Genomic DNA, 57671 nt, shown 5'->3' on the forward strand with positions numbered 1-57671 from the left:
GAGACTTGGGGAAGAAGGGCTCAAGACGCGCCATCTGCGCATCCGTCAGCCAGAAAAGATCAGACATGGTCACCGCTCGTTTTTCGAACCGTGAATCACGCCGCAATGCGGAAATCAATGGGTCCTGACCCTAACTCGTGGCTGAGAATCACTTAGGATCGGCTTTGCCGTAAGTCCTCAGTGTTTCATTTCGCCACGTACCGCAAACTACCCCTGGCAGCCCCCTACCCGCTTTACGCGCAAAATCCTCCTTTTTTGATCGTTACTTTTCGATCATCTAAAATCTATCATCATACTCGATAAGTATCCCTTATCATGATTGATTTCGCCGGAAAATGCGCACAGAATGTGCCTCATGAAGCCTCTTGCGCCTTACCTCCCCAGCCCCTCCCCAGCCCTCTCCGCAGAAGATCAGGAGGCGCTCACCGATCTTTATGTGCGCGGCACGCCAGCCAATACGCTGCGCGCTTATGAGCGCGACCTGCTCTATGTCAGCGCGGGGAAAGTCGTGCTGTTTGGTGCAACGCTGGACTAGAGAGTTGCAGCTTCTGGATATGTTCGCAAACTCGGCCCCATTCAGAGTCGTCAAAGTGGGTCTGAACGATTTGTACCTGAAGATTTACCGGATGCGGCGTTCGATACATTGGTGATCCTGTTTGATCATGTTGTTCATAAACTTGGACTTGTTCGTTGTAATTTGGCTAAGCAACCAATCCGTCTCAGTGTCTTGTTCACTGCCTCATTATCTGCCGCGTTTGCTTTGCTCTTGCCCACAACCTTGTCCAAAACTTCGTTTGAAGAAGGTGTCTTGGCAATGAAACCGGTTGCTGCTGAGCGCCTCCCGCGCTCAGACTGCTAAAGTCAAGGCGTCTTCTAATCCGGGTGGTCTCCGATCGAGATACATCCATTTTCCAAAAACATATGTTCGTACACGCGCCAGGAACTTAGTGAACGCGCTTCTTCGTTTCTGCTCTTGCTGCGATAATAAGTGGGTATTTCACAACACGCATATTGAAAGATGCGTGGTCCTTCTGCACGAGGTATTCGGCTATGATCTCTTTCAAATCCCGATGCAACTTGCGCAACGCAGATAGCGACACGCAGCGTAGAATACTGCATCCTTGGAGACATGACCGACTTTCAGAGCGAACCAAGCTGAAACACCCCAAAGAACTGTGCGCAGGAACCAAACGCTGGTTCCTGGACATTTCTCAAACCAGACAAAAATCCGCAACACACCACTGGATCTTACCCATGGGTAAGATCATCTTCTTCGGGAAGCGCATCGATCAGAGCGGCAATTGCTGCTTCCAGCTTACTGCGATCAACGCGGGTAAAATCCAGATCATACCGCACCTCGATCCTCCCACTAGAGGCAGCGCATTTCGCGATCCCTGCCCTGCCCGAAACTTGAAATGTCGTTTTTGCACGGCGCGGTTTACCTGTGCTGACTGCATCCGACTTTCTTGAAGACGTGGTTTCCAGCTCACCCAAAAATGACCTGAGAATTGCAACCTCACGCGCGCCATCCCGATCAGGCTCGCTCTTCAGTGTTTCGCTTACCTGCCGAACCAGACCTGGCGTGGCGTCAAATTTTCGCTTCAGCTCAACACCCACGTTTCGTGGAATGTCGTTCGGGTGGATCAGAACTTTGTCCAGCATCAACAGCAAACTGGCGAAAGACCGGATATAGCTACGCTTTGTGTAGCTGGCAGACTTAAACAGCGTGGAGACCGCTTTGTCGACATCCGGACAGTCATTTGCAGGGTCCTCGGAATATGCCCGGGCAAGGGCGCCCATTTCCGCAAATGAGATATCCCTTCGGATCAGGTTCTCGTCGACCATACGCCGGTAACTGTTATCCAGATCACCCGCATCAGAAATCCCCGCTGGAATTCTGGCATAGGTCTCGTCACCGGTCTCATCGTACAAGGCACGATAGGCGGACAAGCGGCGCATACCCTGGATCAATTCATACAGCCCGTCTGACCTGCGCTCTAGGCGGATCGGGTTGGACAAACCGATGTCCCGGATCGAATCCTTGAGTTCATCCAGTTCCGGATCAGGACCCGGTTTGCGGTCTCGTGTCAGTTTTTCCGTGACAACGTCTTTAAGCAGCACCCGTTCTGTCACCAGACCTTCGGCTCTCAGCCGCACCAGTTCATGGGCAAGACGATCGTTTTCTGCGCGGATGGATTGTTCCGTCGATTGCTGATCACGCAAAGCGTCGGCATTTTCCGAAATTGCTGCGGCCATTGGACCGCGCCGTTTTTCAAAAACCTTATCCGGCACCTTTCCAACAGGAATGTCATCCATAGCCGGTATGTCGATATCGAACATTCTTCGCTTGCGGCTCATGCGTCATCCTCCACCTTGTCCCAGGCCGATAACATTACACCCCGGAATTCCTCATACACATTGTCGAAAGTCGAGCGGGCGCGCCGCCAGGTTTCGCGGGTCATCTCACGGTAATCCATTTCGTAAACCGAACTCAGGAATCGTCCCGACTGCTCCACCGCACGGGTCATTTCCACCGGGTGCTGGGCGACATGCTCGCCAAATACCTTCTTAAAGGCATCAAACATCGCCAGATGCAGCGCATTGCCCGGTTCATACCGCGTCAACAGGAACCGCAACTCACAGAAGGTTTTGGGCAACCCAATCTTACCCGTGGGTAAGGTTTTGTCGAACCCATAGGCCAGATCTTCCAACGCTTCGGCCAACTGGCCGATGAACGACGTGGTCGAGTCATATTCCCAATATCCGGGCCCAGAAGGGATATAAAGCAAGTCAGCGGCAAAGACCGCGTTCATGGACTGGTATCCGATTGCGGGCGGGCAATCGAACAGGATGAGGTCATAGGCGTCATCCGGAACCTGATCCAGATACCGGGACACAGCCGCAAAGAAGGACCATTCGGGATTCAGGTGCCTGTACTGGGCCGACGCAAATTCAACAAAGGCTGCGTTCGCACAGGAAGGTATCGCATCGATCGTCGACCACGAGGTCTTCTTGATGAAATCACCAATTCGCAGGTCACCAAGGCCCATGTCCGTTATCGCGGGCGGCAATTCCCGGCGGGGCAGGGCGGTTCCTGATTCTGCAGCAGCGGGGCGGTTGTTCATACGCTCTGTCTCACGAATGAGATCGCGCGCCATGATCCCCCAAACCGTATAGTCCTCGGTCACGTCTGTCAGGCCCATCGAATGGCTTAGTGTTGCCTGAGGGTCGAAATCCACCACGAGGACCCTGTATCCATCCAGGGCGGCCGCATGGGCAAGATGCAGGGCCACGGTCGACTTTCCCGCGCCACCCTTGAAGTTTGCGACAGCCGCACGAATAGCACGCTTGCCTTCTGGGCGAGGGGGCATCAGGGACTTGCGATTAATTTTGAGCCGTCGCCGCAACTCATTCACCTCTTCCAGGCTGAACCAGCGCTGACGCCCGTCGGGCTCAACCTCGCCGCCGGGCAGGGATGGGTCGGCTGCAAGCTTTCCGCGAAAGGTCGACTGGTTAACCCGGAAGATCAGTTCGGACACTTCCCAGCTGGAAAACCGGCGTAGCGTTTTCTCCATCTCAGGGCTAAAGGTCTGCTGGCGAATCCACCCCTGCAATTTGAGGGACTGATTGCGCAATGCGTTAAGGTCTTCGTGCGTGTACATGCCTCGGGTCTCGTATTTTGGAACGTAAATTTCTGCTCGTTTCTTATTTACGCTTGATTTGCGCTTTTAGCAAAACAAATTATGATGAGACTACGATCTTACCCACGGGTAAGAAAACAAGGCCTGAAAACACCCTCAGCGATTCGTCGGGCCCAGTCGGTGCAAAAAGTCTAGGACAGCCTTATCAGGCGAGTATTTAGGGGGACGGTTCGGAGCAAATAACCACATATAGGGGGACACAACGACCCAATAAGGGGTCATACAGAATGTCCCCCATCACCATTACTTCACCAAATTTCTTTTCCTTATTTGGGTTTGATCTGCGCAAGATCGCACGACGTTCCAGTCTTTGCTTGACAGAATCGAAGCTTTGGACGCTAATTATCCCAAGATGACGAAAAGCGTTGGCAAACGGCGCAAGATCGGTGGGATACACCCGCCAGAGGCAGACAGAGCGGTGAGAACGGGTATGCAGCTTGCGAAACCGGTCGGGCGAAATGCGCCGGCTTTGAAATATGATATACTGTCTGCACTGACCGTTCATGCGCTGTCAGGCGACAAGCACCGGCAACGAAGTATTCTGCGTATCATTGCGTTGATTACAACCCGCTATAACTGGCGCAACAACGAATTATCCATTGGGCGGGAAGAAATTGCGCGCCTGTGGACAGTAAACGAAAGAACCGTAAAGCGCGAAATGGCCAGATTTCGCACATTAGGTTGGGTAACAGTAAAACGGCCCGCTGCGCGGGGTCGTGTTGCCGTTTACGAGATCGATCTGAAGCAAATCCTGATTGACACCGAAGAGGTGTGGCCTGTTATCGGATCGGACTTTCAAGCCCGGATGTCTGACGTGCCAGAACCCGAAACGAATGTCATACCTTTCGCGACCAAACCAAATGCCCCGGAAAGTACCGAAGGGGATGTGTGGTCCCAGGTTCAGGCGATTCTTCACGGGCGTGACCCGGAGTTGTGGGCAAGCTGGTTTCAACATCTGTCCGAAGCTGAAAGGGCAGGGGGGCGTGTTGTTCTTGTCGCGCCGTCACGATTCATGGCCGATTATATTTCGCAAAAGTGGTCGGCGCGACTGTTGGCTGCCTACAGCCGTATTGATTCGGGCATCAGGACGGTTCGCGTGGACGCTGCGGAATAACTGTCTTCGCTGTGTAACCAGTGGGATCTCCTCGTTCAATTGACCGGGGAAACAGATACGAGTACCCAACCGAAGCCGGTACGCCGGTATTGACCAGCCCGGCCCACGTAAAGGACGCATCATGGTATCCGAGAATTTTCTTCCCTTTAAGGTCGAACAATTCTTGTCTGACATGGAACATGGCGTGGTTTACAATTTTTCGGAAAGTGGCGTGCACCCCATGTCGTTGAAGGGGTTGGTGGATCTGGCCGAAATCGATCTGGATCAACTACTGGCGACCATGATCGACTATCCGCAAGTCAACGGAAAGCAATCCTTGCGCGAAACCATTGCCGGGTTTTATCCGGGCGCGTCGTCCGATGGAGTCATGGTTACGGTCGGAGCAACGGAAGCCAATACGCTGGTAGCCAATACCGTACTGGGGGCCGGGGAAAACGTTGTGTGTTTTCGCCCGACATACGAGCAGATTTCGGGAAATGCCGTCAATCGTGGGAACGAGGTGCGTTGGGTCAATCTGGTTGAGGCCAACGGTTGGGGCATCGATGCCGAAGCGCTGGACCGTGCTGTCGATGACAAGACGCGTATCATTCATGTGGTCAATCCCAACAACCCGACGGGCCGGGTGTTGAGCGACATCGATCGAGCGCACATCATAGCGGCCGCCAATCGTGTTGGTGCCTGGATCGTCGTCGATGAGGTCTATGCCGGGACCGAGCGGGAAGGGGACATTGAAACACCGTCATTCTGGGGCAGCACAGATCGGGTGCTGGTGGTGAACTCCATGTCAAAGGCCTATGGCTTGCCGGGCTTACGGCTGGGTTGGCTGGTTGGTCCAGAAGACACCATTCAAGAATGCTGGCGGCGGCATGAATACGCGTCGATCGCGGCGTCGATGCTGTCAATGGAACTGGCGGATAAGGCACTTGCCGAACCGGCACGGTCCAAGCTGAAAGCCCGTGCGCGGCGTCTGATACGCACCGGGTTCGATGTGCTGACACAGGAATTGGCGCGACACCAAGGTGTGTTTTCTGTTGTACCGCCTCAGGCCTCAGCCATGTCTTTTGTCCGGTTCAACCTTCCCATCGCATCGGAAGAACTGGGTTTGCGTCTGTTGCGCGAGAAAGATGTGCTGGTCATTCCCGGCTCACGGTTCGGGGTCGAAAACCACTTTCGGTTCAGCTCCGCCCTGCCGGAAGACCACTTGCGAGAGGGGCTGGCAAGGCTCAACGATCTGACCGGTGATATTCTAAACCACGCGTGACGGTTAACGGATCGCAGGATCGTTAAAACGGCGCCGCTGATTCGCGCCGTTTTGGCTTGTCTGAGACCGGAATGAGTCGCCAATCGGGCATGGAGGATGGTTCGGAATCCGCGTGGCTTCACAAAAATGTCACGAAGACTGGTCCAATCCTTAGATAATTGCCGGCACCAAGTCGTTGGAGATATTTCTGCTTATGGTTGCTTGAAAATTCATCAAGGCTTTATCCCCAAGCCAAAAGATGTCACGCTTCGCGGCAGTGAAAGACAACTTTCGCAACTTCTTTACCGATAGAAACCAAGAAAGCTGCGACGCAGTGTTCTTTGCGACTTGGCAAAATCAAAATCGAAATGAACGAAGTCTCAGCGGGCGTCGGTCTAATCTGGCTGCTGTGTGCGTTCCCGATCAAGTGGGGCCGCGCGGCGACGAACATATGGGAGAGAAAACATGAACAGATTCATTCGAAACTCAGTGGCGGGGCTTTTATCTTCGACCATGATCACTGGTGCTGCATTTGCTGCAGGCACGCATCCTGAAACCGGCGAAGCGCTGGCAGACGACCAAACCTTTACCTACCGCATTCTGGATGAGCACAGCTCGGTCGATCCGCAGGTTGTCGAAGACGTTTCCGGTGCTGAAATTGTACGTGACCTGTTTGAAGGGCTGATGAACCAGGATGAGGATGGCAATCTGGTTCCGGGCGTCGCCACAGGCTACACCGTCGATGACAGCAAGAAAGTCTATACCTTCACACTTCGCGACAATGCTAAATGGTCGAATGGCGACCCGGTAACCGCCGGAGATTTCGTTTTCGCATGGAAACGCGCGGTTGATCCGGCGCTGTCCTCTCCTTACGCGTGGTTCATGGAGCTGATGTCGATCGAAAACGCATCAGCGATCATCGCAGGCGAAAAGCCGGTTGATGATCTGGGTGTCAAAGCCATCGATGACACGACCCTGGAAGTCACGCTGAGCGCGCCGCTGCCGTATTTCCCGCAGATGACAACGCATTCGACGACCTTCCCGGCACCTCAGAAGGTGATCGCGGAATTTGGCGATGAATGGACCAAGCCCGGAAACATCGTGTCGAATGGCGCGTATGTTCTGACAGAGCACCTGCCGCAGGAACGTTCGGTACGTGAGCGCAACGAGATGTACTGGGACAATGACAACACCATCATCGACAAGGTTGTGGCACTGGTCATCAATGACGAAAACGTAGCCCTGACCCGCTATCTGGCCGGTGAACTGGACCGGACCGAAGTTCCCGCCGGTCAATTCCCGCGTCTGCAGGAAGAGCATCCTGATGAGGCCATCAGCTTCCCGCGCCTGTGCAACTACTACTACACGTTTAACGTGTCTGACAGCGGCCCTGAAGAATTCAAGGATCCCAAAGTTCGCCAGGCACTGTCGCTAGCCGTTGACCGGGACATCATCACCAAGAACATCAAGGCCGGTGGCGAGCCGCCCGCATATACATTCGTTCCAGAAGCAACCGCAGGCTTTACGGTTCCGGTCGTGGAAATGGCATCGATGAGCCAGGCAGAGCGCGACGAGCTGGCCAAGGAACTGCTGGCCGAGGCCGGCTTTGGCGCGGATAATCCTTTGACCTTCTCGATGGTCTACAACACTTCGGAAGCCCACAAGAAAGTTGCCGTCGCGCTGAGCCAGATGTGGAAGCAAAAACTGGGCGCCAATGTTGAACTGGCCAACATGGAATGGAAAGTCTTTCTGGAAGAGCGGGGCAACCAGAACTTTGATCTGGCCCGCGGCGCGTGGTGCGGCGACTATAACGAAGCCTCGACCTTCCTTGACCTGTTGCAGTCGGATTCGGGCTACAACGACGGCAAGTATAACAATGCCCGCGTGGACGAGTTGCTGGCCGAAGCCAAAACTTCGGACGATCCGGCACCGCTGTACACCGAGGTCGAGCGTATTATCGCTCAGGAAACCCCCGTTATTCCGATCTACCACTATGCCGGTGTCTACATGATGGACAGCGATGTCGGAAACTGGCCGGTCAAAAACGTAGAGCAAAACTGGTACTCCAAGAACCTCTACAAAATCGCCGAGTAATCATCTTCTGACCATGACCTGCCCCGAAGTTTTCTTCGGGGCAGCGCCATCTATTGGGGGCATTGAATGCTTGCCTATGTCATTCGGCGGGTGCTGACCGCCATACCGACGATCCTGCTGCTGATCGTCGCCTGTTTCTTTTTGATGCACTATGCGCCCGGTGGGCCCTTTACCTCGGAACGGACATTGCCGCCGCAGGTTCTGGCCAATATCGAGGCGCGGTACGGTTTGGACCAGCCGTTGTGGAAGCAACTCTGGGACTATCTGTACAATATCGTTGTGCATTTCGACTTTGGCCCGTCCTTCAAGTTCAAGGACCGCGATGTGAACGACATCATCGCGCAGGGCTTTCCGATCTCACTGACCTATGGGTCTTTGTCCTTTCTGGTCGCCACAGTGGTGGGCATCGGACTGGGGATTGCCGCCGCAATCCGGCACAACAGCTGGATCGACTACTTTGCGGTTGGGCTGGGGATTGCAGCGCAGGCGCTGCCCAACTTCATCATGGGTCCGATCCTGATCCTGACCTTCACCCTGTGGCTGGGATGGTTGCCCGGCGGCGGGTGGAATGGTGGTCAGTGGCCCTATCTGATCATGCCGGTTATCGCCCTTGCGACATCTTACATGGGGTCGATTGCGCGGATCACCCGGTCTTCAATGCTGGAGGTTCTGAATTCGAACTTCATCAGAACCGCCCGTGCCAAGGGCCTGCCGACTAGAACCGTGATCTGGCGCCATGCGATGAAGCCGACATTGCTGCCGGTCGTATCTTATCTGGGGCCGGTGTTTGTCTATGTGCTGACCGGGTCCGTCTTTGTTGACATCTATTTCTCGACCGGTGGTCTGGGGCAGGCATATGTCGGCTCGGCCTTGTCACGCGACTATGCCGTGCTGCTTGGGGTAACGATCCTCTATGGCGTTCTGACCGTTCTGGTAAACCTGCTGACCGATCTGGCCTATGCCTGGTTCGATCCGAAGATCCGCTATTGAGGGGCTGGATATGCTAGGAAAATCACAAAAAGCCGCGCATCTGGCCGAAGAAATCACCGATTATACAGCCGTTCAGGGACGTTCTCTCTGGCAGGATGCGCGTATGCGCTTTGTACGAAACAAAGCGGCAATGGCCAGTGTGTTCATTCTGCTGCTTATCGTGTTGTTCACGATCATAGGCCCGTATTTTGCCGTCTGGAGCAATGAAGAGATCGACTGGAATGTCATGGGCGATGTCCGGGGTATGGGAATGCCGTCGATGGAAACGGGTCACTATTTCGGTGTCGATGATCTTGGGCGCGATTTGTACAGCCGCGTCATTCAGGCAACCACGACGTCCTTGCTTGTTGGGTTGATCGGGGCGGCGACCGCTCTGATCGTTGGAACGTGTTATGGCATTACTGCCGGGTACTTTGGGGGGCGGACGGATGGTGCGATGATGCGTTTCGTCGACATCCTTCTGGCTATCCCGACAACTCTGATCATCATCCTTCTGCTGGTTGTTGCCGGGCGATCCTTCTTCACGCTTTTCATCGCACTGGGCGCGGTTGGATGGCTGACCATGTCACGCATTGTGCGCGGGCAGACGCTTGCCCTGAAGAACCGCGAATTCATCGAGGCTGCTCGCGCCGCAGGCGTCAGTGAATTCACGATCATGTACCGCCATATTTTGCCCAATCTGCTGGGTGTCGTGATCGTCTATGCGTCGCTTCTGGTGCCCGAGATGATCCTGACCGAAAGCTTCATCTCATTCCTGGGACTGGGGATCTCCGAACCTTACACGTCGCTGGGAAGGCTGATCGCAGAAGGGGCGGGAACCATGGGCTATGGAACGCTGTGGCAATTGATGTTCCCACTGACATTCTATGTCGCCATTATCATCACGATGTTCTTCATCGGCGATGGTCTGCGTGACGCTTTGGACCCGAAGGACCGCTGATATGAGTCTGTTTTCCGTAAAGAACCTGAGCGTCCGGTTTGACACCCCCGATGGTGTCGTCGAGGCGGTCAAAGGCATCAGTTTTGATATCAATCCGGGCGAATGCCTTGGCATCGTCGGTGAAAGTGGATCCGGCAAAAGTCAGACCTTCATGGCCGCAATGGGTTTGCTGCCCCCTGCCGGACATGCCAGCGGGTCAGCCAAGCTGAACGGTCAGGAGATTTTGAACCTGCCGGTGAACAAGCTGAACCAGATCCGCGGCGATGATGTCGGCATGATCTTTCAGGATCCTCTGACCGCTTTGACGCCACATCTGAAGATTGGGCAGCAGATGCGCGAAGTGCTGCAGGTCCACGAGGGCCTGAAGGGGTCAGCCGCGCGCGCACGCTGTCTGGAGTGGTTGGACAGGGTGCGCATTCCCGAAGCGGGCCGCCGTCTGGACCAGTACCCGCACGAATTATCCGGCGGAATGCGACAGCGTGTTATGATTGCGATGTCGATGCTGTGCAGTCCCAAACTGCTTATTGCGGACGAGCCGACGACGGCGCTGGATGTCACTGTTCAGGCAGACATCCTCGATCTGATGGTTCACCTGCAAAAGGATGAGGGAACCGCGATTGCACTGATCACGCATGACATGGGCGTTGTTGCGCGCATGTGCGACCGGGTTCAGGTCATGCGCATGGGTCAATTCGTCGAAGCCGGCGAAACACGCGCGCTGTTCCGAAATCCGCAACACGAATACACGCGGGCCTTGCTGGAGGCGATGCCCCGGATTGATGCCGGCGACGCGCCGCGTGCTTTGGAAAAGGCCGAAGAACCCCTTCTCAAGGTCGATGACGTCAAAGTTCATTTCCCCATTCATGTCTCTGGCGGGTTGTTCGGGCGCAAGGTTCCGCTGAAAGCTGTCGATGGTGTCAGCTTTGATATTCGCAAGGGCGAAACTCTGGGTGTCGTGGGCGAATCCGGTTGCGGAAAATCGACACTGGCGCGCGCGGTTTTGCAACTGATCGAACCCAGCGCGGGGGGTGTCAGCTGGTTAGGCCATCCGATCGTCGGCTTGAAGCGATCCGAGCTGAACAAGTACCGCAAGGACCTGCAGATCGTGTTCCAAGACCCGTTGGCCAGTCTTGATCCACGCATGACGATTTCAGCGTCGATTGCTGAGCCGCTGAAAACCTACCGCCCCGATCTGACGGACCGGGAACGCAAGCAGATGGTCGCCGCGATGATGGAACGGGTTGGTCTGCAGGCCAACATGATCAACCGTTACCCGCACGAGCTGTCCGGAGGGCAGAACCAGCGCGTCGGCATTGCGCGGGCGATGATCAACAAGCCCAGGCTGATTATCTGCGACGAGGCGGTTTCAGCGCTCGACGTTTCCATTCAGGCGCAGATTGTCGAGCTGCTAAAGGAACTTCAGCAGGAATTTGGCCTGTCGATGATTTTCATCAGCCATGACTTGTCCGTGGTGCGCGCGGTATCGAACCGGATCATGGTTCTGTATCTCGGGCGAATTGTGGAAATGGGTGATGGTGAGGTGATCTGCTCGGAACCGATCCATCCCTATACCAAATCACTGATCTCGGCCGTGCCGATACCAGACCCGGATGTAGAGCGGACGCGGCAGCGCCTCAAACTGCCGGGTGAGCTGCCATCGCCGTTGGATCCCAAAGCCGCGTTGCGTTTTTTGCCCAGCCGACTGGTTAACGGTCACAGTGATTATGTTCCAAAGCTGCAGGAAGTCGCACCAGACCATTTTGTAGCGGAACACGACACACTGGATTCCATCATGGCCAATGGCTGAGAGAAAGGTCTGCTGCAGGTTTTCGGTGCTTGAAGCATGCGCCGAAAACCTGCGCAGGGACTGTACGAAGAAACCGTAGCGTGTGGTGGGGCTTAACGCTCGGGAATGAAAGACAATCCTGACACAAGCTGTCGCAGGCCAAGAGCTGCTCCGGCAAAGATCGCCGCAAAGGTTATAGGCGCGCTATAGGCCAGCAGAGAAAAAGCGGAGATGCCTTGCCCGACGCTGCATCCAACCGCAATTATTGCTCCGGGTCCCATTATTGCCGCTCCCAGCATCTGCCGCTTAAGCTCACGTGGATCTTCGCAGGCTTCCCAGCGGAAATGACCTTTTGACCATGATCCGAGGAAAGCCCCAATCAGAACCCCTGAAACCGAACCGACCGCAAACGAGAGCGTGTTGCCTGAGGCGGTCATGAGATAGAACACGGTATCACCCAAAGGCGCGGCAAACGTGTGTGTTTGCAAGGTCTCACCGTCAAACCCGTGTGTGGCTACCCAATTGGTGCCAAGCCAGCCTGAAACGACTGCCAATCCGACCGCCGCACCCCAAAAAACCTGCGCAGGTGATTTACGAAAACGGTCATTTGTCAGGGCAAACACTACTATGGCCGAGCCGACAAGCGTTCCTGTAACCCATGCCGGTATCGACGTCAGCCGTTCGGCTAGGTAGCTGACGCTTTGTGGGTTACCGAGATCCATGGCTTCGGGAAAAAGCCAGATCCTGACATAGGCCAGAGGACCGGACATGACCACATATGCGGAAAGGCCCACGATCAGGACAATGACGAATGACCGAAGATCGCCGCCGCCAAGGCGTGCAAGCGCGCCATAGCCGCAGTTTCCGCTGATGGCCATGCCATATCCGAACATCAATCCGCCAATAACCGATCCGATCGGATTCCATGTCTGCGCAATATAGGTCGTGCCGAGCGGGTCAATCCCACCCAACGCCATTCCCAGATGGCTGCCGACAATCGCAACACCAATCGCAACGGCCCACATACGCAGGCGCCGGTCGTCATTTGCATAAAGATAATCTTCTATTGCACCCAAGGTACAGAACCGCCCGATGCGCGCAGCAAGACCAAGTACAATGCCGCCGACCAGACCGATCAGCGCAACTGTATTGGCGTCTCCCAGAAGTTCGAACATGGCCAGTCTCCTCCCAAAGCTGGCGGTGTTTCTTTCGGGCTTCTACTTGTCCCGACAGAAAAGATTGTAGACGACTTCCAGGATCTGAGTCGACCGGTCGTCCGCCAATCTGTAATAGATCGTTTTGCCTTCGCGCCGTGTCTTGACCAGCCCTTCAAAGCGCAAGCGGGACAATTGTTGGGAAACGGCAGCCTGCCTGGCCGACAGCATTTCCTCCATCTGCGTGACGGATTTTTCTCCAGATGACAAATAGCACAGAATCATCAGCCGCCCCTCATGGCTGATCGCCTTGAGGAAATTGGACGCCGTCTGGGCGTTATCCATCATCCTGTCCAAGTCCTCGTTGCACATGTCCTTGGTGAACACGGGCAGTTTCGACGGTTTGTCCAACAAGATCATCTCGCTTTCGTGGCTTCACGTATTCAAAACAGTATATGTAAATCCCGAGGATTTAACCAGAGCTCTCGATCTTAACTCCGGCGTCGCGTAGTAAAACACCCAATAGCCCCCAGAAAAAGTCTTCGCCAGGATAACCTTCGATCCGGCCGATTTCTTGACCGTCCTCCAGCAATACAAAGGTCGGCGTATAGAAAAGGGGCCGATCCAGGGTAATCCCTTCGGGCGTGGTTGCGTGGATATCCGTTCGTTGCAATGGGGCAGCTTTACCTTCGGCTGTCAGCGGGTAGATCCCGGATATTTCGGCGTCCCAGCGGGCGCACCACATGCACCCGTCTTCTTCGGCCATCAGCAATACCATTTCGGCCCGCGACGCAGCAGGCCAGGCCAGCAGTGTGACTACGAATAATGTCTGCAACACGTGGCGCATCAAAAGCTCCGATTGACCTGGGTGACACATCTTTACTATTTTGAATGTGTGAATAGTAACCTGTCAGGACGGATTTGACCATGCTCGACATCACGGTTGCAGGGGCTCTGATCGCGGGGTTTTTGTCTTTCCTGTCCCCCTGCATTCTGCCCATTGTCCCGTTCTACCTCAGCTATCTGGCGGGCGTCGGGATGGAGCAGATTTCGGCCGGTTCGACGATCACCCCGGATGTTCGCCGCCGGGCGACCCTGTCAGCGATAGCTTTTGCCGCCGGGATCATCACGGTCTTCATGGCGCTTGGGGCCACGGCGTCGATCTTCGGTCAGCTGGTTCGTGCGTATTTCGACATTCTGCGATGGATCGCTGCGCTCATCATCATCGCGATGGGCCTGCATTTTCTGGGTCTTTTCCGTATCGGCTTCCTGTATCGGCAGTTTCGCGCAGACATCGGTGAGACGAGAAATGTAAGCGTGATCGGGGCATATGTTCTGGGGCTGGCTTTTGCCTTTGGCTGGACGCCTTGCGTCGGGCCGGTTTTGGCGGCGATCCTGTTCACGGCGGCTGGAACCGAGACCGCCTGGCGCGGTGCCGTGCTTTTGTTCGTCTATGGGGTTGGCATGACAGCGCCGTTTGTTCTGGCAGCCTTTCTGGTTCGGCCCTTCATGCAATGGATGGCACGTTTCCGGAAACATCTGGGAATGATTGAAAAGGCGATGGGTGTCTTGCTGATTCTTTTTGGCATCCTGATCGCGACCAATTCCATAAATCTAATCGCACAATGGATGCTGGATCACATGCCTTGGCTGGCGGCCATTGGCTAATTCGGGAGAACACCATGAAACGGATAGTATTGTTCTTGATTGCAGGGCTGTTTGCTGGGGCGGTTTACGCAACTGAACTGGGGGATGACGGTCTGCATAAAACGCCGTGGATGCGAGACACGTTCAAAGACCTTCGTGAAGACCTTGAAGAAGCGAGGGGGGAAGGCAAGCGGCTGGTTCTGTTCATTGAACAACAGGGCTGCATCTACTGCAAAAAGATGCATGAAGAGGTTTTCCCGCAACCCGACCTGTCTGCGTATATCGAGGAGAACTTCTTTGTCGTTCAGCTGGACTTACACGGAAGTACGATGGCCACCGATTTTGACGGAGAAGAAGCCGAGCAAAGATCACTAATGCGCAAATGGGGGATTCTGTTCACCCCTACATTGGTTTTCTTACCGGAGGACGTGTCAGAGGATGCCACAGCAATCGAAGCGGCCGTTGCGGTCATGCCCGGGGCGTTCTCGAAGGGAACGACCCTCGATCTTTTTACCTGGGTCAATGAAAAACGGTACGAGCTTGATAACGGGGAAGATTTTCAACGGTATCACGCGCGCCGCATTCAAGAGAGAAACAATGTTTCGCAAGATTGACGTGTTGCAATATAAATAAAAAAATTCATTAAGATGAATTTAATGTTGCGATGAACCCTGCCCGTCGACTACGGTACACAGAGGCTTTGGGTCGCAAAGCGCCATCGGCGCGGTAGCAAATGGGAGGGATCATGAAGCTGAGACACTTGACTTTGGCTTGTATCATAACAGGCAGTGCCGCCATCGCGGCAGAAACAGGACCAAAAGACGTACAGTTCGACGATTATGGTGCGATCGAGGCTTCATTGACCGGCGTCGCCGGCGATGCGGCAAACGGTGCGGTCATCGTGGGCGAGAAATCCAAGGGCAACTGTGTGGCCTGTCATCAGGTCACGGCTTTGGCGGATATTCCGTTCCATGGCGAAGTCGGTCCGCTGTTGGATGGGGCCGGGGATCGGTGGTCCGAGGCGGAGCTTCGAGGACTGGTCGCAAATGCCAAGATGACGTTTGACGGAACGGTCATGCCGGCTTTCTACAAGGATGACGGCTATATCCGCCCGGGCGACGCCTATACGGGCAAAGCCCCATCAGGGCCTTTGACGTCAATCCTGACTGCACAGGAAATTGAGGACGTCGTCGCGTTCCTGGCAACTCTTAAAGAACAATAATCACGCTTTCAGGCGTGAATTCGTGAGGATCCAAAGGAGATTGAAAATGGAATTTTCTCGTCGCGAGACTCTGGCTCTTGGTCTGGGCGCTGCGGTCCTGACCCTGATGCCGTTCCGCGCAAATGCGGCTGCGGAAGACGCGATAGCCGCGTTTACTGGCGGTGCAGACATGGCCGACGGCGGTGTGACGCTGACGGCGCCGGAAATTGCCGAGAACGGAAATACCGTTCCGATCGAAGTCAGCGCGCCGGGTGCGGCAGCAATTCTGATCGTAGCGGCTGGAAACCCCGAGCCCGGCGTTGCCACGTTCAACTTTGGCCCGCTGGCTGCTGCGCAGGCGGCTTCGACCCGCATTCGTCTTGCAGGAACGCAAGATGTCATTGCTGTGGCCAAAATGGCTGATGGTAGCTTTGCCAAAGCTTCGGCAACCGTAAAAGTGACAATTGGCGGCTGCGGCGGCTGATCGCCACGCGCCCTGAAGAACAGGAGAACAACCAATGGCATCCGGTGTAAAACCCCGCGTCAAGGTTCCAAAAACAGCCGCTGCTGGCGAAGCAATCACGATCAAAACGCTGATCAGCCACAATATGGAAAGTGGCCAGCGTAAGGATAAGGAAGGCAACGTCATACCGCGTTCGATCATCAATCGGTTCACCTGCGAGTTTAACGGAGAACTGGTGATAGACGTGACGATGGAGCCGGCGATTTCGACAAACCCGTATTTTCAGTTCGATGCAACCGTGCCTGAAGCCGGGGAATTCGTTTTCACGTGGTATGACGATGACGGGTCCGTTTACGACACAAAAAAACCGATCGAGATCGCCTGACGGCTCGACCGTAACGGCAGATCAGCGCCGGTGGTTAAAACCTGCGCTGATCACCCAAGGGAGGAACGCAATGAATAAAAAAGCACTCACGGCGATCGCGGCAGTTCTGGCTTTCCCGGTTTCAGTGGCAGCTGGACCTGACGAAGACAAGCTGGTGATCAACGAAGAACTGGAAATGGTTTCGGTGACCGAGGCCCCGGCCCATGTCGAGAACTTCGATACGATCTACTCGGGGTGGCATTTCAGGACCGATGAAACGCAGGCGTTGCAGATCGACGATTTCGACAACCCGGCTATGATCTTTGTCGACCAGGCCGCTGATCTTTATGAGGCTGTCGATGGCGCCGCTGGCAAAAGTTGCTCTTCGTGCCACGATGATGTGGAAAGCTTCAAAGGGCTGCAAGCGTCCATGCCGAAGGTCGATGCGGAAACCGGCAAGCTGGTTGTGATGGAAGATCTTATCAACAAGTGCCGTACGGAACGCATGGAAGCAGATGCGTGGAAATGGTCTGGTGCCGATATGCAGGGCATGGTCGCGCTGATTGCCTTTCAGTCACGAGGGCTGCCCATGAATGTCGCCATTGACGGCGATGCTGCTCCATATTGGGAGCAGGGCAAGGAAATGTACTACACCCGATATGGTCAGCTGGAGTTGAGCTGCGCCAACTGTCACGAAGACAATTGGGGCAACATGATCCGGGCCGACCATCTGAGCCAGGGGATGATCAACGGTTTCCCGACTTATCGTCTGAAGCAGGCCAAGCTGATCTCGCGTCACAACCGCTTCCGCGGCTGTATTCGTGATACACGCGCTGAAACCTTTGCCGAAGGTTCCGACGAATTCCGGGCACTGGAGCTTTATGTAGCGTCGCGCGGCAACGGCCTTTCGGTCGAAACGCCGGCCGTGCGTCAGTAACAAAGAACCCGCGCCAGGATTTCCGGGCGCGGGTTTTTCATTTCTGCCACATTCACACATTTATATGTGAAATAAGAAAGCCAACAGATGATATCGCGACGTGATTTTCTACAGGTCTCCATGGCGGCCTCAGCGCTGTACGGGGCATCCGGTTTCGGGAACTGGGCAAGGCTGGCGGCCCAGCAAAGCCTGACCCAGGACCAGTTGCTGGAATTTGAGACCTTCGGAAATATCAGCCTGATTCATATCACGGATATCCACGCGCAGCTCAAACCGATTTACTTCCGCGAGCCCGAGGTCAACCTGGGCATCGGAGACGCGCGCGGGCAAATGCCGCATGTGACGGGGGCCGCATTTCGCAAGGCTTACGGGATCGAAGATGGCAGCCCGTCCGCCTATGCGCTGACTTACAATGACTTTGCTGCATTGGCGAAGACCTATGGCCGCGTCGGAGGGCTTGACCGGGTCTCGACCGTTATCAACGCCATCCGTGCCGACCGGCCAGATGCGTTGTTGCTGGATGGGGGCGACACCTGGCATGGCTCGTATACCTGCTATCAGACAGCGGGTCAGGACATGGTCAACGTGATGAATGCACTCAAGCCCGATGCGATGACATTCCATTGGGAGTTCACGTTGGGCAGCGAGCGGGTCAACGAGATCGTTGAGGGTATGCCTTTTGCGGCGCTGGGTCAGAATATCTTTGACGCGGAATGGGATGAACCTGCGGAGCTTTTCAAGCCCTACAAGTTCTTCGAACGCGGCGGGGCCAAGGTTGCCGTCATCGGACAGGCTTTCCCCTATATGCCAATTGCCAACCCCAGTTGGATGTTCCCGGAGTACTCGTTCGGGATCCGGGATGAGAACATGCAGGCCATGGTGGACGAGGTGCGCGACGCAGGTGCCGATGTGGTCGTCGTCCTCAGCCATAACGGCTTTGACGTGGACAAAAAAATGGCGAGCCGTGTTCAAGGGATTGACGTAATCCTGAGCGGTCACACCCATGACGCTTTGCCTGAACCGGTTCTGGTCGAAAAGACGCATATTATCGCGTCCGGCTCGAATGGCAAATTCGTCAGCCGCGTTGATCTGGACGTGCGGGATGGCCAGATGATGGGGCTGAAGCACAAGCTGATCCCGATCTTTTCAGACGTCATCGCACCTGATCCGGCACTCACGGCCCTGATCAACGAACAGCGTGCACCATATGATGCGGCACTAAGCGAAGTGATCGGCAAGACGGACTCGCTGCTTTATCGGCGCGGAAACTTCAATGGCACGTGGGACGATCTGATCTGCGATGCACTGATCAGCGAGCGCGAGGCAGACATTGCCATGTCGCCGGGTGTGCGCTGGGGTCCGTCGATCCTGCCCGGTCAGGAGATCACGCGTGAGGATATCTGGAACGTCACTTCGATGTCCTATCCGAATGCGTATCGTACGGAAATGACGGGTGAATTCATTCACGTGATCCTCGAGGATGTTGGCGACAACCTGTTCAACCCCGATCCCTATTACCAGCAGGGTGGCGACATGGTGCGTGTCGGCGGCCTTGGGTACCGTATCGATGTTACCAAACCGCAAGGGCAGCGGATCAGCGACATGACCCTGCTCAAGACGGGTGAGGCGATTGATCCGGAGAAATCCTATGTTGTGGCCGGTTGGGCCAGCGTCAACGAGGGCACCGAAGGCCCGCCCATCTGGGATGTCGTCGAAAACCACATTCGTAATCAGGGCACCGTCACCGTCGAGCCGAATACATCGGTCGAGGTGATCGGAGCCTGACAGCGCGAACCGAATGTCAAACATTGAATACAAGATTTGCTGATCGAATGACGGAGGCAAACAAAATGAGCGAGAATCCAAGGGCAAAAGCCCCATCGCGTCGCCAGTTTCTAAGCGGTGCTGCCGCGGTTGGCGTAGGTGCGGTCGGTGCCTCAGCGGCGCGCGCCGCAGGCCCTGACCCGCTGATCACTCAGGTTCAGGAATGGGCACAGGCAACGGGCGAAGGTGTAGATGCAACCCCCTACGGCCTGCCAATCCAATTCGAGAGTGATGTCGTACGGCGCAACGTCGAGTGGTTGACCGCAGACACAATCAGTTCGATCAATTTCACGCCGATCCACGCGCTGGACGGCACGATCACCCCGCAGGGATGCGCATTCGAGCGGCACCATTCGGGTGCGATCGAACTGAGCAAGGCGGACTACCGTCTGATGATCAACGGTCTGGTCGAAACTCCGCTGATTTTCACATATGAAGATCTGGAACGTTTCCCGCGCGAGAACCGTATCTATTTCTGCGAATGCGCTGCCAATACGGGTATGGAATGGGCCGGTGCGCAGCTCAACGGCGCGCAGTTCACGCACGGAATGATCCACAACATGGAATATTCCGGTGTTCCGCTGCGCACTCTGCTGGAAGAGGCCGGGGTAAAGCCCGAAGGCAAATGGGTTTACGTAGAAGGCGCCGATGCTTCCTCGAATGGTCGCTCGATCCCACTGGAAAAGGCAATGGATGACGTACTTGTTGCGTTCAAGGCCAATGGTGAGGCTTTGCGCAAGGAGCACGGATATCCCGTTCGTCTTGTCGTTCCCGGCTGGGAAGGCAACATGTGGGTCAAGTGGTTGCGCCGGGTCGAGGTCACCGAGATGGCTATCGAAAGCCGCGAAGAGACATCCAAGTATACGGATACTCTCGAAGACGGAACATCACGCAAGTGGACATGGGTCATGGACGCCAAATCGGTCGTCACATCGCCCAGCCCGCAAGCGCCGATAACCCATGGCCCCGGGCCGTTGGTGATCACCGGGTTGGCCTGGTCCGGGCGGGGCTCGATTACCGGCGTCGACGTGTCGGTGGATGGTGGCAAGAACTGGGTTCCGGCCCGTCTGGCGGCGCCCGGAACAGACAAGGCGCTGACCCGGTTTTATCTGGACCATAACTGGGACGGTTCAGAGATGCTGTTGCAGGCCCGCGCCAAGGATTCGACCGGTTACGTCCAACCCAGCAAAGCTCAGCTGCGGGATGTGCGAGGCGAGAACTCGATCTACCACAACAATTGTATCCAGACCTGGTGGATCAAGGAAAATGGAGAGGCGGAAAATGTCGAAGTATCGTAAGCTATTGGCCGCCTCGGCCCTTGGGTTGTGCGTAGCGGTTCCGGCCCATGCAGACAAGCTAGGGCTTGGGCGCCCTGCGTTGCCCGAAGAAATCGCGGCATGGAACCACGACATTGCACCTGACGGAACCGGATTGCCCGAAGGTTCCGGCGACGTGTTCACCGGCGAAGAGGTCTTTGCCGAACGGTGCGCGATCTGTCATGGCGATTTTGCTGAAGGTGTGGACAACTGGCCGAAACTGGCGGGCGGCGAGGGCACGCTTGCAGATAAGGACCCGCTGAAAACAGTGGGCTCCTACTGGCCGCACCTTTCGACGGTATGGGACTATGTGAACCGTTCGATGCCGTTTGGAGACGCACAATCGCTGGAGCCTGACGACGTTTACGCGATTGTCGCCTATATCCTGTATTCCAATGACATCGTTGATGATGAGTTCACGCTGTCACACGAAAATTTCCTTGAAGTGGAAATGCCGAATGCCGGGGGTTTCATCGTGGATGACCGCGAAACAGCCGAGGCGCATTTCTGGACGGATGAGCCATGCATGACGGATTGCAAAGAAGGTGTGGAAATCACCATGCGCGCCGCCGTTCTGGATGTAACACCTGACGAAGCCGGGGCTGACAGCGCGGAGCCGGCATCTGTTTCAGAGGAAGCATCCGTCGAGGTCGAAGAAACCGCTGAAGACACAGCGGCACTTGATCCCGAAATGATCGAAAATGGCGAAAAAGTTTTCAAGAAGTGCAAGTCATGCCATCAGGTCGGCGAAGGGGCCAAGCATCGCACGGGTCCGGCATTGAACGGCGTTGTCGGCGCCAATGCGGCCGCCGTCGAAGGCTTTAAGTACTCCAAGGCCATGAAAGCTGCCGCCGAGGATGGCTTGATCTGGACGGATGAAGAGATGGCCGCGTTTCTGGCTAAGCCTAAAGCCTACATGAAGGGGACACGTATGTCCTTTGCCGGGCTCAAGAAACAGGATGATATCGACGCGGTCATCGTTTACCTGAAATCTTTCGGCAGCTGATCATGCGGTGGCGGGGGGCAACAGGTGTCATATTTGCTGCGAGTATTCTGGCAACAGCTGCTGCCGCGACCGAGGATTTGGGCGATGCAGCAGCTGGCAAGCTTGTGTTTGCCCAGTGCGAAGGATGTCATCAGGTCGGCGCGGGCGCTGAAAACAGGATCGGTCCGCACCTGAATGGTGTATTTGGCCGCCGGGCTGCCGGGCTTGAGGAGTTCAACTATTCCAAAAGCCTGATCCGTGCGGGTACTTCGGGGCTGGAATGGCACGCCGATACATTGTCGGCTTACATTGAAAACCCCCGCGCCTTCGCATCCGGCACCAGAATGAGCTTTCGCGGGCTCGAGAACGCGGAAGACCGGGCCAATGTAATTGCCTACTTGCGTGTGTTTTCCGACAACCCGCAAGACATCCCCGAAGCCGACCCAACCGCAAAGGGAACGGACCATTCCGTCAATCCCGAAATCCTCGCGATACAAGGTGATCCCGAATATGGCGAATACCTGAGCAGCGAATGCACGACGTGCCACCAGATAGAGGGTGGCGATGATGGGATTCCTTCGATCGTTTACTGGCCCGACCAGGATTTTGTTGTCGCCATGCACGCCTACAAGGACAAGCAGCGGCCCCATCCCGTCATGCAAATGATCGCGGGCCGCCTGAGCAACGATGAGATCGCGGCACTGGCCGCTTACTTCAACAATCCACAGTGACAATGCCTAAGGGGAGGAAACGCGATGACACTCAACAGACGGACATTTCTGGGAACCGCAGGGGTACTTGCCGCCGGGCTGTCGGCCCCGATGGTGCTGGCGCAGGGCAAGCCCCGTGTCGTGGTGGTCGGGGGCGGGGCAGGCGGCGCAACCGCGGCCCGCTATATCGCCAAAGACAGCAAGGGTGAGATTGAAGTCACCCTGATCGAGCCGTCCAGAACATATTACACCTGTTTTTTCTCGAACCTGTATCTGGGCGGGTTTCAAGAGCTTTCGGACATTGCGCACAGCTATGGCACGCTTGCTGCAAAATACGGTATCAACGTTGTTCACGATTGGGCCGTGGGCGTCGACCGCGACTCCAAAACTGTCTCATTGGCAGGTGGCGGATCCATTCCTTATGACAAATTGATCCTGAGCCCGGGTATCGACTTTGTCGACGGCGCGGTCGAGGGGTGGGATGTAATTGCACAGAACAAGATGCCGCATGCGTATAAGGCGGGCTCTCAAACCGAGCTGTTGAAGGCGCAGGTTCTGGCGATGCCCGAAGGCGGAACCTTTGCGATGGTCGCACCGCCGAACCCGTTCCGTTGCCCGCCCGGACCTTATGAGCGGGTTTCGATGGTTGCGCATGTGCTGAAGGCGAACAATCCGACAGCGAAAATCATCATTGCTGATCCGAAAGCCAAATTCTCCAAGATGTCTTTGTTCCAGGAGGGGTGGGCCGACCACTACGAAGGCATGATCGACTGGATCGGAGAGGATTTCGGCGGCGGCAATGTCTCGGTCAATCCGGATGCCATGACAGTGACCATCGACGGTGAAGAAACCAAGGTCGACGTCTGCAACGTGATCCCGGCCATGAAAGCCGGGCGTATTGCGGAAATGGCCGGTGTAACCGATGGCAACTGGGCACCGGTGAACGCGGCGGACATGTCATCGAAAGCTGACCCTGACATCTATGTTCTTGGTGATGCCAGCCAGCAAGGCGACATGCCGAAATCCGGTTTTTCGGCCAACAGCCAGGCGAAAGTCTGTGCCAATGCCGTTCGCGGCGCATTGACCGGATCAAAGATCTTCCCGGCCAAGTTCTCGAACACGTGCTGGTCGCTCATTGATACGGATGACGGGGTCAAGGTCGGTGCGACTTATGAGGCGACGCCTGAAAAGATTGCCAAGGTGGATGGCTTTATCAGCCAGACCGGCGAAGATTCCGACCTGAGAAAAGCAACCTACCAAGAGTCGCTGGGTTGGTATGCTGGTATCACATCGGACATGTTCGGCTAAAAAACGCTAAGGCTTTGACACCGGTCAAAGCCTTGGTGATTAAATCCGAAGAAATGTGGTTCAGTAGGAGGAACATCATCATGAAACACTTTATCGCATCAGCCGCATTTTCAGTTGTATTGGCAAACTTGGCTTTTGCTGAGGAAGTCATTGCGGTTCCCTTTGACGGTAGCTTTGATGATGCAACCTTTGCCGTTGAATCAGCAATTGTTGGGCAGGGGCTGGTTATCGATTATGTGAGCCATGTTGGCGACATGCTGAACCGGACGGGGGCGGATGTCGGCAGCGACAAGCAGATTTTCACAGCCGCTGAAATATTTATCTTCTGTTCCGCAAAGCTCTCGCGCGAGATGATGGAGGCCGACCCGATGAATATCGGCTATTGCCCCTACGGGATCTTTGTGGCCGAGGACGAAGGCGGTGTCAAAGTGGGTTACCGAAGCTATCCTGACGGACCGATGGAGAAAGTCGAAGCCCTGTTGGCCGGTATCGTCGAAGAAGCCGTTGGAAACTGAAATGAACTACCAAGAGTATTTTCGTGACCAGTTGAGGCAATTGCAGGACGAAGGAAACTACCGGGTCTTCGCTGAGCTTGAGCGCCATTGCGGCGCCTTTCCAACTGCACACAACCATGCAGAAAACGGACCTGAGAAAGTTACCGTCTGGTGCTCGAACGATTATCTGGGAATGGGTCAGCATCCAAAGGTTCTGGCAGCCATGCACCGGGCGATTGATGGCTGTGGCGCAGGGGCTGGCGGGACCCGGAATATTTCGGGGACCACCCATGAACATGTTCTGCTTGAGCACGAGCTTGCAGATCTGCATGGCAAGGAAGCAGCGCTGCTTTTTACGTCCGGGTATGTTTCAAATTGGGCTGCATTGGGAACTCTGGCCTCGCGAATTCCCGGTATCACGGTTCTGTCCGACGAATTGAACCACGCGTCGATGATTGAGGGTATCCGCCACAGTCGTTGCGCAAAGCGGGTCTGGAAGCATAACGATTTGAAGGACCTTGAACGACATCTCATGGACCTGCCGTTCAACGCGCCAAAACTGATCGCGTTTGAAAGTGTGTATTCGATGGATGGCGATATCGCTCCCATCAAGGAAATCTGCGATCTGGCGGATCGGTACGGCGCGATGACCTATCTGGACGAGGTTCATGCAGTAGGGCTTTACGGCCCGCGCGGTGGCGGCATTGCCGAACGCGAAGGGTTGATGGATCGCCTGACAGTCATCGAAGGCACGTTGGGCAAAGCGTTCGGCGTGGTTGGTGGATACATCGCGGCGTCAAAGGAACTTGTCGACTTTGTTCGTTCCTTTGCCAGCGGGTTTATCTTTACCACCGCGTTGCCCCCGGCCGTCGCCGCCGGCGCCGCAGCATCCGTTCGGCACCTCAAGCAAAGCAATGCGGAACGGTGTCTGCATCAGCAACGCGTAAGCGAGGTTCGAGGCAGGCTGGACGCTTTAGGCATTCCGCACACGCCCAACCCAAGCCATATTATTCCGGTCATGGTCGGTGACCCGGTCAAGTGCCGCTTCATCTCGGATGTTCTGATGCGCGACTATGGAATTTATATCCAGCCGATAAACTATCCCACTGTTCCGAAAGGCACCGAACGTCTTCGGATCACACCGTCGCCTGTACATTCGTCAGAAGATGTGACCCGGTTGGTCGAGGCATTGGGTGCGTTGTGGACACAGTGTCAGCTTGCGCGCAAGCCAATGGCTGCACAGTGAGAACTTGACGAAAGGCAAAGACGGGCACGTAAAAAGGTGAGAGTTTTTGTCTATGGAACGCCTCATCGATCTGCTGGGAGATTCGGGCACATTGGCCGTTGCCGGTTTGCTTGTTGGCATCCTGTTCGGAGTTACCGCTCAGAAATCTCATTTCTGCTTGCGGGCATCCACTGTTGAAGTCGCCGAGGGCGAACTTGGGCCCCGTCTCGCCGTCTGGCTGATCGCATTCACGTCGGCACTGACCTTGGTTCAGGGGTTCGTTTCGATTGAATGGCTGGATTTGTCCGGGGCGCGTTCGATTGCGTCAACAGGCAGCCTGAGCGGTGCGGTGATCGGTGGTCTGATGTTTGGCGTCGGAATGATTTTGGCGCGCGGATGCGCGTCGCGCCTGTTGGTGTTGGCCTCATGCGGCAATCTGCGTGCAATGGTGACGGGGTTGGTTCTGACGTTGGTCGCGCAAGCGGCTTACACAGGTGTGCTCAGCCCCGCGCGCGAGGCGCTGTCCGGTCTTTGGACGATCACAGGTGGCAATGCGCGCGACCTTTCGGCACTGCTTGGGTTTTCGCCTATTGTATACACAGTATTTGCCGCAGGGACATTTGTTCTGGCCGTTGCCTTTGCAATGCGCCAGCAGGTGACAATGACAAGGATTGTCACGGCAGCCGGAGTTGGTTTCGCCGTGGCGCTTGGCTGGTTGATGACATTTGCGATTGCGCAAGCCTCCTTCGAAGTCGTGCCGGTGTCTTCGGTCACGTTCACCGGCCCGGCAACGGATACATTGATGGCGCTGGTGGCCGAGCGGAACGTTGCGCTGTCCTTTGGCATTGGTCTGGTTCCGGGCGTTGCAATTGGCGCCGCTTTTTCTGCCGTTCTTTCCGGTGAGTGGAAGATCGAACAGTTCGGTCCGGATACTCCGATGGAGCGTTACCTTGTCGGGGCTGTCTTGATGGGCTTTGGTGCAATGTTGGCGGGTGGCTGCGCCGTTGGCGCCGGATTGTCCGGGGGATCAGCCTTGTCGCTGACTGCGTGGCTTGCCGTCTTCTCGATGTGGGTCGGGGCCGTTGCCACCCATCGGATGATGATGCGAATGCCCGTTCTTCGGCGGTCCTGACTTATTCGAATTCCATCTGTTCGTAGACACGACCGGCGTTTTTTGTAGCCAGTTCTTCGAACGTGTCCAAATGGGCGTAAGGGGATTGGTCGACGTAATAGGCCTCGGCCAGATCGCCGCCAGCATCCATATGTTCCTGTATCTTTGTGCGCAGGTAGATCAGATAGTCGCGTGTATACCGGCGCACCTGATCCATGTTCGTAGGATGACCGTGCCCGGGGATCACATATGTGGCTTTCAGTGCTTCGAACTCGTTGTCCCAGGTCTCAAGCCAATCTGCGGTGTAGGTGTCCTGAAAGATCGGCAGCATACGTTCGTGAAATGCCATGTCACCAGCGATGACAAGGCTTTGATTGGGCAACCAGATCGAAATGTCGCCGGGACTGTGCGCAGGTCCAAGATGTTTGGCTTCGATACGAAAATCGCCGAGTTCGACGACGTATTCATCGTCAAACGTTTCGGTCGGACCGGCTAAAAACGTTCCTTCTGCCTTGTCCTTGTTATATGCTTGCATCCCTGCAAGGATTTGCGGTCCATATTCTTCGAATTCAGCCGCCGCATCTGAATGAGCGACGATGGGCACCCCAAGTTCCGACCAGTAGGCGTTCCCCAGCATGGCGTGCCCCTGACCGTTTTCGTTAAAGACAAGCTTCACAGGCTGATCCGTGATCGCTTGAATTTCCTTGTGAAGCGCTTCGGCAAGCACATAGGCCGCGCCACCGTTGATGACGACAACACCCTCTCCGGTCACGACGAAGCTGAGGTTATTGTTGTGGCCTGAATTCTCATAAGTCGGGGGTGCGGTTGCGCCGATTGCGGAATAAACGCCAGGAATAAATTCAACGGGTTTCGAGTAAAGAAAGCTCTGCGGGTACTGGTCTGCAATATCCTCGCTGGCCCAGGTTTGCGTAGCCAGGGTACAGGCAATCAACAAAGCGCGCATCATGCAGGCTCTCCAATAAATCGATAGGTCGAACCGGCCTTTTCGACACGGCCAATTCCGCCATTTGGCAAATGGAATCCAATAACCTTCATTTGGGCATGAGAAATCTGATCCAGCAGCGATTTCCGGGCACTTGCCGCGGCGTCAGGGTCCTGATCCGTACCGCTCAGCCAGTCTGGACGCTCGAACGCGACGTGTGGATTGCCGAGCGCATCGCCCACGACCATCACCGCGTCACCGCCTTTGCGAATTTCGAAGGCCATATGTCCGGGCGTGTGCCCGAAACTAGCGCGTGCTGCGATACCGGGAAGGATTTCCTGCCCGTCATCAAAGAACGCAACCATGTCTTCGATGGCTTCCATGCGCCGCTTTGCGCCCACCGCGAATGCCGTGCGGTCGGCTCCTATCGTGTCAACGGTTTCGGGATTCCACCAATAGTCCCATTCCTTGCGGCCAAAATGATATCTGGCGTTGGGAAAGAGGGGATCTCCGAAGTCGTCCAGCACACCCCAGATGTGATCCGGATGAGCATGGGTGAATATCACCTGCGTGACCTCATCCGGAGACAACCCGACGGCGTCCAGAGTTTCGGGAAGTTTGCCAGCGGTTTGCATGAAATCCGGCCCGGCCCCAACGTCGAACAGTACGGTATTCTGGTCATCGCGGTAGAGCACAATGTTGCACTCGGGCTCGTATCTGGTCAGATCTGTTTGATGGCGGTTCAGAAGTTCTGTCAGCTCTGCCTCGGGCATTGCCCCAAAGACCATTTCGGGTGGCAATGACAAGTAGCCATCCGACAAAGTTGAAATCCTTGCCGATTGACCAAGTGTCATTTCCGCAATCGCAAAGCTGGGTCGCAGGCAGAGTGCCGCCAGACATGAGCCTTGGGACAGGAAGGTGCGCCGGGAGAAATTTGGGTCTCTGCTCATACATAATCATTAAGATGAATGTTTTTATTTGTAAATGATGAATGGCGCGGACGGCACATTCCATCTGGGGCTTTTCACCACCTGCGTTGGAACGTTCGCAGCAACGAGTCGCATATCTGGCCCATCCCAAAGTACCCTTGACAGGTCTTGGCGAAACAGATCCGGAAAGAACTACCTGGAGCGGCGGTGAAAACCTGAGCATCGCGGCGCAGGACGTCCAGTTGCAGGTATAGGGCAACCGCCACGACTTGCCGGAGATTTCAACGCAAAGCGACCTACCAAGACGCTAAAATTGTGACGTCATCCAGCCAGTGCGTGCGGCAGGTGTTCAACCAAAGCCCGTTGCACGACCGCAAACCTTGGTGTGTGTGCGATTTCCTCAAGTGTCGCGACCCAAAGCGGAACCTCGATCCCGGGATCAATGTCGTTCAACCTGTGAAGCCGGGGATCAGCGTCGCCAATAAACGCAGGTAAGAAAGCCCTCCCCACACCGGATGCAACCATCTGCTGAAGCACCAGAAAACTGTCTGCTCCGTTCGTCATTTCATTGGCACGCACATGTTCAGCCAACCATTTCGCCGGAAGTGAACGGCTGAGGGCCCCATCAAGCCGCATCCATTTTTGGTTATGGGTACCGTCACTATAAACCCCGAAGCGCAACGTTCCTGCGCGCTCTCCGCTCAACCCTTCACCTAGTTGAACCGAAGGGCGGACAACGATATCCGCAGTTAACCTCGTCAGGTCATGGTGGCTGTTACCGCTGAGGATCGTCAGTTCGAGGCTGGGATAGAGGGTGGAAATTGAGTTTAGTATCCGTGGCAGGATAAACTGGCAAAGGCTGTCCGTGGACGCGATACGCACATGACCCGTAGGCGAACGATTTGCGCCCACAACGGCGCGTTCGACCGAAAGCACGGCCTCTTCAACGCTTTCCATTGCGGACAGAATTGTTCTGGCTTCGGGAAGAACCGAATACCCTGACGGGTCTTTCCGAAAAACAACACAGCCATATCGGTGTTCGAAAGCGGCAACTCTGCGCAGGACGGTTGCATGTGCAACGCCCAGGGCTGTCGCCGCCGCATTCAACGAGCCGTGTTTGCTGACGGCGAGGGCATATCGAATATCGTCCCAGTTGTCGTTGTTCATAAATGAACAAGTGAGGCCGAATAACAAACAATTACAAGAAAAATCGTTCAAGCTATCATATGGCACATTAAACAGGGAGCCACACCATGATGAAGAAGTCTTCGATCTTTGCGGCAGGTCTTTTGTCCTTGGCCGTAGTTGGAACTTCAATTGCTCAGGATAGCGAAAACCCGGCTGTAAAAGCGCGGACTTCGATTATGCAGCTTTACGCTTTCAACCTTGGAACGCTGGGCGCCATGGCCAAGGGAGAGGCAGAATATGATGCCGAAGCGGCTACACGGGCTGCAAATAATATTGTTGTCGTGTCGCAGATCGACCAGTCTGCGATGTGGCCAGCCGGATCGGATAATGTGTCAGACCCGTCTACCCGTGCCTTGCCTGCAATTTGGGAAAACTTCGCAGATGTTGGGGCCAAAGGGCAGGCACTGGCCGACGCCGCTGTTGCGATGCAGGCTGCGGCAGGTCAGGATGTTGAAGCCCTGAAGGGGGCGATGGGTCAGCTTGGCGGAGCCTGCTCTGCCTGTCACAAAGCTTACAGAGCACCGGAAAATTAAAGGAGAATTGATCAGTGCGGCGCATTCTACTTTTCGCCGTTCTGGTCATGCTTATGGTCGGGTTGGCCGGTTTGCTGTTGACCCGGCCGCAAAGGGTTGATCCAGCCCGGTTGGCCGGTCTGACCCCCGACGTGACCAGAGGGGCGTCTGTCTTCTATTCAGCAGGATGCGCCTCATGCCACTCGGCCCCGGATGCCAGCGAGGAAGGAAAGCTTATTCTAGCAGGCGGGCGGCGGTTCGAAACGGATTTTGGTACGTTTGTAGCTCCAAACATCTCCAGTGATCCAGACGCCGGAATTGGATCATGGTCCGCGCTGGATCTGGCCAATGCCCTGAAACACGGAAAAGGCCCCAGGGGACAGCATTATTACCCGGCCTTCCCCTATACGTCTTATGCCAAGATGACGGTCGAGGATGTTGCGGCGCTTCATGCGTTTTTGAACACCCTGCCTGCGTCTGACGCGGCAAATATCCCGCATGACATTGGGTTCCCTTTCAATATCCGGCGCGGGCTGGGGTTGTGGAAACTTCTGTTTTCAGGCTCGGGCTGGGTGGTTGAAGGTGATCTGACCGACCAGCAAATCCGAGGCCGGTATTTGGTGGAAGCTTTGGGGCACTGCGCAGAATGCCATACACCACGAAACGGACTGGGAGGGTTGAAGCGGGGTCTCTGGCTGACCGGAGCGCCAAATCCGAATGGAAAGGGGCGCATCCCCGGTTTGACCACCGCCCAGCTTGACTGGTCCGAGGCTGACATCGCTGAATATCTGATATCCGGTTTCACACCGGATTATGACAGCGCTGGTGGCGAAATGGTCGAAGTCATCGAGAACACCTCGAAACTAAGCGATGAAGACCGATTGGCCATTGCTGCTTACCTGAAATCCGTTCCCGTTCAGTGAATTGACTAATGGTTGCAGAAACTCAGGGTTTTGTCAGCGCAGGTCTTATGACGCTGGTTCAAACCAGCACGTCTACGTTGCTCAGATCTCTGGCAATGCGGATCAGCGGGCATTGTTTTCCTATGGTTAAGCGCCCCGCGTCGGATAATCCCATTACTTCGGCGGGTATACGCGTCGCGGATGCCAATGCGACTTCCAGCGGTACTTCGGCTTGCGTGGTCAGAACACGCAGCGCTGTGGTCAAATCCAGATCAGCCCCTGCCAAAGTACCATCGGCCAGTGTCAAACGCCCGTCTTTGCGGGAAATGCGGCGGCCTTCCAGTTCGAACATGCGCTGGTCCGTGCCAGCCGGCGCCATCGCATCGCTGACCAGAAATATCCGGCCTGGGCCCCGCTTGGCGGCCCAGGCTGTGCGCATGGCTTCAGGGTGAACGTGAATACCGTCGGCGATTAGCCCGGCGTTTAATCGACCCGCGGCCAGAACCGCCCCGACAAGCCCGGGAGATCGATTGCCCAGTTGACTCATGGCGTTGAACAGATGCGTGGCACAGGACGCACCGGCCTCGGCATAAGACAGGCAGGTATCATAATCCGCATCACTGTGGCCCAGCGAAACAACGGCACCTGCTGAGACCAGCGCTTTCACCTGCGCAATTGACACGTTTTCTGGCGCAACCGTCAGCATCAATGCGGGTAGCGCTTGTGCTGCCGCGACAAGCGTTGTCAGGTCCTCGTCATCCATGGGGCGGATCAGGGCTGCATCATGGGCACCTTTCCGAGCCACCGAAAGGTGCGGCCCTTCCAGATGCAGGCCAGCGATCCCCGCAATACCCGCAGCTACCGCCGCCTTGGCCGCTTCGATGGCGGCGCGGGTCTTGGCTGCGGTATCCGTGATCAGGGTGGGAAGGATCGAGGTTGCCCCAAGCGTCCGGTGCGCCTTGGCGATGCGTGCCAGTGTATCGACAGACGGGGCGGCGTTGAACATCACTCCGCCACCGCCATTCACTTGCAGGTCAACATAGCCGGGGGCCAGAATATCGCCTTGCAGATCGACAAGCTTGCCAGCGCTTGTCTTCACGTCAACGCCAATATCGGTGATGCGGCCAGCCTCCAGCCGCAGCGCGGCACCGTCATGCAAACTGGTGCCGTCATAAACAAGCCCGCCGTGGTAGATGGTCGCCTGGCCGCTCATACCGTTTCCGTCACTTTCCGCAGGTGACGTGGCGCATCCGGGTTGATCCCGCGCTGTACTGCGACCTGCTCGACCATTGAATAAAAGGACACGATAGCTGCCACCGGGTCCGTTAGCCAATGATCCGTGCGGACATGAGGCAGCACCTCGGCCTTTGTGACCAATGGGCTGGTGGCAAATACCTGTGCCCCTTTGGCCGCGAGCGTGTCGGCAACCTCGGCCAACAGCGGCTCTGCCGGATCATTGGCGGCAAAGGCAATAACCGGAAATCCGCCTTCCACGATCGAGACCGGGCCGTGCAGCACCTCGGCCGAGGAATAGCTTTCGGCATGGATCTGGCAGGTTTCCTTGAATTTCAGCGCGGCCTCGTTCGAGATCGCTACGCTTGGTCCGCGACCGAGCGTATAAAGCGAGCTTTGGGTGACGGCAGCCGCCGCTCTGCCCCAGTCACACCGTGTGGCGGCATCAAGGTGCTTTGGCAGGCCACGCAGCGCAGCCAGAAGATCTTTGTCGCCTTTCAGTTCCGCCAGTAGCCAAAGCCCGGCAACCAGCGAGGTCACGAAGGTTTTTGTCGCTGCTACACTAAGCTCGGGGCCTGCGTGCAGCGGCAAAGCCGCCTCAGCCGCCAGTGCAAGGGGGGAAGATGGGTCATTTGTGATTGCTACGGTGCTGGCCCCGGCCTTTCGGGCATTTTTCGTAAGCTGCACGATATCCGGGCTTTTTCCTGATTGTGAAACAGAAAGGCAAAGCGCCCCGGCCACATGCAGGTCAGCGCCATACACTGACGCGACCGATGGGCCGACGGATGCCATAGGCAAGCCAAGAAGCAATTCGCTTGCGTATTTCAGAAAAGTGCAGGCGTGGTCGGAAGAGCCGCGCGCCGCCGAAATCATGAACTTCAGCCCTCCGTTCCGGGCGACGTCCGCGGCTGTGCTCAGGGCATCTCCGCCATTGCTAAGCAATCGCTCGACGGCAACAGGAATCTCTTCGATTTCCTGACGCATCAGGGTCGTTTTCGGGGTCATCGGGGCAGCCTTTCCATCAGAATCGCAGATCATGGAGTAAGTCGCAGCTCAGCCACAAAGTCATAGGCATCGCCGCGATAGTTGGATTTTGTGAACTCGGCGACGCGCCCGCCTTCCAGATGGGAAATCCGCTGGATGCTTAACCCCGCCGCGCCTTCGGCAACACCAAGCAGAGCTGCATCTTCAGCCTCAAGATTAACGGCGGAAATCTTCTGGATGGCGCGCACAGGTCGGCAGCCGTTTTCTTCCAGAAGATCATAGAGTGAGTCGCGCACGGCAAGCGGGTTTGGCAGAATGTCCAATGGCAAAGAGGCACGTTCGACTGCCATGGGGCGCCCGCCAGCCTCTCGCAGGCGGCAAATGCGGGCCACCTGTCCGTCCGCGGGCAGCCCGAGCACCGCCGTTTCCTCGGGTGATGGTAGAAAAACGCCCCGTTCCAACCACTTGGAGGTTGATTCCATACCGCGCAGGCGCATGTCCTCACTGAAAGACGTCAGATGCGAAAGCGATTGTTCCAATTTCGGCGCGGCGTTCCGTACGAAAGACCCGGAACCCTGCCGCTGTACGATTGCGCCCTGTTTCACCAGTTCCTGAATGGCCTTGCGCACGGTGACCCTGGACAGGCCGGTGATCTCGGCGATCTCGCGCTCGGGCGGTAATGAGGAATTCGGGGGAAGGACTCCAGCGTCGATGCCTTCTTCCAGCCGCTGGCGCAGCCGGACATAGCGCGGCCCGCCACCGTTCTCGAGCCAGTCGTCAGAAGCCAGAAAAGATGCTGCGTTCATGCCGAATGCTCCACTTGGAAAGCCCGGGCCAACGCGATGGCCCCGTCGATAGGCGCACCTTTGGGCTCTGTTACTGCGCCACGCGCACGATCCGGCAGATACGCCTCATAATGAGGGCCAATACCCCCGGTCAGGCATAATGGCATGGCCGGGGTCCAGCCCATAGCTTCCAGTGCTTGCAAAAGATACGCGGCACCTTCGTGCATAAGCGAAACCGCCCGCTCATCCCCTGACCTCGCCGCCGCTGTAACCTGTCGCGCGATCTGGCCGAATTCATGTGGTCGTGCCGCGGCCGCGAAAGCGACAATGCCGCTTGTACTGCCAAATGCGTTCAGCAAGCCCTCAGTCAGGTTGGATTTTGGCACCAGCCCGTCCCATGCATCCAGCGTCACCGAAAGCGCTCTGCGCCCAATCCACTGAGCAGAGGCCTCATCCCCCAGCACAGAGCCCCAGCCACCGGCAAAGCGTCGGCCGGCTTGCGATTGCAGGGCCAGAAACGAACCCGTTCCGCAATGGGCGATTGCACCGTCGGTTGCTTGATGCGCGCCCGCCAGCGCAGGGTGGCGATCATCCTCGACCAGTATACTGTCCAACGGCAAATCCGCCGCCACCCGCTGGGCGATCTGATCACCTGTAACTCCCGCAAGTCCAAAATACGCCGGTATCGGCTTCAGGGTCTCGGGCTGAACACTGAGCTTGGTCGCAAGCATCTTCAGGCCGTCTTTCAGCCGTACAATCGCGCCGTCATAATCGCTGGCGACGTTGGCGGGGCCAACCTCGACCACCAGTCGCTGCTGGCCATCGTCATAGGCGATCCGACAGTTCGTTCCGCCGCCGTCTGCTGCGATGATAGGGTTGTTTTTCGACCTAAGCATGATGATACCTATATAATGCCTATGTTGAACTGTAAATGCCAAAGTAAATCCAATAAGGGCGGAAAGATCGAAAATACGTTGAATTATAAGGCCAATAGCGGCTGAAAAAAAATTAGTGGACAAATGGTATTGTATAGGTATGCTTTCTGGCAACGAGGAGAAACACGTGCTGCCACACATCACCGAACAACTCCACCCAGACGCATACGATTTGGGCAACCGACCTCTGGAAGAGGCGGCGCTGGCCCTGTCCAGGGGTCAGCAGGAAGCGGCCGGTGCCCCGCAGGGCGCCCTGCGTGGGATATGCGACGGTGCCGACGCCATGGCCCGCAGTCTGGCATCAGGTGGTTCATTATATTACGCGGCGGCGGGGTCTTCGGGGCTGATGGCTGCGGCTGATGCAATGGAACTGGGCGGCACTTTCGGCATCGACGAAAACCGAATCCATATCCTGATGGCCGGAGGGTTGCCCCAATCCGCGCATATGCCCGGTGGGACCGAGGATGACACCGACGGGCTGGTCGAAGGGCTGGCCGGGCTAAAATGTAACGACACGGTCATAGCTGTCTCTGCCAGCGGCACCACCCCCTATACACTCGAGGCCGCGCGACTTGCGCGTGCTGCGGGTGCCAGCACGATCGGGATAGCCAACAACCCGGGAAGCCCACTGTTGACGCAATGCGATCACACGATTCTACTTGCCACCCCGCCTGAGCTGATTTCAGGCTCAACCCGAATGGGCGCTGGTACGGCCCAGAAAATTGCGCTGAACATGCTGTCCAGCCTTATGGCAATCAAGTTGGGTCATGTTCACGAGGGGATGATGGTCAACCTTCGAGCAGACAATGCAAAGCTGCGCGCGCGTGCGACCGGCATCGTCGCCCGGATCGCCGGAGTTGATGCAAGCACCGCCCAAAACGCCCTGGCTGAAGCGCAAGGAGACGCCAAACCCGCCATCCTCATCGCTGCTCGCGGCGTTTCACTAGCGGCAGCCTATGCGCGCCTGAAAGAAACAGGCGGAGTTCTGAGCGCGGCACTGACACCTGATAAATAACTGCAAACCAAATGGGAGAGTACAATGAAACGTAATAGCCTGAAACTGGCCTTGCTTGGTGGGACGCTGTTAGCCTCTGCCGCCTATGCCGAGGACGTCACGCTGACCATCGAAAGCTGGCGTAACGATGACCTGACCCTGTGGCAGGACGAGATCATCCCGGCCTTTGAAGCAAAGCATCCTGGCATCAAAGTCCAGTTCACCCCGTCTGCCCCGGCAGAATATAACGCGGTTTTGAACTCGAAACTCGATGCGGGGTCTGCTGGTGACCTGATTACCTGCCGCCCCTTCGATGCTTCGCTGGCGCTTTATGAGGCTGGTCATCTGACCGATCTGTCCTCGGTCGAGGCGATGAACAACTTCTCGGACGTTGCAAAGTCTGCCTGGCAGACGGATGACGGTTCGGCCAGCTTCTGCGTGCCGATGGCGTCGGTAATTCACGGCTTCATCTACAACAAGGACGCTTTTGCCGAGTTGGGCCTCGAAGTGCCGACCACGGAAGACGAGTTCTTTGCCGCCTTGGACAAGATCAAGGAAGACGGCACTTACATCCCAATGGCGATGGGTACCAACGACCAGTGGGAAGCTGCCACGATGGGTTACAATAACATCGGGCCGAACTACTGGAAGGGTGAAGAAGGTCGTCAGGCGTTGATCGCAGGCGAACAGAAGCTGACCGATGAAGCCTGGACAGCCCCGTACGCAACGCTGGCTCGCTGGGGTGCGTATCTGGGTGATGGCTACGAAGCACAGACCTATCCCGACAGCCAGAACATCTTCACTTTGGGCCGCGCAGCCATCTATCCTGCGGGATCATGGGAGATTTCCGGCTTCAACGCACAAGCCGATTTCGAGATGGGTGCATTCAAGCCTCCGGTTCAGAACGCGGGCGACACCTGCTATATCTCGGACCATACGGATATCGGCATCGGGATGAACGCGGCCACGAAGAATCCTGAAGCCGCCAAAACGTTTTTGACCTGGGTCGCAAGCCCTGAGTTTGCTGAAATCTTCGGCAACGCTCTGCCCGGCTTCTTCCCGCTGTCGAGCACTCCGGTCGAGTTGCAGGACCCGCTGGCCAAGGAAATCGTCGGCTGGCGTGAAGAATGTGAATCGACCATCCGCTCGACTTATCAAATCCTGTCGCGCGGCACACCAAACCTTGAGAACGAGACCTGGGGTGCATCCGTTGCCGCAATCAAAGGTGCCAAGTCGCCTGAAGAGCTGGGTGCAGAACTACAGGCAGGCCTCGCCTCGTGGTACGCACCACATCAGTAAGCTGAACCATACCCGGGCAGCATGAGTTGCCCGGGTACGCCCGGCATTCCATCGAAAGCGCTCCCATGACCCGCCCCCGCATCCGCTGGCATATCGTCGTGTTTCTGGCACCAGCCGTGCTTGTCTACACAGCGGTGATGATCTTTCCCCTGTTCAACACGCTCCGTCTGGCCCTTTACTCTGAAGTCGACCAGAGCCGCGTATTTGTTGGACTGCAGAACTTTCAAACGCTGTTTTTCGATCCGATCTGGTCGGAACAATTCTGTAATGCGCTGGGCAACAATTTCTGGTTCTTTCTGATCCATATGCTGGTGCAGAACCCCATCGGCATCGCGCTGGCCGCGCTTCTCAGCCATCCGCGCCTGCGATTTGCGGTGCTCTATCGGTCGGCGATCTTCATCCCGACAATCCTCAGTTTTGTGATTGTCGGGTTTGCATGGAAACTGATCTTGTCGCCCATCTGGGGCATCGCGCCTTCGATGCTGGACGCGGTTGGGCTGAAATCCCTCTTTGCCCCGTGGTTGGGGAAGGAGGAATATGCCCTGACCACACTGGCGTTGATTTCGGTCTGGCAGTTCGTTGGCATCCCGATGATGTTGATCTACGCGGCCTTGCTGTCGATTCCCGAGGAAATCCTGGAAGCCGGGGAAGTGGATGGCATCACCGGTACAAGTGCCTTTTGGAAAATCAAGCTGCCGCTGATCCTGCCCTCGATCGGGATCATCTCAGTTCTGACATTTGTCGGCAATTTCAACGCCTTCGATCTGATCTATGCTGCACAGGGCGCTCTGGCGGGGCCTGACTTCTCGACCGATATTCTTGGCACCTTCATGTATCGCACATTCTTTGGCTTCCAGCTGCAATTGGGTGATCCGCATATGGGTTCGGCCATCGCTGGTGCGATGTTTGCAATCATCCTGCTGGGTGTCTGTGTCTACCTTTTCGGCATCCAGACCCGGATGCGCCGGTACCAGCTGTAAGGAGCAGATGACATGAACAAGGCCCGCTCCAACCCGCTAAACACCTTCGCGATGCATGGTGCACTGATCTTCTATACGCTGATCGCACTGTTTCCGGTTTTTGTGATCCTGATCAACAGCTTCAAGACCCGCAAGGCGATCTTTCGCGAACCGCTGGCGCTGCCCGATGCCGACAGTTTTTCGATGATCGGGTATCAGACAGTGATGAAGCAGGGAGATTTCTTCCTTTATTTCCAGAACTCTCTGATTGTGACCGTTGCATCCCTGACTTTGATCCTGCTGTTTGGTGCAATGGCGGCTTATGCGCTGAGTGAGTACCGGTTCAAGGGCAACATGCTTATGGGTCTGTACCTGGCGCTTGGAATCATGATCCCGATCCGCATCGGCACTGTGGCCATCCTGGAAATGATGGTGGCGACCGGGCTGGTGAACACCCTGTGGGCGCTGATCCTTGTCTATACGGCGCAGGGCCTGCCCTTGGCGGTGTTCATCCTCAGCGAGTTCATGAAACAGGTGAGTGACGACCTCAAGAATGCGGGCCGCATTGACGGGCTAAGCGAATACACAATCTTCTTTCGGCTTGTGTTGCCGCTGGTGCGTCCGGCAATGGCAACGGTTGCCGTGTTCAACATGATCCCGATCTGGAACGATCTGTGGTTCCCGCTGATCCTGGCCCCTGCGGAAGAGACCAAGACACTGACGCTGGGCAGCCAGGTCTTCATCGGTCAGTTTGTGACAGACTGGAATGCGGTCTTGTCAGCCCTTTCAATGGCGATTCTGCCGGTGCTGATCCTCTATGTAATCTTCTCGCGACAGCTTATCCGCGGCATCACGTCAGGAGCGGTGAAATGACCCGCGTCCTGATCGCAGGCCTTGGAAATATGGGGCTGAGCCATGCGCTGGCACATCACCACCACCCGGACGCACAGATTGTCGGGCTGGTGAACCGATCCGGCCGCGTGGATCACCCTGATCTGACGCGCTATTCGGTGTATTCAAGTTTTGAGGCCGCTCTGACCGTAACCAAACCCGATCTGGTTGTGATCGCGACCTATTCGGACAGTCACGCGGATTACGCCTGCGCTGCGATGGAGGCGGGTGCGCATGTGTTTGTCGAAAAACCGCTGGCCACAAATGTTCCCGATGCGCGGCGTGTGGTCGAAACAGCGGCGCGTCTGAACCGTAAGCTGGTCGTGGGCTATATCCTGCGCCACCACCCATCCTGGATGCGTCTGATCGCCGAGGCTCGCACTCTGGGTGGCCCCTATGTGTTCCGTCTGAACCTGAATCAACAATCCTCAGGTCATGAGTGGGAGACGCACAAGGCCCTGATGCAGACCACTTCCCCCATCGTGGATTGTGGTGTGCATTATGTCGATGTGATGTGCCAGATCACCGATGCAAAACCCGTTCGCGTCCATGGCATGGGTCTGCGCCTGTCAGAAGAAATCGCACCTGACATGTACAATTACGGCCAGTTTCAGGTCGTGTTCGACGACGGATCGGTCGGGTGGTACGAGGCTGGCTGGGGTCCGATGATGTCCGAAACCGCGTTTTTTGTGAAGGACATCGTCTCGCCCAACGGGTCTGTTTCGATCACCGACGGAAACAAGGGCGCGTCCGCAGACATCGATGGTCACACCAAGGTTGGTGGTCTTCTGGTTCACACGCCGCAGGGCGACCGGACTATCGACATGCCTGATGAACCCGGCCATCAGGAACTGTGCGATGCTGAACAAGCCTATATGCTGCGCGCCATCGCCGAGGATATCGACCTGACCCGCCATATGTCCGACGCCGTACAATCCCTTGCTATCTGCCTGGCCGCTGATCAAAGCATCCGCACTGGCCAACCCGTTTCTCTTGAGGAGACCCGCCAATGACCGCCCTTTCGCTGAAAAACATTCATAAATCCTTTGGCAATGTAGAGGTTCTGAAGGACATCAATCTTGAGGTCGAGGACGGCGAGTTTGTGGTTTTTGTCGGCCCCTCCGGATGCGGAAAGTCCACTCTTCTGCGCGTTATTGCAGGGCTTGAAGACGCCACATCGGGCGAGATCAGAATTGCTGGCGAGCAGGTCAATCTGACCCCGCCCTCGAAACGTGGCATCGCCATGGTGTTCCAGAGCTACGCGCTTTATCCGCACCTGAATGTACGCGGCAACCTGACCCTTGCCCTGAAACAGGAACGCCAGGCAAAGGCCGTGATCGACGAGCGCGTCGCCGAGGCGAGCCGGATGCTGGGGTTGGAGCCCTATCTTGACCGCTATCCATCCGAACTGTCGGGGGGGCAGCGCCAGCGTGTTGCAATCGGTCGTGCCATCGTGCGCCAACCCAAGCTGTTTCTGTTCGACGAGCCGCTGTCCAATCTTGATGCTGCTTTGCGCATGAACACCCGGATCGAGATCGCAAATCTGCACAGGCAACTTTCGGCCTCGATGATCTACGTCACACACGATCAGACAGAAGCGATGACACTGGCCGACAAGATTGTGGTGCTGCGCGACGGACGGGTGGAACAGGTCGGCAGCCCCATGGAGCTGTACAACAACCCGGCAAACCGCTTTGTCGCCGGATTTCTGGGTTCACCGTCCATGAATTTTCTGCCGGCGGACAATCTGACCCCGGGCGATCCGCGCGAACTGGGGCTGCGACCGGAAGACATCCGCTTGGAAAGCGGTGGGCCGATCGCCGGCACCGTTTCGCATGTTGAGCAATTGGGCGGTGATACCAATGTCATTCTGCAAACCAGCAACGTGCCAATTACAGTCCGTTTGTTTGGCCAGCATGCAATTGCCCCGGGTGACGATGTACAATTCGGGTTTGATCCCAACCGCGCATATTATTTCGGGAATGACGGGCAAAGATTACAGTGACGGTAGTTTTTCTATCCCGTTCTGCGCCAGTTTGGTCCGGTTTGAGCGTGACCCAAAGAGTGCAAGCGCCGGAAGATGTGACCGGTTATCCAAGACTGTGGCGTGTGAACATGAATTGCCCGGATGGCAGGTTCGACCGGAAGTCAGCGGCACGACCGGGCAGCGCCTTGTAGAACTGACGCAAGCCGGGCTCGATGTCTTCAGCCAGTTCTTCGCACTGTTGGCACAAGGTCTTGACCAGACTGTTTGGGTGTCGATTTGTGATCGCCAAAATCAGCTCTGCATGTGCAGCCCTGAGATCCTGGAATGCCGCTGTTTTCAACAGGGTCTGATCGCCCACCAAAACAAAGACGGGTTCCGGGTTGGCTTTGCCTTTCAGATCAACATGCCCGGCCTCTAACATGGCCAGATCCCCCTGAGTGATTTTATGGACACCGTTTGAAACGACGATGTCGTAGTCGACCGTTCGACAGCATTGTTCGATCCGCGCTGAGACATTCACGACGTCGCCGATGACCGTATAGTTGAACCGTTTCTGCGATCCGATATTGCCGACGCAGGCCTGCCCGGTGGCAAGCCCCGTTGCCAGCGCGATAGGGGGGCGGTTTCGCATGATGTCGGATGCATTGAACTCTGCCAAAGCGCGCCGCATTTTCAGTGCGGCAAGTGCCGCCCGGCACGGGTGGTCAGCGACAGGCAGAGGCGCGTTCCAGAACGCCATAACGGCGTCGCCGATAAACTTGTCGATGGTTCCCCGTTCAGCCAGTATCTGGTCGCCGATACTGGAAAAAAGCGCATTCAGCAGCGAGACCAGTTCGGTGGCAGATGCGGATTCAGACAGAGGTGTAAAACCCCGGATGTCGGAAAACATCACTGTGATATCCTGCGTCTCGCCTCCCAATTGCAGCTGATGCCCGGTGGCTTCCATCTCATCAAGGATTTCCGGGGCGACGTAATGAGAAAAGACTTTCCGGATTTTGCGCTTTTCCCGTTCGCTGGACAGGAAAAGATACCCTGCCAGCAGCCCGAAATTGGCCATGCCACCGACAAGCGGAAATGTGGCGTCGAACAAAACCGACTGGTTTTGAAAGACCAGCCAACTCAATATCAGAACGGCGGCAGCGGCGACACCGCCTGCAATGAAAGATGCAACCGCACCAAAACTGGACATGACGGCAATCACGACAAGCCCGAGAAAGGCGAAGGCAAGCATTTCCTGCGCTGCGGTCACGTCCGAACGGCTTAGCATTTCGTTGGTCAGGACCTGTTCCAGCACCTGAGCATGAATTGAAACGCCGGGAACGCTCTCTCCAAGCGCTGTCTGATGCATATCGAATAAACCGGCGGCCGACGTTCCGATCAGGATGATCCGCCCCTCAACTTCCGCCCGAATGTCCGCATCATCCGAGCTTTTGAGGATATCGTTGGCCGAGATGTACAGTTCGGGCGCATCCCGCCGGTATCTCAGCCAAATCTCGCCGTTTTCTGTCGTTGGTATACGGTATCCCCCGACCTCAACCGCCAACATGATGCCTGTTTCGTCCTGCGCACCTTCGGCTACGATATTGGTTTCACCCAAGGCAACTCTCAGGGCTTCAATTGACAGACCCGGCAACAGCCCGTCCGGCCCGCGCCAAAGAACCGGCACGCGGCGCATGATACCGGTTCCCCCGATGGGCGAGACGTTGACGCCACCAATACCCGCAGCGGTCCGATCCAATGGAGGCGCAATTGGCGTCCAATGAGGAACTGAAATTAGACCCGCGGCGGGATTTTCCCCGAACTCAATGATACCTGCTTTTGCAGTGATGGGGTTTCCTTCCGCCGACAATCGTGCGGCAGTCCCAAGAACGACCGGCCAATAAGCGATTTCCATCCCAAGCAAGACATCATTATCGAGCTTTTGAGCGTGGCGTTCCACTGTGAGGACCCCTGCCAAAGATGGATCGTTCAGAAGACGCGAGGGCGAAAACCGGTCAGGTTCAGCGAACAACATATCAAATGCGATGGCCGCAGCACCGTATTCACCCAGGTTTTGAACCATCTGCGCCACCAGTGTTCGGGGCCAGGGCCATTGCCCCCAATTGGCCAGAGAGGCTTCGTCAATATCTACAACCCGTATGGGAAGTTCAGGATTGAACTCTCGCGGAGATGACCTTTGCAGAACGTCGAAATAGATCAGACGGGTCATTCGCACAGGATAAGGATCCATGACCCGGATGAAACAACCCACCAAGATCAGACACAATCCGACAAGGCGGAACGCCCATTTCCCTGTCTTGGTTTTGCGCTTTTCGTCGCTCACGTCGTTCTCCGGACAAGTGAGTCCATTTCCGCTTTTTCGACAACGCTACCGGAACAGCTCACTATTTGATTCTTGCTGCTCTGGAACTTCCTGACCTGGTTCCTCCCGATCAGGTTCTTCGGGTTCGGGTTCCGGTTCCGGTTCCTCCGGCTCCGGCTCAGGTTCCGGTTCTGGTTTTACATCTGGCTCTGGGTTTGACGGAGGTGCTGGCGGCGCCGCGACGCTGACTCGGCGCGGCTGGGGCGCAGTTCTGCGAATGTCGGCCCTGTCGACTTTGGCCTGTTGCACGGGCGCCCCTTCGCCAGAACACCCCTCAACCCGTACCTGCAAAGGAGGCAGCAGGCCTTCCTGCGACTGAATAAATGGGAACCCCTCTTTCAGTGCTTGATCATACTGTTCCTGATCAGCGGGCCGCCCGACTGTTCCGCCTCCACCGGTGGCATACATGCTGCACACGCGGCCTGTGGACCTGCAGGACCCTTGTGCACTGCACATTTGAACAGTTCCGTGCAGGACAAGCATTGCGCTTTGGGTTTGTGATACGACCCACATATCGAAGGTTGTGCCACGAACTGCCATTGTCGCTGTCGGGGTCTTGATCGAATAGGCTCTTTTTCTGCTTTTGCCTGAAATGAATCGAAAGCTGCCGCCCAAGGCCTGCACGGCGAAGCTTTTGGCCTTTCGGTTACCGCGCAGCATGGTCACATCCAAAACCATATGCGCATTGGGGCCTACGGCAATTTTGGTTTCATCCACAAATACGATCTGCACCAAACCGCTGTGGTCTGTAGAAATCGTATCGCCCGACACCACATCCATTCCTGAAATGACAGGCTGCGCGTTTCCGGCGCGAATGATCTGAGCGCCTTGCTTGGCGCTGATAACTGTCCCGATGTTGGCAAGGGCCTGCGCTGGCATGAGCGCGACAACAAATACAACCAACACAATCTTTAACCAAGTCAAACTAGAGCCCCTTCCCCCAACGGGTCTAAGTAAGCGCAAAGCGCGCCAAGCTCGATTTTTGCCCCAAAAAATGTGTTATTCTTATTCAAATAGTCAAAAATGCTAACGTTAAATATGCATTATGGCATGTATTTGTAGCAAGAGATTTTTTGATCGTGAATTTCTGCGTTAAGGCCGACGTGAGCCTCCCCACTTAACAGGCCGAAGTGCAGCCTCCATCAAATGAGAGCATTGGGCACCCGGCTCATCGCTTGCCCCGCGATGAGCCATGACGTTATGGGTGTGTTTAGCCGAAAATTCAGAGGAATTGTTCTGGCAACAATGCGTCAGGCATGTTCTGGTAACATACGGGTCTTAAAAACCGCCGGATTGACAATGTGCCGACAGAGGTAGCACCGAAATTGGTCGAAGCGGGGTAGGGGCCGCCATGCACCATGCTGTCGCAGACGTCGACGCCCGTGGGAAAGCCATTGGCCAGAACACGCCCGGCCTTGCGCTCGAGGATCGGCATCAGGGAACGCGCGGTGTCCAAGTCCGCATCATCCATATGCAGGGTGCAGGTCAGTTGACCTTGCAGACTGTGCGCGACGGCCCGCATTTCGTCAGGCGTTTCGGCGGTCACGATAACGCCCAGCGGGCCAAAAACCTCTTCACCAAGGGTTTCGTTTGCCAGCCAGTTCACAGCATTGGTGCGATACAGGTAAGGGGACGCGGTGCGTTGTTCACACATAGAGGTCAGAACCTCCTGCACACCTGCCGTGTTGGCGATCCTTGCCTGACCGGCTCGATAAGCGTCGGCGATGCCGTCGGTCAGCATGGTCTGCGCGGGTGTCTCTGACAGGGCGGTTCGCGCGGTCTCAGCGAAGTGGTCCGCTGCTGCACCCGACAGCATTACGGCGACCCCGGGGTTGGTACAGAACTGACCTGCACCCATGGTCAGCGACCCTGCCCAGTTCTGAGCAATATTGTCGCCCCGGTTCGTCAGCGCAGCATCGAGAACGAACATCGGGTTGACCGAGCCAAGTTCACCGAAAAACGGGATTGGTTCAGGACGCGCGGCACACAGATCGAACAGTGCCCGACCACCAGCCAATGAGCCAGTGAACCCGACAGCCCTGATCAGCGGGTGTTGCACCAAAGCGGAACCTACTGTCCGGTCACCCCCCTGAATCAGACTGAAAACACCGGGATGAATTTTGCAGCGTTCGATGGCAGCATGTATGGCCTCGGCTATGATCTCACCGGTGCCCGGATGGGCGCTGTGCCCTTTTACGACAACGGGGCACCCAGCAGCCAAGGCGGCCGCGGTGTCACCGCCTGCGGTTGAAAAGGCCAAAGGGAAATTCGAAGCACCGAATACGGCGACAGGGCCAATAGGGCGCTGGATCATTTTCAGATCCGGGCGCGGCAGCGGCGAGCGGTCTGGCAACGGGCCGTCGTGGCGCCGATCCAGATACTCACCACTCAGAATATGAGTGGCAAACAAGCGAAGTTGGCCCGATGTGCGACCCCGCTCTCCTTGCAGACGGGCCTCGGGCAGGCCGGTTTCCTGCGTGCCGATTTCAGTAATTGCCTCGGCGCGGGCTTCGATCTCATCCGCGATGGTATTCAGAAATGCCGCTCGGTCTTCCCGGGTCGAAAAACCATAGCTCCAGAACGCTTCTTCGGCAGCTTTTGCAGCCGCATCAACATCCTGAAAGCGCCCCACCGAAAAACGGTGCGACGGTCCAAAAGCGGGCTGTGACTGAAAAAACGTGTCACCTGAAAGCCAATTTCCAGCGATGAGGTGCTTGCCATGGGGGGAGCAGGTCATGAAGGTTCCATATTTTCGATTCTATGTTAATGGATAATGTATCCAATTTTGAGGGGCAATCAAGCGCCCTGTTAGGTCTCCTCCATGGCGCGTTTTGCTACGATCATTTCCAGCAACTGTTCCTTTGTTCGCCGGATGTGCCGCATCAGCATGTCACAGGCTTCGTCAACGTTCCCTGCTTGCGCCAGTTTCAACAGTTCTCGATGCTCTTTTTTCGCCGGTTCCCGCTGTTTCATCACGCTCAGATGCATTCGGACATAGCGGTCAGATTGCAGATTGACGCGATCCAGCAATTCATTTGTCAGTTTCCTCTGTGACGCCGCGTAGAGGGCGGAGTGATATTGATAGTTCAGGATCCCCCACTTCCCGACGTCATTCTCGTCATAAGACGCTTCCATCTGTGTCAATATCTCGTTGCATCGTGCGAAGTCGGCAGATGTCATCTGCGGAATGGCTCTGCGGAAAAGATCGACTTCAATAAGCATTCGAAGGTCGAATATTTCTCCGATTTCTTTCAGCGAGTGTTTGGTGACTGATCCGCCCCGATTATTGGCCCATTGAATCAGACCTTCAGCGTTCAGACGCTTTAGGGCTTCGCGGATGGGCATCCGCGATACGTCGTATTCCTCGGCCAGAGCTTCCTGGCGAATAGCTTCACCTTCGGCAAGTTCACCATTCAGTATCCGCTCACGAAGATCGTTCGCGATGACATCTGGTAGGCTTTGCTTGGTTATTGCGCGCTTTCCTGCCATGTTCTTCCTGCCACTTGTTTGGGTACAGCTACCGGTTACTGGCGGTTATTCCAAGCTAAGCCGCGGCTCGACCACTCGGAAAGCTGATTAAGGACACTCGGTCTATAATGCATCCAATATCCACGTTGATTCAACCCTGCTGAGACAGCGAGGTATGACCAAGTGCGAATGGGACCTTCTGTGACCGCCTTTCCCTGAGTGTGGGCGCGGCCAATGCACTGTTTAATCAGACACCCCAGGTGTCCGACAAACGATACCCGCCAGGCCAGGGGTCATCCGGGTCAAGCATGAGTTGATGAATGCCGGTGATCCAGCCGCGCCCACTGATTTCGGGGACAATCGCGGCGCGGCCCGCCACTTCGGTGGTATCGACAATCCGGCCGGTGAACCGTGATCCGATGATCGAAACCGCCTCGAATGTCTGACCCGGCGACATCAACCCTTTTGCAGCCATCAGCGCCATGCGTGCGGAAACCGCTGTACCCGTAGGCGACCGATCAACCTTGCCGGGCCGGATCGCCACGGCAGATTTTCCGGTCAATCCGGTTTCGGTCTGGCTCAGCGGGCCGCAGAAAGCACAGAATGAGATATGGTCCCAATCCGGGTTTTCAGGATGCGAAAACCCAAGCTGTTCATTGGCTGCATTGGTGATCTTCACCCCCAATCGGGCAATGTCACGGGCCTCATGTTCGACAATTTCGAATCCCAATGCCTTTGCATCGACCACGACAAAACTGTCACCCCCATAAGCAGTATCAACCATGATCGTATCCAATCCGGGCACCTCAAGCGGGACGGACAGTTTATCGGCAAAGCTGGGCAGGTTCTGCACGAAAATGCGTTGCGCTTTGCCACCGCTGCATTCTGCCCGGACATGAACCAGCCCGCCCGGGGCCTCAAGCACCATATGAGTTTCGGGTTCCTGCATCGGAATGATCCCGCCATCCAGCAATACGGTTGAAACACATATCGAGTTCGAGCCGGACATGGGCGGTGTGTCTTCGGGTTCCATAATGATGAAAGCCGCGTCCGCCTTGGGGTGTTTCGGGGGCACCAGAAGATTTACATGACGGAAAACACCGCCCCGAGGTTCGTTCAGAACGAAGTTGCGCAGCGTCTGGTCGCCGGCGACAAAGCTGCGCTGTTCCCACAAGGTGTCGCCCGGTGGCGGGGCGACGCCCCCAACGATAACATCCCCTACTTCGCCTTCTGCATGGGCTGAAATGACATGAACGGTTTTGCTGCTTCGCATCGGAACTCTCAATATTGTGCGACAGGCTCGCCCAGAGCGTCAAAAATCGGTGTAACACCCAGACCCGGACGGGCGGGTGCGGTCATCCGGCCGTTGACACGCTTTGGCGCACCCTCGGCAATGTCCACCGTGCCGTAAGAGTTGAAATCCGTGGCAGAGAATGTGAATTCGGACGGCGTTGAACGGGCCAGATGTGCGATGGCTGCCGTGGTGATGTCACCGCCCCAGGTGTCTTCGATCGTCATGGGGATGCCGTGCGCCACGCAGAGGTCACGCATAAGACGGGCTTTGGTCAACCCTCCGACTTTCGAGATTTTCAGGTTGATCACATCCATTGCGTCTTCTGCAATGCCGCGGACCAGCGTGTTGGGGGTGTCGATCACCTCGTCCATCACAAAAGGCAACGCGGTGCGGCGGCGGATCGACACGCATTCCTCATAGGTCAGGCAAGGCTGTTCCACATAGACATCCAGACCCGAAATCGCGCCCACCACGCGTGCGGCCTCGTGCCGGGTCCAGCCGGTATTGGCGTCCGCAACCAGCAGGTCCGACTTTTTCAGAACGGCGCGGGTGGCGTGGATACGGTCAATGTCGTCATTGGCCTCGCCACCCACCTTGAGCTGAAACTTGGTGTAGCCTTCGGCGGCATAGCCTTCGATCTTTTTGGCCATGATCTCAGGTGCTTCCTGACTGATCGCGCGATAAAGCACCACATCGTCCTGCGCAGCGCCCCCCAGCAAGGTGTAAAGCGGCTGTTCCGTGGCCTTGCCCAGCAGATCCCAGCAGGCGATATCCACCGGAGCCTTGGCATAGGGATGGCCCCGCAAGGCCGCATCCATCGTGCGGTTGATCTGACCGATATTCAGTGGGTCCTGCCCGATCAAACGCGGGGCCAGTTCTGCAAGCCCGGCTCGGACGCCGAGCGCGAAAGACGGCAGATAGGCCGAGCCAAGCGGGCAGCATTCTGCATAGCCCTTCAACCCCTCATCCGTGATGATTTCCAGAACGGTGCTGTCAAACACTTCGACAAAATTGCCGTTGGACCAGCTATAGCGGCCTTCTTTCAGCGGCAGATCGACCTGATATACGTTCAGCCCGGTGATTTTCATAAGGTGTTCTCCAGATTAGAAGCGTGTGGATGAGAAAGGTGACATATCGAGCACCGGCTTGGCGTCAGTGACCAGATCAGCCACCAGTTCGGCCGTGCCTGCGGATTGGGTCAGCCCCAGATGACCATGGCCAAAGGCATAAAGCACCTCTGGTGCGCGCGAAGATCGGTCAATCACTGGCAGGCTGTCGGGCAGTGACGGGCGAAAGCCCATCCATTGCGTGCCGCCCTCTAGGTTAAGGTCTGGCATGAAGCGCCCGGCCTTGGCCAGCAACGTGTCAGCGCGCCGGTAATTCGGGGCCAGCTTCAATCCACCCAGTTCGACCGCGCCACCGATGCGCACGCCGCCGTTGATCCGGGTTACCACAAACCCATGCCCCCCAAAGGTCAGATGCGTGCGCAGGTCAAAAGCGCCTTCGGGCAGGGTCGTGTTATAACCCCGTTCGGTCTCAAGCGGGATATGATCCCCTAGGGATTTGGCCAGTTGGTGTGACCAGGCTCCGGCGGCGACAATCACCTGACCTGCCGAAATGTCGCCGTTGTCCGTGTCAAGGCGCACGCCATCATCGGTTGGTTTCAGTGCCGTGATCTCCGCGATCTTTACCTGTCCACCGTGCGCGATGAACTGTGCCGCCAGATGCTCGGTCCAGTGGGCCGGGTCGACGGTATTCATCCATGTCGGGGTAAAACCCGCATGGGTGAATCGCCGGTTCAGTCCGGGTTGAATTTCGGCAATAGCATTCGGACTGTCCAGAAGATCAAACGGGATGCCATGGTCCTTGCGCAGGTCCCAAGTGGGCAGGCTGGCACGGAATTCGCTCTCACTCTCGAACAACTGCAACTGGCCTTGGCGCTGCATCAGCGCCTCGCCGTCAACATACGCGATTTGGCGCTCCAGCGCGGCGCGGCTGTGGTTCATCAGCGCGGCCTGTGCGGACAGTGAGGCAGCATAACGATCTCGCCAACTGGCCCGCCAGAACCGGAGCATCCACGGTGCAATACTCAGCGCATAAGCGGGCGGGATCGACAAAGGCCCCAGCGGATCAAGCAGCCATTTCGGCGCTTTGCGCATGATCCCCGGGGTTGCAAGCGGCACGATATCTGTAAAGGCAAAGGCCCCGGCATTGCCCTTTGACGCCCCGGCTGCGACGCCTTCACGGTCCAGCACCAGCACGTTCCTGCCGCGCTTTTGCAGTTCCAGCGCAGCGCTGATGCCAATGATGCCAGCACCGATCACAACTATGTCCGTCTTGGTATCATGCTGCATGGTTATAGGTTCTCAAATCGTGCTGGGGGGTCGGGGACCGAACAGCGTCTGTCCCCGGACTTGATTTCAAAACGCGATGCCATCTCGGAACGGATCATTCGGCGCGAAAACCAATCTGGCTTCCGCCATGATATGTGCCTGCCCGGTCAGGGTGGGAATGACACCCCCGTTCGGGCCGGGTTGGTAGCTCAGCACATAGGGGCTGCCGATCACGCTTTCCTGCACAATCTCTTCCCCCGCTTCCAGCGCCCCGTTTGCCGCCAGACAGGCGAGGCGCGCCGAACTGCCAGTACCGCAGGGCGACCGGTCATATTGATTGTCCGGGCACAGTACAAAGTTGCGGCTGTGAACATCCTTGTTGGGGGATTGATCCTGTAGGATCACGTGGTCGACCAGTTCCCCGTTTTCACCACGCACCCCCTGTGCGATGCAGGCTTGACGTATGGCTATGGTCAAATCGGTCAACGCACGAATGTTTCCCGGGTTCACCGGGATCGGGCTGGGATCAACAATGAAGAACCAATTCCCACCGTATGCAAGATCGCCGGTGATTGACCCATGGCCGTCAACCTCAATCTGCACAGCTGCCCGCACGCGCCGGCTCTCGACATTTGTGACGCGCACGGTATTGGCGTCCAGCAACTCCACCGAGATGACCCCGACCGGCGTTTCCACCCGGTGCGTGCCGGGCCGGATCCGACCCATATGGGCCAGAGTGACACTCAAACCGATGGTGCCATGCCCGCACATGCCCAGAACGGCATCCGCATCGAAATAGATCACGCCGGTCTCACATCCAGAATCTTCGGGCGCGACCAGAAGCGCCCCCACCATACCGGGCTGCCCACGCGGTTCCAACAAGATGGATTTGTAGAACGCCTCATGCTCGGTGGCCAAGCGTCGTGCACGCTCGGCCAGTGGGCCGGACCCCAGATCGGGGCCGCCGTCGAGGATCACCCGCGTAGGCATTCCTCCGGTGTGACTGTCAATCACATGCATTCAGCAATGACCCCGCCTTGGCCGGACCAATCGGTAAACCAAGTGCGGAACAGGTGGTATTGCTGTTCGCAATAGTTGCGCTGGGCATCCGTCAACTCGTCGGTTTCGTTGAAGTGCAAACGGTATTCCTCTTCGCCGTTTAGGACCAGCAGGTGTTTGTAATACAGTACCAGATCGGTGCCCTCGTCAAAGCTGGCCAGCACACCAAAGGCTTCTTCCAGTTCCCGCGCGCGAAGGCGGGCCTCGGCATGACCGGCAGCTGCTTTCTGACACAGGGCCGCCAGCAGAAGTGCCTCCTTAGGCAAAGCAGTGCCGATCCCCGTGATCGAGCCGGTGGCGCCGCAATTGACGAAGCCATGGTAGACCTCGGTGTCCACACCAACCATCAGTGTAACCTGATCATCTTTCGAGGTAATGTGTTCCGCCGCATAGCGCAGATCGCTTTTGCCGCCGAATTCCTTGAACCCAACAAGGTTCGGATGATCTGCACGCAATTCCAGGAACAGATCGGCGCGCGTCGCAAAGCCGTAAACCGGGCTGTTATAGATGATTGCCGGGATATCAGGTGCAGCCGACAGGATCGCTTTGAAATGGTTACGCTGCGCCGCGATGGACGATCCACGCGACAATACACGCGGGATCACCATAAGCCCTGCCGCACCAACCTTTTGCGCATGCGCGGCAAGCGCCACGGCGGATTTCGAATTTATCGCACCGGTGCCGACGACAACGGGCAGTCCGGCCGCGACCAGACGTTCGACACCTTCCATCCGTTCGGCATCCGACAAGAGAGGCCAGTCGCCCATCGAGCCGCAATAGACTACGGCAGACATGCCCGCTGCGATCATTTCCTTGCCCTTTTTCACCAGCGCGTCGAAATCCGGTGTCCGGTCCGGTTTGCAGGGGGTCATCAGGGCTGGCATGGTGCCGGTGAAGATATTCTGGGACATGAAGGTGACCTTCCTAATTGTTTTGGGGCGGGGGCTCTTATCGCACATTCGCCAGGAATTTGCGGGTGTGTTCGGATTGGGCTTCGCTAAAAATCTGGGCGGGCGGGCCGATCTCTTCCATCACGCCCTGATGAAAAAAAGCAACCCGGTCTGATACATCACGAGCGAAACCCATCTCATGCGTGACACAAATCATCGTCATCCCTTCTTCGGCCAAAAGCCGCATCGTGTCGAGTACTTCGCCCACCAGTTCAGGATCCAGCGCCGAGGTTGCTTCGTCAAACAGCATGTATTCCGGCTCCATCGCCAGCGCGCGGGCAATGGCAAGTCGCTGCTGCTGACCACCCGATAAGGACGAAGGGAAGACGTTCAGCTTCTCGCCCAACCCTACATGGGTCAACTGCTTTGCGGCAATGTCACGCGCCTCGTCCCTCGACTTGCCTTTGACAATCTTCGGGGCCAAAGCAACGTTTTCCAGTGCTGTCAGATGCGGAAAGCTGTTCCATTGCTGGAACACCATCCCCAGCTTTGTGCGCAGCTTGTTGATGTCGGTGCCTTTTGCATGAACATCAATGCCATCAACCCGGACCGATCCCTGCTGGATCGGTTCCAGCCCGTTGATGCAATAGAGAAGGGTCGATTTTCCGGAGCCTGACGCGCCAATCACCGACAAAACTTCTCCTTTCTGCACATCCAGATCGATGCCTTTCAGCACATGCAGCGATCCAAAATACTTGTGCAGGTCGCGTATTTCGATCATTGGGCCCACCTTTTTTCTAGCGACGCAGAATAACGCGAAATCGGATAGCTGAGCGCGAAATAGAACGCACCAGCGATTGTCAGGATCAGGAACGGTTCCTGCGTGCGGGTGATCAGGATTTGGCTGGCCTTCAGCAGCTCGACATAGCCCAGAACCGAGACCAGCGCGCTGTCCTTCATCACACCCAGCGCGACCCCAACCCAAGCGGGGAACACCGCGCGCCCACCGATCGGGAAGACGACATAGCGCAGATCCTGCCAATAGGTCATGCCCAGACTGCGCGCGGCGCGACGCATCGGATCACCGACGGCCTCAATCCCGCCGCGCGCCACATTCGCAACCAGTGCTGCCGTATAGATGGACAGGATCACCACGCCTGAAGCAAACGGGTCCAGATTGAGCCCGACAATAGGTGCAAAGTTATAAAACAGCACCAGCTGGATGATCAGAGGGACCGACCGGAAAATATCCAGAACCGGAGCCAACGTCAGGGTCGCTGCCAGTTTGCCCTCGTACAGAAGCCATCCGCACACCACGCCAATGACCGTTCCTATGGAAATCGAAAGTACTGAAATCCAGAGCGTTCGCAGCGCGGCTTCGCCCAGAAACCACAGATCGTTGATGTTGAAGCCGCTGAAGAAGCTGACAGTGGGTTGCATCTGTGCCTCCTTCAGTAGCGGAAAAGCCGGGACGCCAGCAGGCGCGAGGCAAGAAGGATGATTTTGACGATCACGTAATAAATGACCGCGGTGACGGCAAAATATTCAAAGATGCGGAAAGTGCGCGAGGCAAAGAACTGCGTCTCGCCCGACAGCTCCCGGAAGCCGACCAGCATGCCCAGCGAGGACATCAAAACAGCCCAGACCATCTGGTTCGTGATCGGATGATAGACAATGCGAAACACCTGTGGGATCACGACGCGTGTGTAGGCCTGCCAGGCGGTCATGCCCAGCGATCGCGACGCGCGTAACTGTGTCTCGGGGACGGCCTGAAAGCCGCCGCGAAAGTTTTCAGCCAGATAACCGGCGCAATTGAATGTCAGTCCGGCCAGCACGATGAAGTACGGCGACAGATGCAGGCCAAAGGCACCAAGCCCGAAGCCGAAAAAGAATAGCTGGAACAACGCCGGAGTATTACGCGCCAGTTCGACCCAGGCTGAGGCGAACCAGTAAAGCGGCCCTTTCAGGTGCAGTCGCGTCAGCGCCAGACAAAGCCCGATGATGATGCCAAGGACCATTGCCAGCACGGCAACCTGTATCGTCAGCAGCGATGCTTCAAGCAGGTCCGGTAGGCTTTTCATCACTGGCCGCCAATGGAAGTTATAGTCGAACACGGGTGTTCCTCGCGCAATCTACCGGTCCTTTCGCCCGGCCATAGCCGGACGAAAGCATGGAGCAGGAAAGGGTCAGTACATTACGCCGGGAATGCGCAGCTCGGGGGCTTCGCCACCGACATATTTACCCCAATGCTCCTGATAGCGGCCCGAACGCACCTGGTGGGTCACGAACAGGTTCAGGAAGTTCAGCCAGGTGACATCTTCACGCTTGCCGACAACCGAAGTGTAGTCGGTGGTCCATGGCATACGAGGACCGGCAACAACAGTGTCATATTGCTGGGTAATCGGCAGCACGGCAGTGTTTGTGGTAATGCCAATATCGGCCTTGCCCTGAGCTACCGCCAGGAACACTTCGTTTTCGGATTGATAGCCCTGGTAATTGCCTTCTTCACCCCATTCGGCGGCGATCTTCAGCCATTCCTGCTCGGGTACCGTGCCGATCGCGGCAGCCACGCGCTTGCCGCGGATATCCTCGAAGGTTTCAATGCTGCTTTCCGCGTTCACCACACCCTGCGCATAATAGATGGCGTAAGGAATGGTAAAGCCCACGGTCCGCGCCCGTTCGAGGCTGTCCGAGGTTGCTCCGAACACAACGTCTGCGCGTCCGGTGACGATCACTGGCAGGCGTTCGGCCCAGGTCAACGGCAGGATTTCGGCCTCAACTTCAAGGGCGGCGGCCAGATCATTGCAGTATTCCACGTCAAAACCCGCCGGTTCGTTGTTGGCGTCGCGATATCCGATCGGCGGAAAGTCCAACACTACACCGCAGCGCAATGTCCCGCGGTCAACGACATCGTCCAGCGTGTCCGCCATCGCAGGAACCGTGGAGATAGTGGTGAGGGCCGCCAGTGCGGCGAGTTTCTTGAGCATGTGATCCTCCCTGAATCAATCAATACGCAGAGGAGTAACGGATATTGTATCCAACATCCAGTATTTTGTTTTGACCTCGACGACCTTCTTGTGGTGACAAGGACATCTTGGAGTGGTGATGGTCTTGAAAAGACTGACTTACCGCGCCCGTAAGGGGTGCGTTATCGTCGTGAGGCGAATTTCAGCCGGTAAGACCGCCTGACACTTCCAATCAAGCGGTAATGGGGTTCCTTATAGAGAACCGCATTGGCGACCACTGAGGTCAAGTGCGCTGGTTCAGGTTCTGACGGCCTGCAATTCTTCGAGCAGATCCAGAAGTTGATCCAACTTTTCCTGTCCCATTTGTGCCTCGATGTTGCCGGTGATCGCAAGCGAAGCCGCTAGGTTGTCCGTAAGAATAGATCGGCCTGCATTGGTGATCGTGACCATGGTGCGACGTTTGTCATCACTATCCCGACGGCGTGAAATCTGGCCTTCGGCCTCCATCGTTCGCAGGATGCGCGTCACACTAGGAAGAAGCAGACATGCCTCGTGAGCGATTGTGCTTTGCTCCACTTCACCAAGCTCATCTAGCACACGCAAGACGCGCCATTTCTGTTCGGTCAGATGAATGCTTTGCAGCATATCCCGGATCGGGGACATGACGGTTTCCCGCGCGCGCAACAGTGCGATTGGAAGGGAGCGGGCGGTGCTTTTGATGTGGCTTTGCGTGGTCATGCGGTTTTCTAGAATGCTGCAATGGCAATTGCAAAGATTAACAAGGCAATCTCTTGACGTGCGGCTTTGTGAATAATAAACATGTTAACTAAATACGCAGAAAGGGAAGGCTATGCCGCATTTCCACGTCGAGTATTCCGGCAATCTGGAAGACAAGATCGACATGGACGGTCTGTGCGAATGCATACGGGCCACCGCTGCAGGGGTTGAGGCGTTTCCTATGGCCGGAATTCGTGTTCGGGCTACGCGGGTTGATCACTATGCCATCGCTGACGGCAACCCGGCGCACGGGTTTGTCGATATCTCGATCCGCCTGAGAGCGGGCCGGCCTAAGGATGTCAAACGGGACGCCACGCAGCGCATTTTTGAGGCGGTTGAGGCCTATCTGTCCCCCGCCTTCACCGGACATTCCATCGCTCTCTCGCTTGAGATGCGTGACATTGACCCAGACCTTTCGCCCAAGACCGGCACGATCCGGCACCATTTGGGCGCCACCAACCAGGAGACCTGATCCATGAGCGCACTGGGTACGAATATCGAGAAGCTGGCGGGCTTTCTGGTCCGGTTTAAGGAAACTGGCATCAAAAACCGGATCGCGGGCGAAGATCGCGACGGTTCCGCAGGGGTGTTCCAATCCACATCTCCCGTCGACAAGTCGGTGATCTGCGATGTCGCCCATGGCACTGCCGAGGATATCGACGCTGCCGCCAATGCCGCTCATGCCGCATTTTCCGATTGGCGTGACAAGCCTGCCACTGAGCGCCGCCGCATCTTGCTGAACGTTGCCGATGCGATCGAGGCCCGTGCCGAGGAAATTGCGCTGTGTGAATGCTGGGACACGGGCCAGACCCTGCGCTTTATGTCCAAGGCCGCACTGCGGGGGGCCGAGAACTTCCGGTATTTCGCGGATCAGGTGGTCCAGGCGCGGGACGGTCAGCACCTGAAGTCGCCGACCCTGATGAACATCACCACGCGCGTTCCGATTGGTCCGGTGGGCGTGATCACGCCGTGGAACACGCCGTTCATGCTGTCGACATGGAAGATCGCGCCAGCTTTGGCCGCCGGGTGCACCGTGGTTCACAAACCGGCCGAAGATTCTCCGCTGTCCGCTCGCCTGCTGGTGGAGATCGCCGAAGAGGCCGGGCTGCCCAAGGGGGTGTTGAACACCGTGAACGGGTTCGGCCCCGATGCGGGTAAAGCGTTGACGGAACATCCGTTGATCAAGGCGATTGCCTTTGTCGGTGAAAGCCGCACCGGCAGCCTTATCACCAAGCAAGGTGCCGATACGCTCAAGCGGATGCATCTGGAACTGGGCGGCAAGAACCCGGTTATCGTGTTCGACGACGCCGATCTCGACCGGGCGCTGGATGCGGTGATCTTCATGATCTACTCGATCAATGGTGAGCGCTGCACGTC

Annotated in this window: 58 protein-coding genes (1 of these 58 running past the window's edge); 32 read left to right on the forward strand and 26 right to left on the reverse strand. The window is 56.5% G+C overall.

The features are described 5' to 3' along the window. The first annotated feature begins 355 nt into the window (after positions 1–355). On the forward strand, positions 356–535 hold the full coding sequence (locus I9188_RS16955; protein ID WP_245220692.1) for a hypothetical protein: 180 nt from the start codon (positions 356–358) through the stop codon (positions 533–535). 713 nt (positions 536–1248) lie between these two features. On the opposite strand, the gene I9188_RS16960 is transcribed toward I9188_RS16955, so the two are convergent. Then, a complete protein-coding gene (locus tag I9188_RS16960) occupies positions 1249–2358 on the reverse strand; it encodes a ParB N-terminal domain-containing protein (protein ID WP_209507488.1) in 1110 nt (369 codons plus the stop codon). After that, a complete protein-coding gene (locus I9188_RS16965; protein ID WP_209507489.1) occupies positions 2355–3662 on the reverse strand; it encodes an AAA family ATPase in 1308 nt (435 codons plus the stop codon). The genes I9188_RS16960 and I9188_RS16965 overlap by 4 nt, the downstream gene beginning before the upstream one ends. Before the next feature lie 391 nt (positions 3663–4053). On the opposite strand from I9188_RS16965, the gene I9188_RS16970 reads away from it, so the two are divergent. The 6 genes from I9188_RS16970 to I9188_RS16995 all read left to right on the forward strand — a co-directional run bounded on the left by I9188_RS16970 (position 4054) and on the right by I9188_RS16995 (position 11886). After that, complete coding sequence (locus I9188_RS16970; RefSeq protein WP_245223748.1) at positions 4054–4815, forward strand: DnaA N-terminal domain-containing protein; 762 nt, start codon at positions 4054–4056, stop codon at positions 4813–4815. A 121-nt stretch (positions 4816–4936) separates the two neighbouring features. Next, positions 4937–6076, forward strand: a complete 1140-nt coding sequence (locus tag I9188_RS16975) for an aminotransferase class I/II-fold pyridoxal phosphate-dependent enzyme (protein ID WP_209507491.1) — start codon at positions 4937–4939, stop codon at positions 6074–6076. 444 nt (positions 6077–6520) lie between these two features. After that, entirely contained in the window at positions 6521–8149 is a 1629-nt protein-coding gene (locus I9188_RS16980) for a peptide ABC transporter substrate-binding protein (protein ID WP_209507492.1), read from the forward strand. 66 nt (positions 8150–8215) lie between these two features. Then, on the forward strand, positions 8216–9139 hold the full coding sequence (gene oppB / locus I9188_RS16985; RefSeq protein ID WP_209507493.1) for an oligopeptide ABC transporter permease OppB: 924 nt from the start codon (positions 8216–8218) through the stop codon (positions 9137–9139). 10 nt (positions 9140–9149) lie between these two features. Next, the gene (locus tag I9188_RS16990; RefSeq protein WP_209507494.1) at positions 9150–10079 is read left to right on the forward strand and encodes an ABC transporter permease subunit; all 930 of its coding nucleotides are present in this window, start codon (positions 9150–9152) and stop codon (positions 10077–10079) included. Between the two features lies 1 nt (position 10080). After that, positions 10081–11886, forward strand: coding sequence for an ABC transporter ATP-binding protein (locus I9188_RS16995; protein WP_209507495.1), 1806 nt, complete (start codon positions 10081–10083; stop codon positions 11884–11886). Positions 11887–11978: 92 nt separating this feature from the next. Here I9188_RS16995 and I9188_RS17000 read toward each other — a convergent pair whose 3' ends face one another. From I9188_RS17000 to I9188_RS17010, 3 genes are read right to left on the reverse strand one after another with little or no spacing between them, the layout of a single operon-like run. After that, positions 11979–13040 carry a YeeE/YedE family protein gene (locus tag I9188_RS17000; RefSeq protein ID WP_209507496.1) on the reverse strand — a complete coding sequence of 354 codons (1062 nt, stop codon included), beginning with the start codon at positions 13038–13040 and terminating at the stop codon, positions 11979–11981. Between the two features lie 42 nt (positions 13041–13082). After that, positions 13083–13439, reverse strand: a complete 357-nt coding sequence (locus I9188_RS17005) for a metalloregulator ArsR/SmtB family transcription factor (protein WP_209507497.1) — start codon at positions 13437–13439, stop codon at positions 13083–13085. A 52-nt stretch (positions 13440–13491) separates the two neighbouring features. Next, positions 13492–13866, reverse strand: a complete 375-nt coding sequence (locus tag I9188_RS17010; RefSeq protein WP_209507498.1) for a hypothetical protein — start codon at positions 13864–13866, stop codon at positions 13492–13494. A gap of 80 nt (positions 13867–13946) precedes the next feature. Between I9188_RS17010 and I9188_RS17015 the strand changes: the two genes are divergently transcribed. The 14 genes from I9188_RS17015 (at position 13947) to I9188_RS17080 (ending at position 26625) form a co-directional block, all read left to right on the forward strand. After that, a complete protein-coding gene (locus tag I9188_RS17015) occupies positions 13947–14687 on the forward strand; it encodes a cytochrome c biogenesis protein CcdA (RefSeq protein ID WP_209507499.1) in 741 nt (246 codons plus the stop codon). Between the two features lie 14 nt (positions 14688–14701). Beyond that, positions 14702–15280 (forward strand): thioredoxin family protein, encoded by a 579-nt coding sequence (locus I9188_RS17020; protein WP_209507500.1) that lies wholly within the window; start codon positions 14702–14704, stop codon positions 15278–15280. Between the two features lie 131 nt (positions 15281–15411). Beyond that, positions 15412–15888 (forward strand): sulfur oxidation c-type cytochrome SoxX, encoded by a 477-nt coding sequence (soxX, locus tag I9188_RS17025; protein ID WP_209507501.1) that lies wholly within the window; start codon positions 15412–15414, stop codon positions 15886–15888. Between the two features lie 46 nt (positions 15889–15934). Continuing rightward, positions 15935–16351, forward strand: a complete 417-nt coding sequence (soxY, locus tag I9188_RS17030; RefSeq protein WP_209507502.1) for a thiosulfate oxidation carrier protein SoxY — start codon at positions 15935–15937, stop codon at positions 16349–16351. 34 nt (positions 16352–16385) lie between these two features. Continuing rightward, positions 16386–16715 carry a thiosulfate oxidation carrier complex protein SoxZ gene (gene soxZ / locus I9188_RS17035; RefSeq protein WP_209507503.1) on the forward strand — a complete coding sequence of 110 codons (330 nt, stop codon included), beginning with the start codon at positions 16386–16388 and terminating at the stop codon, positions 16713–16715. 70 nt (positions 16716–16785) lie between these two features. Beyond that, on the forward strand, positions 16786–17631 hold the full coding sequence (soxA, locus tag I9188_RS17040) for a sulfur oxidation c-type cytochrome SoxA (RefSeq protein WP_209507504.1): 846 nt from the start codon (positions 16786–16788) through the stop codon (positions 17629–17631). Between the two features lie 87 nt (positions 17632–17718). Next, positions 17719–19416, forward strand: a complete 1698-nt coding sequence (gene soxB / locus I9188_RS17045) for a thiosulfohydrolase SoxB (protein ID WP_209507505.1) — start codon at positions 17719–17721, stop codon at positions 19414–19416. 65 nt (positions 19417–19481) lie between these two features. Continuing rightward, positions 19482–20753, forward strand: a complete 1272-nt coding sequence (soxC, locus tag I9188_RS17050; RefSeq protein WP_209507506.1) for a sulfite dehydrogenase — start codon at positions 19482–19484, stop codon at positions 20751–20753. Continuing rightward, on the forward strand, positions 20737–21777 hold the full coding sequence (locus I9188_RS17055) for a c-type cytochrome (protein WP_209507507.1): 1041 nt from the start codon (positions 20737–20739) through the stop codon (positions 21775–21777). The genes soxC and I9188_RS17055 overlap by 17 nt, the downstream gene beginning before the upstream one ends. Before the next feature lie 2 nt (positions 21778–21779). After that, entirely contained in the window at positions 21780–22487 is a 708-nt protein-coding gene (locus I9188_RS17060; protein WP_209507508.1) for a c-type cytochrome, read from the forward strand. A 24-nt stretch (positions 22488–22511) separates the two neighbouring features. After that, positions 22512–23774 carry an NAD(P)/FAD-dependent oxidoreductase gene (locus I9188_RS17065; protein WP_209507509.1) on the forward strand — a complete coding sequence of 421 codons (1263 nt, stop codon included), beginning with the start codon at positions 22512–22514 and terminating at the stop codon, positions 23772–23774. Between the two features lie 80 nt (positions 23775–23854). Continuing rightward, entirely contained in the window at positions 23855–24289 is a 435-nt protein-coding gene (locus tag I9188_RS17070) for a DUF302 domain-containing protein (protein ID WP_209507510.1), read from the forward strand. 1 nt (position 24290) lies between these two features. Further along, entirely contained in the window at positions 24291–25514 is a 1224-nt protein-coding gene (gene hemA / locus I9188_RS17075; RefSeq protein WP_209507511.1) for a 5-aminolevulinate synthase, read from the forward strand. A gap of 52 nt (positions 25515–25566) precedes the next feature. Continuing rightward, entirely contained in the window at positions 25567–26625 is a 1059-nt protein-coding gene (locus I9188_RS17080) for a YeeE/YedE family protein (protein ID WP_209507512.1), read from the forward strand. A 1-nt stretch (position 26626) separates the two neighbouring features. On the opposite strand, the gene I9188_RS17085 is transcribed toward I9188_RS17080, so the two are convergent. Then, positions 26627–27571: an MBL fold metallo-hydrolase gene (locus I9188_RS17085; RefSeq protein WP_209507513.1), complete on the reverse strand. Its 945-nt coding sequence runs from the start codon at positions 27569–27571 to the stop codon at positions 26627–26629. Next, on the reverse strand, positions 27568–28497 hold the full coding sequence (locus tag I9188_RS17090) for an MBL fold metallo-hydrolase (RefSeq protein WP_209507514.1): 930 nt from the start codon (positions 28495–28497) through the stop codon (positions 27568–27570). The genes I9188_RS17085 and I9188_RS17090 overlap by 4 nt, the downstream gene beginning before the upstream one ends. A 41-nt stretch (positions 28498–28538) precedes the next feature. On the opposite strand from I9188_RS17090, the gene I9188_RS17095 reads away from it, so the two are divergent. Next, entirely contained in the window at positions 28539–28730 is a 192-nt protein-coding gene (locus tag I9188_RS17095; protein ID WP_209599693.1) for a hypothetical protein, read from the forward strand. 67 nt (positions 28731–28797) lie between these two features. On the opposite strand, the gene I9188_RS17100 is transcribed toward I9188_RS17095, so the two are convergent. Then, complete coding sequence (locus tag I9188_RS17100) at positions 28798–29643, reverse strand: LysR family transcriptional regulator (RefSeq protein ID WP_209507515.1); 846 nt, start codon at positions 29641–29643, stop codon at positions 28798–28800. An 86-nt stretch (positions 29644–29729) separates the two neighbouring features. Between I9188_RS17100 and I9188_RS17105 the strand changes: the two genes are divergently transcribed. Both I9188_RS17105 and I9188_RS17110 read left to right on the forward strand, forming a co-directional pair. After that, complete coding sequence (locus I9188_RS17105; RefSeq protein ID WP_209507516.1) at positions 29730–30197, forward strand: cytochrome c; 468 nt, start codon at positions 29730–29732, stop codon at positions 30195–30197. A gap of 14 nt (positions 30198–30211) precedes the next feature. Continuing rightward, on the forward strand, positions 30212–31099 hold the full coding sequence (locus tag I9188_RS17110) for a cytochrome c (protein ID WP_209507517.1): 888 nt from the start codon (positions 30212–30214) through the stop codon (positions 31097–31099). A gap of 58 nt (positions 31100–31157) precedes the next feature. On the opposite strand, the gene nagA is transcribed toward I9188_RS17110, so the two are convergent. Genes nagA through I9188_RS17130 form a run of 4 tightly spaced genes read right to left on the reverse strand, consistent with a single transcriptional unit; the run spans position 31158 to position 34976 of the window. Next, a complete protein-coding gene (gene nagA / locus I9188_RS17115; protein WP_209507518.1) occupies positions 31158–32291 on the reverse strand; it encodes an N-acetylglucosamine-6-phosphate deacetylase in 1134 nt (377 codons plus the stop codon). After that, positions 32288–33316, reverse strand: coding sequence for an SIS domain-containing protein (locus tag I9188_RS17120; RefSeq protein ID WP_209507519.1), 1029 nt, complete (start codon positions 33314–33316; stop codon positions 32288–32290). The genes nagA and I9188_RS17120 overlap by 4 nt, the downstream gene beginning before the upstream one ends. Before the next feature lie 29 nt (positions 33317–33345). Further along, entirely contained in the window at positions 33346–34101 is a 756-nt protein-coding gene (locus tag I9188_RS17125) for a GntR family transcriptional regulator (RefSeq protein WP_209507520.1), read from the reverse strand. Beyond that, entirely contained in the window at positions 34098–34976 is an 879-nt protein-coding gene (locus I9188_RS17130) for a BadF/BadG/BcrA/BcrD ATPase family protein (protein WP_209507521.1), read from the reverse strand. The genes I9188_RS17125 and I9188_RS17130 overlap by 4 nt, the downstream gene beginning before the upstream one ends. A 166-nt stretch (positions 34977–35142) precedes the next feature. On the opposite strand from I9188_RS17130, the gene I9188_RS17135 reads away from it, so the two are divergent. From I9188_RS17135 to I9188_RS17160, 6 genes are all read left to right on the forward strand, one after another. Next, positions 35143–36030, forward strand: a complete 888-nt coding sequence (locus I9188_RS17135) for an N-acetylmuramic acid 6-phosphate etherase (protein WP_209507522.1) — start codon at positions 35143–35145, stop codon at positions 36028–36030. A 24-nt stretch (positions 36031–36054) separates the two neighbouring features. Next, complete coding sequence (locus I9188_RS17140; RefSeq protein WP_209507523.1) at positions 36055–37308, forward strand: ABC transporter substrate-binding protein; 1254 nt, start codon at positions 36055–36057, stop codon at positions 37306–37308. A gap of 65 nt (positions 37309–37373) precedes the next feature. Continuing rightward, positions 37374–38288, forward strand: coding sequence for a sugar ABC transporter permease (locus tag I9188_RS17145; RefSeq protein WP_209507524.1), 915 nt, complete (start codon positions 37374–37376; stop codon positions 38286–38288). 12 nt (positions 38289–38300) lie between these two features. Beyond that, positions 38301–39140, forward strand: coding sequence for a carbohydrate ABC transporter permease (locus tag I9188_RS17150; protein ID WP_209507525.1), 840 nt, complete (start codon positions 38301–38303; stop codon positions 39138–39140). Beyond that, a complete protein-coding gene (locus I9188_RS17155; protein ID WP_209507526.1) occupies positions 39137–40171 on the forward strand; it encodes a Gfo/Idh/MocA family oxidoreductase in 1035 nt (344 codons plus the stop codon). The genes I9188_RS17150 and I9188_RS17155 overlap by 4 nt, the downstream gene beginning before the upstream one ends. Then, positions 40168–41163 (forward strand): ABC transporter ATP-binding protein, encoded by a 996-nt coding sequence (locus tag I9188_RS17160; protein WP_209507527.1) that lies wholly within the window; start codon positions 40168–40170, stop codon positions 41161–41163. The genes I9188_RS17155 and I9188_RS17160 overlap by 4 nt, the downstream gene beginning before the upstream one ends. Before the next feature lie 85 nt (positions 41164–41248). On the opposite strand, the gene I9188_RS17165 is transcribed toward I9188_RS17160, so the two are convergent. The 14 genes from I9188_RS17165 to hpaR form a co-directional block, all read right to left on the reverse strand. After that, entirely contained in the window at positions 41249–43468 is a 2220-nt protein-coding gene (locus I9188_RS17165; RefSeq protein WP_348540351.1) for an adenylate/guanylate cyclase domain-containing protein, read from the reverse strand. 45 nt (positions 43469–43513) lie between these two features. Continuing rightward, complete coding sequence (locus tag I9188_RS17170; protein WP_245220693.1) at positions 43514–44431, reverse strand: FecR domain-containing protein; 918 nt, start codon at positions 44429–44431, stop codon at positions 43514–43516. A 298-nt stretch (positions 44432–44729) separates the two neighbouring features. Beyond that, positions 44730–46244: an aldehyde dehydrogenase (NADP(+)) gene (locus I9188_RS17175; protein ID WP_209507528.1), complete on the reverse strand. Its 1515-nt coding sequence runs from the start codon at positions 46242–46244 to the stop codon at positions 44730–44732. Positions 46245–46315: 71 nt separating this feature from the next. After that, on the reverse strand, positions 46316–46996 hold the full coding sequence (locus I9188_RS17180) for a GntR family transcriptional regulator (protein WP_209507529.1): 681 nt from the start codon (positions 46994–46996) through the stop codon (positions 46316–46318). A 226-nt stretch (positions 46997–47222) separates the two neighbouring features. Further along, positions 47223–48248 (reverse strand): proline racemase family protein, encoded by a 1026-nt coding sequence (locus I9188_RS17185; protein ID WP_209507530.1) that lies wholly within the window; start codon positions 48246–48248, stop codon positions 47223–47225. An 8-nt stretch (positions 48249–48256) separates the two neighbouring features. After that, a complete protein-coding gene (locus I9188_RS17190) occupies positions 48257–49357 on the reverse strand; it encodes a cis-3-hydroxy-L-proline dehydratase (protein WP_209507531.1) in 1101 nt (366 codons plus the stop codon). Between the two features lie 15 nt (positions 49358–49372). After that, a complete protein-coding gene (locus tag I9188_RS17195) occupies positions 49373–50623 on the reverse strand; it encodes an FAD-binding oxidoreductase (protein ID WP_209507532.1) in 1251 nt (416 codons plus the stop codon). Between the two features lie 66 nt (positions 50624–50689). After that, the gene (locus I9188_RS17200) at positions 50690–51622 is read right to left on the reverse strand and encodes a proline racemase family protein (protein ID WP_209507533.1); all 933 of its coding nucleotides are present in this window, start codon (positions 51620–51622) and stop codon (positions 50690–50692) included. Next, positions 51613–52572: a dihydrodipicolinate synthase family protein gene (locus tag I9188_RS17205; RefSeq protein ID WP_209507534.1), complete on the reverse strand. Its 960-nt coding sequence runs from the start codon at positions 52570–52572 to the stop codon at positions 51613–51615. The genes I9188_RS17200 and I9188_RS17205 overlap by 10 nt, the downstream gene beginning before the upstream one ends. A 37-nt stretch (positions 52573–52609) precedes the next feature. Then, positions 52610–53332, reverse strand: a complete 723-nt coding sequence (locus I9188_RS17210; RefSeq protein ID WP_209507535.1) for an amino acid ABC transporter ATP-binding protein — start codon at positions 53330–53332, stop codon at positions 52610–52612. Then, on the reverse strand, positions 53329–53991 hold the full coding sequence (locus I9188_RS17215; protein ID WP_209507536.1) for an amino acid ABC transporter permease: 663 nt from the start codon (positions 53989–53991) through the stop codon (positions 53329–53331). Before I9188_RS17215 ends, I9188_RS17210 begins: the two co-directional genes overlap by 4 nt. Before the next feature lie 11 nt (positions 53992–54002). Next, positions 54003–54632, reverse strand: coding sequence for an amino acid ABC transporter permease (locus tag I9188_RS17220; protein ID WP_245220694.1), 630 nt, complete (start codon positions 54630–54632; stop codon positions 54003–54005). A 105-nt stretch (positions 54633–54737) separates the two neighbouring features. Then, on the reverse strand, positions 54738–55538 hold the full coding sequence (locus I9188_RS17225; RefSeq protein WP_209507538.1) for a transporter substrate-binding domain-containing protein: 801 nt from the start codon (positions 55536–55538) through the stop codon (positions 54738–54740). 276 nt (positions 55539–55814) lie between these two features. Continuing rightward, complete coding sequence (gene hpaR, locus I9188_RS17230; RefSeq protein WP_209507539.1) at positions 55815–56255, reverse strand: homoprotocatechuate degradation operon regulator HpaR; 441 nt, start codon at positions 56253–56255, stop codon at positions 55815–55817. Between the two features lie 112 nt (positions 56256–56367). On the opposite strand from hpaR, the gene I9188_RS17235 reads away from it, so the two are divergent. Both I9188_RS17235 and hpaE read left to right on the forward strand, forming a co-directional pair. Continuing rightward, positions 56368–56766, forward strand: a complete 399-nt coding sequence (locus tag I9188_RS17235) for a 5-carboxymethyl-2-hydroxymuconate Delta-isomerase (protein WP_209507540.1) — start codon at positions 56368–56370, stop codon at positions 56764–56766. A gap of 3 nt (positions 56767–56769) precedes the next feature. Further along, on the forward strand, positions 56770–57671 hold the 5' portion of the coding sequence (gene hpaE / locus I9188_RS17240; protein ID WP_209507541.1) for a 5-carboxymethyl-2-hydroxymuconate semialdehyde dehydrogenase. The gene runs 607 nt beyond the window's last position; 902 of the gene's 1509 nt are visible here — the first part of the coding sequence; its start codon is at positions 56770–56772; its stop codon lies beyond the right edge, outside the window.

Source organism: Ruegeria sp. HKCCSA071 (assembly GCF_017872555.1).
Taxonomy (GTDB): Bacteria; Pseudomonadota; Alphaproteobacteria; order Rhodobacterales; family Rhodobacteraceae; genus Ruegeria.

Bases quoted from the DNA above. Each gene is read 5' to 3' on its own strand.
- I9188_RS17205 (WP_209507534.1), bottom strand. From the start codon at position 52,572: ATGTCCCAGAATATCTTCACCGGCACCATGCCAGCCCTGATGACCCCC.
- I9188_RS16975 (WP_209507491.1), top strand. From the start codon at position 4,937: ATGGTATCCGAGAATTTTCTTCCCTTTAAGGTCGAACAATTCTTGTCT.
- I9188_RS17060 (WP_209507508.1), top strand. From the start codon at position 21,780: ATGCGGTGGCGGGGGGCAACAGGTGTCATATTTGCTGCGAGTATTCTG.
- I9188_RS17215 (WP_209507536.1), bottom strand. From the start codon at position 53,991: ATGCAACCCACTGTCAGCTTCTTCAGCGGCTTCAACATCAACGATCTG.
- soxY (WP_209507502.1), top strand. From the start codon at position 15,935: ATGGAATTTTCTCGTCGCGAGACTCTGGCTCTTGGTCTGGGCGCTGCG.
- I9188_RS17155 (WP_209507526.1), top strand. From the start codon at position 39,137: ATGACCCGCGTCCTGATCGCAGGCCTTGGAAATATGGGGCTGAGCCAT.
- I9188_RS17015 (WP_209507499.1), top strand. From the start codon at position 13,947: ATGCTCGACATCACGGTTGCAGGGGCTCTGATCGCGGGGTTTTTGTCT.
- nagA (WP_209507518.1), bottom strand. From the start codon at position 32,291: ATGAGCGGCCAGGCGACCATCTACCACGGCGGGCTTGTTTATGACGGC.
- I9188_RS17080 (WP_209507512.1), top strand. From the start codon at position 25,567: ATGGAACGCCTCATCGATCTGCTGGGAGATTCGGGCACATTGGCCGTT.
- I9188_RS17065 (WP_209507509.1), top strand. From the start codon at position 22,512: ATGACACTCAACAGACGGACATTTCTGGGAACCGCAGGGGTACTTGCC.
- I9188_RS16955 (WP_245220692.1), top strand. From the start codon at position 356: ATGAAGCCTCTTGCGCCTTACCTCCCCAGCCCCTCCCCAGCCCTCTCC.
- I9188_RS17090 (WP_209507514.1), bottom strand. From the start codon at position 28,497: ATGAGCAGAGACCCAAATTTCTCCCGGCGCACCTTCCTGTCCCAAGGC.
- I9188_RS17225 (WP_209507538.1), bottom strand. From the start codon at position 55,538: ATGCTCAAGAAACTCGCCGCACTGGCGGCCCTCACCACTATCTCCACG.
- I9188_RS17220 (WP_245220694.1), bottom strand. From the start codon at position 54,632: ATGAAAAGCCTACCGGACCTGCTTGAAGCATCGCTGCTGACGATACAG.
- I9188_RS17010 (WP_209507498.1), bottom strand. From the start codon at position 13,866: ATGCGCCACGTGTTGCAGACATTATTCGTAGTCACACTGCTGGCCTGG.
- I9188_RS17100 (WP_209507515.1), bottom strand. From the start codon at position 29,643: ATGAACAACGACAACTGGGACGATATTCGATATGCCCTCGCCGTCAGC.
- hemA (WP_209507511.1), top strand. From the start codon at position 24,291: ATGAACTACCAAGAGTATTTTCGTGACCAGTTGAGGCAATTGCAGGAC.
- soxX (WP_209507501.1), top strand. From the start codon at position 15,412: ATGAAGCTGAGACACTTGACTTTGGCTTGTATCATAACAGGCAGTGCC.
- I9188_RS17085 (WP_209507513.1), bottom strand. From the start codon at position 27,571: ATGATGCGCGCTTTGTTGATTGCCTGTACCCTGGCTACGCAAACCTGG.
- I9188_RS17005 (WP_209507497.1), bottom strand. From the start codon at position 13,439: ATGATCTTGTTGGACAAACCGTCGAAACTGCCCGTGTTCACCAAGGAC.
- I9188_RS17235 (WP_209507540.1), top strand. From the start codon at position 56,368: ATGCCGCATTTCCACGTCGAGTATTCCGGCAATCTGGAAGACAAGATC.
- I9188_RS17020 (WP_209507500.1), top strand. From the start codon at position 14,702: ATGAAACGGATAGTATTGTTCTTGATTGCAGGGCTGTTTGCTGGGGCG.
- I9188_RS16960 (WP_209507488.1), bottom strand. From the start codon at position 2,358: ATGAGCCGCAAGCGAAGAATGTTCGATATCGACATACCGGCTATGGAT.
- I9188_RS17210 (WP_209507535.1), bottom strand. From the start codon at position 53,332: ATGATCGAAATACGCGACCTGCACAAGTATTTTGGATCGCTGCATGTG.
- I9188_RS17055 (WP_209507507.1), top strand. From the start codon at position 20,737: ATGTCGAAGTATCGTAAGCTATTGGCCGCCTCGGCCCTTGGGTTGTGC.
- I9188_RS17185 (WP_209507530.1), bottom strand. From the start codon at position 48,248: ATGCGAAGCAGCAAAACCGTTCATGTCATTTCAGCCCATGCAGAAGGC.
- I9188_RS17190 (WP_209507531.1), bottom strand. From the start codon at position 49,357: ATGAAAATCACCGGGCTGAACGTATATCAGGTCGATCTGCCGCTGAAA.
- I9188_RS17120 (WP_209507519.1), bottom strand. From the start codon at position 33,316: ATGACCCCGAAAACGACCCTGATGCGTCAGGAAATCGAAGAGATTCCT.
- I9188_RS17140 (WP_209507523.1), top strand. From the start codon at position 36,055: ATGAAACGTAATAGCCTGAAACTGGCCTTGCTTGGTGGGACGCTGTTA.
- soxC (WP_209507506.1), top strand. From the start codon at position 19,482: ATGAGCGAGAATCCAAGGGCAAAAGCCCCATCGCGTCGCCAGTTTCTA.
- soxB (WP_209507505.1), top strand. From the start codon at position 17,719: ATGATATCGCGACGTGATTTTCTACAGGTCTCCATGGCGGCCTCAGCG.
- soxZ (WP_209507503.1), top strand. From the start codon at position 16,386: ATGGCATCCGGTGTAAAACCCCGCGTCAAGGTTCCAAAAACAGCCGCT.
- hpaR (WP_209507539.1), bottom strand. From the start codon at position 56,255: ATGACCACGCAAAGCCACATCAAAAGCACCGCCCGCTCCCTTCCAATC.
- I9188_RS17070 (WP_209507510.1), top strand. From the start codon at position 23,855: ATGAAACACTTTATCGCATCAGCCGCATTTTCAGTTGTATTGGCAAAC.
- soxA (WP_209507504.1), top strand. From the start codon at position 16,786: ATGAATAAAAAAGCACTCACGGCGATCGCGGCAGTTCTGGCTTTCCCG.
- I9188_RS16995 (WP_209507495.1), top strand. From the start codon at position 10,081: ATGAGTCTGTTTTCCGTAAAGAACCTGAGCGTCCGGTTTGACACCCCC.
- I9188_RS16990 (WP_209507494.1), top strand. From the start codon at position 9,150: ATGCTAGGAAAATCACAAAAAGCCGCGCATCTGGCCGAAGAAATCACC.
- I9188_RS17160 (WP_209507527.1), top strand. From the start codon at position 40,168: ATGACCGCCCTTTCGCTGAAAAACATTCATAAATCCTTTGGCAATGTA.
- oppB (WP_209507493.1), top strand. From the start codon at position 8,216: ATGCTTGCCTATGTCATTCGGCGGGTGCTGACCGCCATACCGACGATC.
- I9188_RS17195 (WP_209507532.1), bottom strand. From the start codon at position 50,623: ATGCAGCATGATACCAAGACGGACATAGTTGTGATCGGTGCTGGCATC.
- I9188_RS17000 (WP_209507496.1), bottom strand. From the start codon at position 13,040: ATGTTCGAACTTCTGGGAGACGCCAATACAGTTGCGCTGATCGGTCTG.
- I9188_RS16965 (WP_209507489.1), bottom strand. From the start codon at position 3,662: ATGTACACGCACGAAGACCTTAACGCATTGCGCAATCAGTCCCTCAAA.
- I9188_RS17200 (WP_209507533.1), bottom strand. From the start codon at position 51,622: ATGCATGTGATTGACAGTCACACCGGAGGAATGCCTACGCGGGTGATC.
- I9188_RS17150 (WP_209507525.1), top strand. From the start codon at position 38,301: ATGAACAAGGCCCGCTCCAACCCGCTAAACACCTTCGCGATGCATGGT.
- I9188_RS17130 (WP_209507521.1), bottom strand. From the start codon at position 34,976: ATGCTTAGGTCGAAAAACAACCCTATCATCGCAGCAGACGGCGGCGGA.
- I9188_RS17125 (WP_209507520.1), bottom strand. From the start codon at position 34,101: ATGAACGCAGCATCTTTTCTGGCTTCTGACGACTGGCTCGAGAACGGT.
- I9188_RS16980 (WP_209507492.1), top strand. From the start codon at position 6,521: ATGAACAGATTCATTCGAAACTCAGTGGCGGGGCTTTTATCTTCGACC.
- I9188_RS17145 (WP_209507524.1), top strand. From the start codon at position 37,374: ATGACCCGCCCCCGCATCCGCTGGCATATCGTCGTGTTTCTGGCACCA.
- I9188_RS17175 (WP_209507528.1), bottom strand. From the start codon at position 46,244: ATGACCTGCTCCCCCCATGGCAAGCACCTCATCGCTGGAAATTGGCTT.
- I9188_RS16970 (WP_245223748.1), top strand. From the start codon at position 4,054: ATGACGAAAAGCGTTGGCAAACGGCGCAAGATCGGTGGGATACACCCG.
- I9188_RS17180 (WP_209507529.1), bottom strand. From the start codon at position 46,996: ATGGCAGGAAAGCGCGCAATAACCAAGCAAAGCCTACCAGATGTCATC.
- I9188_RS17095 (WP_209599693.1), top strand. From the start codon at position 28,539: ATGGCGCGGACGGCACATTCCATCTGGGGCTTTTCACCACCTGCGTTG.
- I9188_RS17105 (WP_209507516.1), top strand. From the start codon at position 29,730: ATGATGAAGAAGTCTTCGATCTTTGCGGCAGGTCTTTTGTCCTTGGCC.